Annotated in this window: 50 protein-coding genes and 1 tRNA gene (1 of these 51 only partly in view); 2 read left to right on the top strand and 49 right to left on the bottom strand. The window is 34.5% G+C overall.

Annotation, left to right across the window (positions count from 1 at the left end; translation table 11 throughout):
- From DFR78_RS02850 to DFR78_RS02810, 9 genes are all read right to left on the bottom strand, one after another.
- Positions 1 to 929: 2-oxoacid:acceptor oxidoreductase subunit alpha (locus DFR78_RS02850; RefSeq protein WP_114457328.1), on the bottom strand; the 929-nt coding region annotated here is incomplete at its 3' end.
- A gap of 4 nt (positions 930 to 933) precedes the next feature.
- Positions 934 to 1,149: a ferredoxin family protein gene (locus tag DFR78_RS02845; RefSeq protein ID WP_199505533.1), complete on the bottom strand. Its 216-nt coding sequence runs from the start codon at positions 1,147 to 1,149 to the stop codon at positions 934 to 936.
- 27 nt (positions 1,150 to 1,176) lie between these two features.
- On the bottom strand, positions 1,177 to 2,682 hold the full coding sequence (locus DFR78_RS02840) for a tripartite tricarboxylate transporter permease (RefSeq protein ID WP_114457327.1): 1,506 nt from the start codon (positions 2,680 to 2,682) through the stop codon (positions 1,177 to 1,179).
- Positions 2,683 to 2,706: 24 nt separating this feature from the next.
- Positions 2,707 to 3,141: a tripartite tricarboxylate transporter TctB family protein gene (locus DFR78_RS02835; RefSeq protein WP_114457326.1), complete on the bottom strand. Its 435-nt coding sequence runs from the start codon at positions 3,139 to 3,141 to the stop codon at positions 2,707 to 2,709.
- Between the two features lie 89 nt (positions 3,142 to 3,230).
- Positions 3,231 to 3,998 (bottom strand): tripartite tricarboxylate transporter substrate binding protein, encoded by a 768-nt coding sequence (locus tag DFR78_RS02830; RefSeq protein ID WP_233486952.1) that lies wholly within the window; start codon positions 3,996 to 3,998, stop codon positions 3,231 to 3,233.
- A 26-nt stretch (positions 3,999 to 4,024) separates the two neighbouring features.
- A complete protein-coding gene (locus DFR78_RS11895; RefSeq protein WP_158531698.1) occupies positions 4,025 to 4,186 on the bottom strand; it encodes a hypothetical protein in 162 nt (53 codons plus the stop codon).
- 73 nt (positions 4,187 to 4,259) lie between these two features.
- A complete protein-coding gene (locus DFR78_RS02820) occupies positions 4,260 to 4,631 on the bottom strand; it encodes a DUF1667 domain-containing protein (RefSeq protein ID WP_114457323.1) in 372 nt (123 codons plus the stop codon).
- Positions 4,631 to 5,875 (bottom strand): NAD(P)/FAD-dependent oxidoreductase, encoded by a 1,245-nt coding sequence (locus tag DFR78_RS02815; protein WP_114457322.1) that lies wholly within the window; start codon positions 5,873 to 5,875, stop codon positions 4,631 to 4,633. The genes DFR78_RS02820 and DFR78_RS02815 overlap by 1 nt, the downstream gene beginning before the upstream one ends.
- Before the next feature lies 1 nt (position 5,876).
- Positions 5,877 to 7,340 carry an NAD(P)/FAD-dependent oxidoreductase gene (locus tag DFR78_RS02810; RefSeq protein WP_114457321.1) on the bottom strand — a complete coding sequence of 488 codons (1,464 nt, stop codon included), beginning with the start codon at positions 7,338 to 7,340 and terminating at the stop codon, positions 5,877 to 5,879.
- Between the two features lie 282 nt (positions 7,341 to 7,622).
- On the opposite strand from DFR78_RS02810, the gene DFR78_RS02805 reads away from it, so the two are divergent.
- Positions 7,623 to 8,492, top strand: coding sequence for an AraC family transcriptional regulator (locus DFR78_RS02805; protein ID WP_114457320.1), 870 nt, complete (start codon positions 7,623 to 7,625; stop codon positions 8,490 to 8,492).
- 22 nt (positions 8,493 to 8,514) lie between these two features.
- On the opposite strand, the gene ftsY is transcribed toward DFR78_RS02805, so the two are convergent.
- The 33 genes from ftsY to DFR78_RS02640 form a co-directional block, all read right to left on the bottom strand.
- Complete coding sequence (gene ftsY / locus DFR78_RS02800; RefSeq protein WP_114457319.1) at positions 8,515 to 9,435, bottom strand: signal recognition particle-docking protein FtsY; 921 nt, start codon at positions 9,433 to 9,435, stop codon at positions 8,515 to 8,517.
- Positions 9,432 to 13,046 carry a chromosome segregation protein SMC gene (gene smc, locus DFR78_RS02795; protein WP_114457318.1) on the bottom strand — a complete coding sequence of 1,205 codons (3,615 nt, stop codon included), beginning with the start codon at positions 13,044 to 13,046 and terminating at the stop codon, positions 9,432 to 9,434. Before smc ends, ftsY begins: the two co-directional genes overlap by 4 nt.
- A 64-nt stretch (positions 13,047 to 13,110) precedes the next feature.
- Positions 13,111 to 13,371, bottom strand: a complete 261-nt coding sequence (locus DFR78_RS02790; RefSeq protein ID WP_114457317.1) for a stage V sporulation protein S — start codon at positions 13,369 to 13,371, stop codon at positions 13,111 to 13,113.
- Positions 13,372 to 13,492: 121 nt separating this feature from the next.
- Positions 13,493 to 14,209: a pseudouridine synthase gene (locus DFR78_RS02785; protein WP_147267745.1), complete on the bottom strand. Its 717-nt coding sequence runs from the start codon at positions 14,207 to 14,209 to the stop codon at positions 13,493 to 13,495.
- A 2-nt stretch (positions 14,210 to 14,211) separates the two neighbouring features.
- Entirely contained in the window at positions 14,212 to 14,856 is a 645-nt protein-coding gene (gene scpB, locus DFR78_RS02780) for an SMC-Scp complex subunit ScpB (RefSeq protein WP_114457315.1), read from the bottom strand.
- Between the two features lie 24 nt (positions 14,857 to 14,880).
- Positions 14,881 to 15,606, bottom strand: a complete 726-nt coding sequence (locus tag DFR78_RS02775) for a ScpA family protein (RefSeq protein WP_114457314.1) — start codon at positions 15,604 to 15,606, stop codon at positions 14,881 to 14,883.
- Positions 15,607 to 15,675: 69 nt separating this feature from the next.
- On the bottom strand, positions 15,676 to 16,326 hold the full coding sequence (locus DFR78_RS02770; protein WP_369834888.1) for a site-2 protease family protein: 651 nt from the start codon (positions 16,324 to 16,326) through the stop codon (positions 15,676 to 15,678).
- 4 nt (positions 16,327 to 16,330) lie between these two features.
- Positions 16,331 to 17,908, bottom strand: coding sequence for a CCA tRNA nucleotidyltransferase (locus DFR78_RS02765; protein ID WP_114457312.1), 1,578 nt, complete (start codon positions 17,906 to 17,908; stop codon positions 16,331 to 16,333).
- Between the two features lie 197 nt (positions 17,909 to 18,105).
- Positions 18,106 to 19,431 (bottom strand): nicotinate phosphoribosyltransferase, encoded by a 1,326-nt coding sequence (locus DFR78_RS02760; protein ID WP_114457311.1) that lies wholly within the window; start codon positions 19,429 to 19,431, stop codon positions 18,106 to 18,108.
- Between the two features lie 29 nt (positions 19,432 to 19,460).
- On the bottom strand, positions 19,461 to 20,765 hold the full coding sequence (locus DFR78_RS02755) for a pyrimidine-nucleoside phosphorylase (protein WP_114457310.1): 1,305 nt from the start codon (positions 20,763 to 20,765) through the stop codon (positions 19,461 to 19,463).
- Between the two features lie 14 nt (positions 20,766 to 20,779).
- Positions 20,780 to 21,592, bottom strand: coding sequence for a purine-nucleoside phosphorylase (locus DFR78_RS02750; protein ID WP_114457309.1), 813 nt, complete (start codon positions 21,590 to 21,592; stop codon positions 20,780 to 20,782).
- Positions 21,593 to 21,608: 16 nt separating this feature from the next.
- Positions 21,609 to 22,712 carry an aminopeptidase gene (locus DFR78_RS02745; RefSeq protein WP_114457308.1) on the bottom strand — a complete coding sequence of 368 codons (1,104 nt, stop codon included), beginning with the start codon at positions 22,710 to 22,712 and terminating at the stop codon, positions 21,609 to 21,611.
- 48 nt (positions 22,713 to 22,760) lie between these two features.
- Positions 22,761 to 23,945: an endonuclease Q family protein gene (locus DFR78_RS02740; RefSeq protein WP_114457307.1), complete on the bottom strand. Its 1,185-nt coding sequence runs from the start codon at positions 23,943 to 23,945 to the stop codon at positions 22,761 to 22,763.
- On the bottom strand, positions 23,938 to 24,477 hold the full coding sequence (locus DFR78_RS02735) for an NUDIX hydrolase (RefSeq protein ID WP_114457306.1): 540 nt from the start codon (positions 24,475 to 24,477) through the stop codon (positions 23,938 to 23,940). Before DFR78_RS02735 ends, DFR78_RS02740 begins: the two co-directional genes overlap by 8 nt.
- 191 nt (positions 24,478 to 24,668) lie before the next feature.
- Entirely contained in the window at positions 24,669 to 25,202 is a 534-nt protein-coding gene (locus tag DFR78_RS02730) for a 2-oxoacid:acceptor oxidoreductase family protein (RefSeq protein ID WP_114457305.1), read from the bottom strand.
- Position 25,203: 1 nt separating this feature from the next.
- Positions 25,204 to 25,950, bottom strand: coding sequence for a thiamine pyrophosphate-dependent enzyme (locus DFR78_RS02725; RefSeq protein ID WP_114457304.1), 747 nt, complete (start codon positions 25,948 to 25,950; stop codon positions 25,204 to 25,206).
- On the bottom strand, positions 25,950 to 27,014 hold the full coding sequence (locus tag DFR78_RS02720; protein WP_114457303.1) for a 3-methyl-2-oxobutanoate dehydrogenase subunit VorB: 1,065 nt from the start codon (positions 27,012 to 27,014) through the stop codon (positions 25,950 to 25,952). The genes DFR78_RS02725 and DFR78_RS02720 overlap by 1 nt, the downstream gene beginning before the upstream one ends.
- A 29-nt stretch (positions 27,015 to 27,043) precedes the next feature.
- Complete coding sequence (locus tag DFR78_RS02715) at positions 27,044 to 27,262, bottom strand: 4Fe-4S binding protein (protein ID WP_233486950.1); 219 nt, start codon at positions 27,260 to 27,262, stop codon at positions 27,044 to 27,046.
- Positions 27,263 to 27,283: 21 nt separating this feature from the next.
- Positions 27,284 to 28,354 (bottom strand): butyrate kinase, encoded by a 1,071-nt coding sequence (gene buk / locus DFR78_RS02710; RefSeq protein WP_114457302.1) that lies wholly within the window; start codon positions 28,352 to 28,354, stop codon positions 27,284 to 27,286.
- A 4-nt stretch (positions 28,355 to 28,358) separates the two neighbouring features.
- Complete coding sequence (locus tag DFR78_RS02705) at positions 28,359 to 29,423, bottom strand: Glu/Leu/Phe/Val dehydrogenase (protein WP_114457301.1); 1,065 nt, start codon at positions 29,421 to 29,423, stop codon at positions 28,359 to 28,361.
- Between the two features lie 67 nt (positions 29,424 to 29,490).
- On the bottom strand, positions 29,491 to 30,402 hold the full coding sequence (locus tag DFR78_RS02700; protein ID WP_114457300.1) for a bifunctional enoyl-CoA hydratase/phosphate acetyltransferase: 912 nt from the start codon (positions 30,400 to 30,402) through the stop codon (positions 29,491 to 29,493).
- 281 nt (positions 30,403 to 30,683) lie between these two features.
- Positions 30,684 to 32,435 carry a sigma-54-dependent Fis family transcriptional regulator gene (locus DFR78_RS02695; RefSeq protein WP_114457299.1) on the bottom strand — a complete coding sequence of 584 codons (1,752 nt, stop codon included), beginning with the start codon at positions 32,433 to 32,435 and terminating at the stop codon, positions 30,684 to 30,686.
- A 137-nt stretch (positions 32,436 to 32,572) separates the two neighbouring features.
- Positions 32,573 to 33,382: a sporulation transcription factor Spo0A gene (gene spo0A / locus DFR78_RS02690; RefSeq protein WP_114457298.1), complete on the bottom strand. Its 810-nt coding sequence runs from the start codon at positions 33,380 to 33,382 to the stop codon at positions 32,573 to 32,575.
- A gap of 54 nt (positions 33,383 to 33,436) precedes the next feature.
- Positions 33,437 to 35,149 carry a DNA repair protein RecN gene (recN, locus tag DFR78_RS02685; protein ID WP_114457297.1) on the bottom strand — a complete coding sequence of 571 codons (1,713 nt, stop codon included), beginning with the start codon at positions 35,147 to 35,149 and terminating at the stop codon, positions 33,437 to 33,439.
- A 20-nt stretch (positions 35,150 to 35,169) separates the two neighbouring features.
- Positions 35,170 to 36,024 (bottom strand): NAD(+)/NADH kinase, encoded by an 855-nt coding sequence (locus DFR78_RS02680; RefSeq protein WP_114457296.1) that lies wholly within the window; start codon positions 36,022 to 36,024, stop codon positions 35,170 to 35,172.
- Between the two features lie 4 nt (positions 36,025 to 36,028).
- Positions 36,029 to 36,931, bottom strand: a complete 903-nt coding sequence (locus DFR78_RS02675) for a TlyA family RNA methyltransferase (RefSeq protein ID WP_114457295.1) — start codon at positions 36,929 to 36,931, stop codon at positions 36,029 to 36,031.
- Positions 36,910 to 38,823 (bottom strand): 1-deoxy-D-xylulose-5-phosphate synthase, encoded by a 1,914-nt coding sequence (dxs, locus tag DFR78_RS02670; protein ID WP_114457294.1) that lies wholly within the window; start codon positions 38,821 to 38,823, stop codon positions 36,910 to 36,912. The genes DFR78_RS02675 and dxs overlap by 22 nt, the downstream gene beginning before the upstream one ends.
- 19 nt (positions 38,824 to 38,842) lie before the next feature.
- A complete protein-coding gene (locus tag DFR78_RS02665; RefSeq protein ID WP_114457293.1) occupies positions 38,843 to 39,388 on the bottom strand; it encodes a hypothetical protein in 546 nt (181 codons plus the stop codon).
- Positions 39,389 to 40,086: 698 nt separating this feature from the next.
- Positions 40,087 to 40,971 carry a polyprenyl synthetase family protein gene (locus DFR78_RS02660; protein ID WP_114457292.1) on the bottom strand — a complete coding sequence of 295 codons (885 nt, stop codon included), beginning with the start codon at positions 40,969 to 40,971 and terminating at the stop codon, positions 40,087 to 40,089.
- Positions 40,968 to 41,222, bottom strand: a complete 255-nt coding sequence (xseB, locus tag DFR78_RS02655) for an exodeoxyribonuclease VII small subunit (RefSeq protein ID WP_114457291.1) — start codon at positions 41,220 to 41,222, stop codon at positions 40,968 to 40,970. Before xseB ends, DFR78_RS02660 begins: the two co-directional genes overlap by 4 nt.
- Positions 41,215 to 42,447, bottom strand: coding sequence for an exodeoxyribonuclease VII large subunit (xseA, locus tag DFR78_RS02650; protein WP_114457290.1), 1,233 nt, complete (start codon positions 42,445 to 42,447; stop codon positions 41,215 to 41,217). Before xseA ends, xseB begins: the two co-directional genes overlap by 8 nt.
- 15 nt (positions 42,448 to 42,462) lie before the next feature.
- Complete coding sequence (gltA, locus tag DFR78_RS02645; RefSeq protein WP_199505532.1) at positions 42,463 to 43,875, bottom strand: NADPH-dependent glutamate synthase; 1,413 nt, start codon at positions 43,873 to 43,875, stop codon at positions 42,463 to 42,465.
- The gene (locus DFR78_RS02640) at positions 43,875 to 44,705 is read right to left on the bottom strand and encodes a sulfide/dihydroorotate dehydrogenase-like FAD/NAD-binding protein (protein WP_114457288.1); all 831 of its coding nucleotides are present in this window, start codon (positions 44,703 to 44,705) and stop codon (positions 43,875 to 43,877) included. The genes gltA and DFR78_RS02640 overlap by 1 nt, the downstream gene beginning before the upstream one ends.
- A 447-nt stretch (positions 44,706 to 45,152) precedes the next feature.
- Here DFR78_RS02640 and DFR78_RS02635 point away from each other — a divergent pair.
- Positions 45,153 to 45,239: transfer RNA gene (locus DFR78_RS02635), tRNA-Leu, on the top strand.
- 5 nt (positions 45,240 to 45,244) lie between these two features.
- Here DFR78_RS02635 and DFR78_RS02630 read toward each other — a convergent pair.
- The 7 genes from DFR78_RS02630 to amaP all read right to left on the bottom strand — a co-directional run.
- Positions 45,245 to 45,850: a fumarylacetoacetate hydrolase family protein gene (locus DFR78_RS02630; protein ID WP_114457287.1), complete on the bottom strand. Its 606-nt coding sequence runs from the start codon at positions 45,848 to 45,850 to the stop codon at positions 45,245 to 45,247.
- Between the two features lie 90 nt (positions 45,851 to 45,940).
- Positions 45,941 to 46,819, bottom strand: coding sequence for a VIT1/CCC1 transporter family protein (locus tag DFR78_RS02625; RefSeq protein ID WP_114457286.1), 879 nt, complete (start codon positions 46,817 to 46,819; stop codon positions 45,941 to 45,943).
- Positions 46,820 to 46,823: 4 nt separating this feature from the next.
- Entirely contained in the window at positions 46,824 to 48,032 is a 1,209-nt protein-coding gene (locus DFR78_RS02620; protein ID WP_114457285.1) for a pyridoxal phosphate-dependent aminotransferase, read from the bottom strand.
- A 172-nt stretch (positions 48,033 to 48,204) separates the two neighbouring features.
- A complete protein-coding gene (locus DFR78_RS11890; protein ID WP_158531697.1) occupies positions 48,205 to 48,357 on the bottom strand; it encodes a hypothetical protein in 153 nt (50 codons plus the stop codon).
- Positions 48,358 to 48,460: 103 nt separating this feature from the next.
- Positions 48,461 to 48,859 carry a transcription antitermination factor NusB gene (gene nusB, locus DFR78_RS02615; RefSeq protein WP_114457284.1) on the bottom strand — a complete coding sequence of 133 codons (399 nt, stop codon included), beginning with the start codon at positions 48,857 to 48,859 and terminating at the stop codon, positions 48,461 to 48,463.
- Positions 48,860 to 48,889: 30 nt separating this feature from the next.
- On the bottom strand, positions 48,890 to 49,126 hold the full coding sequence (locus DFR78_RS02610; protein WP_114457283.1) for a DUF2273 domain-containing protein: 237 nt from the start codon (positions 49,124 to 49,126) through the stop codon (positions 48,890 to 48,892).
- A gap of 12 nt (positions 49,127 to 49,138) precedes the next feature.
- Positions 49,139 to 49,537, bottom strand: the 3' portion of a protein-coding gene (gene amaP / locus DFR78_RS02605; protein ID WP_114457282.1) for an alkaline shock response membrane anchor protein AmaP. Its footprint extends 141 nt past the window's final position; only the last 399 of its 540 coding nucleotides appear in the window; its start codon lies beyond the right edge, outside the window; it ends in the stop codon at positions 49,139 to 49,141.

The raw sequence follows: 49,537 nt of genomic DNA, 5'->3' as shown, positions 1-49,537 counted from the left end.
ATTGTTATCGGTCTTATAAGCTCTACTTCTACTCCCGCTTCTTTTGCTTTTTTGACAGCACCTTTTGCTGGTCTGGTGGTTGAACCAAATACAAAAAGGGCTGTTTTTGCTTTTTCATTTTTCTCGTTCTCCAGCATTACTATATCATCATAGTATTTATCAAGTTTGGAATTTATCCTTCTTACATTTGCATCTATTGTCGATGGGGTAAGATCCGGTATCCCATCTTCTCCATGTATCATACCTGATATGTTGTACCTGCAGCCTCCACCTAATGGCGGCAGCACCGGTAAACCTGTCTCATCTATTTTGTAGGGAAGATATTTATCTTCAGGTAATGCATCTCTCCTTCTATCTACTATTTCTAATTCTTCTTTGTCAGGTATAACTATACTTTCTCTCATGTGTGCCAGAAGTTCATCCATTAAAATCACTACCGGCACCATATATTTTTCTGACAGATTAAATGCCTTTACTGTTATCTCATATGCTTCTTTTACTGAACCTGGCATTACTGCTATACGTGGACTGTCTCCATGTGAACCCCATTTGGCCTGCATTATATCTGCCTGATGTGGTTTGGTGGCTCCTCCTGTTGATGGACCCACTCTCTGTGCATTGTAAATTACTATCGGCAGCTCTACCATTGCTGCATAGCCTAAGTTCTCCTGCATCAGGCTGAATCCAGGTCCACTTGTTGCTGTCATCGATTTCTTCCCTGCTGCTGATGCTCCTATTACTGCACCTATACTCCCCAGCTCATCTTCCATCTGTATAAATCTTCCTCCATGAGAAGGCAGCTTTTCTGAGAGTATTTCTATTACTTCTGTTGAAGGGGTAATTGGATATCCAGCACAGAATTTTACTCCTGCTGCCAGTGCTCCCTCGGCTACCGCCTGATTACCCTGCATTAGTACTGCTTCTTTCATATACTTAATCCTCCTCCACTATTTCTATTGCAAAGTCCGGGCAGCGTAGTTCACACAGCATACAGTTAATACATGCATCTGCCTCCACTACCTTTAGTTTGCCTGTAATGTCCAGTTCTAATACATCTGTCGGGCAAAAGTCCACACATATGCCGCAGCTTTTGCACCATGCCTGATTGATCTCAATCTTTGCTTTGTTTTTGCTAATAGTTTCTTCCATAAATCTGATCCTCCTAATTTATAATATCTATTTTTCTGCAGAAGCAGCTTTTCTGTCTCGGTAAAATGTATAAAATGCAAAACCCATAGAACCTGCTATCATAATAATTAATACCCAATTAATCAATCCTTTAAATAGAACAATAGGATTTCCTGCACCCATCAGGAGTGCGCGTCTAACATTTGACTCTGCCATAGGTCCAAGTATTAAGGCAAGTACTGCCGGAGCTGAATCTATATTAAGTTTTCTCATTAAATATCCAATCAGACCAAAAGCCAGCATTAAACCAGAATCAAATAAACTGTTTTGAATTGCATAAGAACCTACAATACTCAGTACTATAATAATCGGTCCTAAAATCGCTGTAGGTATTTTAACAACATTTACAAATAAATTTGCTCCATAATATCCAAGTACAAGCATAATAAAATTACCGATTAAAATTGCTCCCATAAAAGAATAAACAATATCTGCATTCTGGGCAAATAACCTTGGCCCTGGATTTAATCCCTGAATTAAAAGCCCACCAATCAAAACTGCAGTTACTCCATTACCAGGAACACCTAAAGTTAAAAGTGGTATTAGGGATCCCCCAGTTACACCATTATTGGCTGCTTCAGAAGCAGCAATCCCTTCACTGTAACCTGTACCATATTTTTCAGGATGTTTGGACCATCTTTTGCCTTCATTATATCCAACATAAGAAGCTATATTTGCTCCGGCGCCTGGAATAATACCTATTAATGTTCCAAGAATACCTGATCTTAAATATGTAGGCCAGATTTCTTTTATTTCTGCAAAAATTTCTTTTGGCGAAATAAGTTTATCTCTTTTCATAACACTTATACCTTTATTTAATTCTCCACTTTCTAAAGTCTCTAGAACCTGTGGAATAGAATATAATCCTATTAATAATACTATAACCTGAACACCACTCTGTAAGTTAACATTTCCAAATGTAAATCTAGAAGTACCTACCAGTGGATCCATTCCAATTACACCTACAAAAAGGCCGAGCGCTGCTGAAATAAAACCTTTAATGGGATTATCTGCAGAAAGAGTTACGATTATGGATAAACCAAATAAAGCGACCCAAAAATATTCGGATGGACCAAATTCTAAAGCAATTTTTGCAAGTGGCGGTGAAATAAACAATAAGGCAAGAGCACTAATCACACCACCAGTAACAGAAGAAGTTATAGAAATTTTTAAAGCCTTATCTGCTTCACCGTTTATAGTCATTGGATAGCCATCAAGTGTTGTAGCAACAGAAGCAGGTGTTCCAGGTACTCGTATTAATATTGCAGATATTGAGCCTCCATAAATTGCTCCAATATATATACTTCCAAGTAAAATAAGTCCATAGGCAGGCTCCATAGCAAAAGTTATAGGAATCAGTAAAGCAACTCCCATAGTAGCTGATAAACCAGGCATAGCACCAATTGTTATACCTCCAGCAACACCAAAAATCATTAAAAAGATACCATAAAAACTAAAAATTGTTGAAAAAGCCGCAAATAATGAACCCCACATAAATTTTTACCTCCTCAATTTATTTTAAGATAAAATTCCCATCGGTAATGGTACATTTAAAAAGGATCTAAATACTAGATATAAAAATGCACTAAAAAGGAGGGGATAGAGAAATAAAATCTTTTTATTTTTATAACCAAGAATAAGTGATAATGAAAATAAAAATAATGGTGTTACAATAAAATATCCAGCTATATCAATCAATACAAAATACATTATGGTAATTCCAATAATAATTCCTATTCTCTTTATATTAATATTTTCTTTTTTTTCTTCTTTATAAAAATCAAATTGAGCTGCTAAAAATAGTGCAACTGAAAGGACCATGCTCCCCATAAAAATCGCTTTAGGAAATGTACTTGCCCCTCCCATTTCATATTCCCCAGCTTTTATATACCCGGCAATACTTAAAATAAAAATTACAGTGGCAGTAATTTTATCTTTTACAGACATTTTCATTGTTTTTTCCTCCCTCTTTAAATTAATTTTTTATTAAGAGGGAGAAGCATATGCTTCTCCCTCTGCTTCAAATATTATTTATTTCTTTATTACCACTGGAATTTTTTGTGTAATTCTTTAATACTACTATTATATTGATCAACAAGTTTTTGTGCATCGTCTAATATCTGAATATCAAGAGGCTGTTTAGCTTTTGTAGCCTTTTCTACAAATTCCGGATTCTCAGCTGCTTTTTCAGCTGCATCTGCAAGAATATGAACTATTTCATCTGGAGTACCTGGTACACATGAGATACCACGGCTGGAACCAGAAACTACATTATAACCCAATTCTTTAAATGTAGGAGCATCTGGAAGATCAGGATATCTTTTTTCAGACATAACTGCTAAAATGCGCATTTGTCCTGATTCAACAAACTGTACTGCTTCACTTGCATTGATAGCTGAAGCCATAATATGACCACCAAGTAGAGCTGTTCTGTTGGGAGCAGCACCTGTAAATGGTACTGGAGTAAATTTTACGCCAGTTCTGTCCTGCAGCATCAATGTTGCTATATGATCATCTGAACCAATACCGGCATTACCAATTGTTACTGAACCAGGATTTTCTTCAGCAAATTTAAGAAATGATTCCAGATCTGGAAATCTATCATCATCTGCTTTAACAACGATTACACCAGGATCTGTTACTAAGTTAATGAGAGGTATAAACTCATCTACTTTATAATTAGTTTCTCTCATAAGTGGATTAGACACAAGATGAGGTAAATTAGTAAATCCAATTGAATATCCATCTGGTTTCTGGTTATAGAGCCATGTAATACCAACTTCAGCATTGGAACCAGGTTTATTTAAAATTGCTATACTTGTGCCAAGTTCTTCTTCTAGATAAGGGCAAAAAGTCTTGCTATTACATCTGTTCCACCACCTGCGGAAAATGGGACCATTAAAGTAATTGGTTTACTAGGATAATCGGCCGCCATTATACTGCTGCTCATACTCATAACTAAAATCACCATTAAAATTACTACTGCTGTTCTTCTCATAAAAATTTTCCTCCTTTTAATTTTAAATAAATTGAATTTTAAAAACTGAAAAAGCATTTCACCTCCTCATAAGTTAGTTTTTTATTTTAACTTCTCTTGTAGCAACAATACTGCAGTCTAATCCAGCAGGAGAATCTAAAATAATATCTCCTACTGAAACAGGGGCATTTACTCTCAAGTCATCAATTACATTCATTATATCCATTACTTTTTCTAACGGAACTGGTTTATCAGTCTTTACACTTACAAGAGAAGTATCCCCACCTTCAACCATCACTGAAGAAGTCAGTGTCCGCATTGGATTTTTAATTTCCTGTTTTGCATAATCATTACCCTTTGGACATAATGCACCTTCAATTTCTATTATTTCATCATCCAGATATTTTACTTTTATATTACATCCATTTGGACATAATATACAGGAAATATCTTTTTCTTCTGTCATTATTCAGCCACCACCTTTATCGTTGATTTTTCCAGTGGTTTAAATTTTTCACTGCTGACTTTTATCTTTATCATTTCCGATGGATTTACTTTTTCAAAATTCTCTTCATGAAGAATCTTTCCATCGGCTGCAATTTTTATAGTTTTATCATTATCCGGTTTTCGAACCCGCATAGAAAATATCTGATCTTTTTCTTTAGAAATAACCTGTGGTATTACATATCCTATTCCACTTCCGGCTTCCACAAAAATATTATCTTTGTTCAATTTGTGGCCTTTTTTAATATATTCAGATGCTGCTTTACCAGCTTTTTCTGCTTCATCAGAAACAAAGTCCACCAGATCATGTATGTGAAGAACATTTCCACAGGCAAAGATACCGTCAACATTTGTCTCCAGATTATCTTTAACCACTGCCCCACCTGTTGTATCATCCAGCTGAACTTTTGCTTTTTTGGAAAGTTCATTTTCTGGAATAAGACCAACAGAAAGAATTAATGTATCACATTTTATCTCATATTCTGTACCTGCAATTGGATTAAATGCCTCATCAACTTCTGCAGCAGTAACTGACTTAAGCCTGCCATTACCTTTAACATCTATTACAGTCTGACTGAGTTTAAGGGGAATATTATAATCAATAAGACACTGATTAATATTTCTCCTTAATCCGTTTGAATAAGGCATAATCTCGAGTACTGCTTTAACATCAGCACCTTCCAGTGTCAGCCTTCTTGCCATAATTAAACCAATATCACCTGAACCCAGAATAACAATTTCCTTTCCAACCTGTATATTCTGGAGGTTCATCAAATTCTGTGCCAGTCCTGCTGTATATATACCTGAAGGTCTGTCACCTGGCAGGCTGATCCCGCCAGCTGTTCTTTCTCTGCTTCCCATTGCTAAAATTACAGCTTCTGCTTTTATGTGAAGAATACCTTCACTCTCGTTAAATGCTTTTATTTCTTTTTCATCTGTTAATTCTGTTACAATAGTATTTGTCATTATTTCTAATTCTTTTTCTCTAACTTTATCGATATATCGGTGTGCATATTCCGGTCCTGTTAACACTTCCTTAAATTTGTGCAGACCAAAACCATCGTGAATACACTGATTTAAAATTCCACCCGGTCTGTCTTCTCTTTCAATAATTAATATATCTTCAATTCCTTCCTCATATGCAGCAAGTGCAGCTGCTAATCCTGCCGGTCCTGCTCCGATAATTACAAGTTCTTTCTTCATCATTTTATTCCCACCCCTTTGCCTGTCCAGCAAACAGATTGGAGTTATTGCCTTCCAGCTTAATATCTTCCAAATCCATATCAAATTCATCCTGCATAATCTTTATTATTCTGGTCATACAGTAGCCTCCCTGACATCTTCCCATAGTAGCTCTGGCTCTGTATTTAACTCCTTTGAGTGTCTGTACTCCAAGCGGATTATTTAAAGCATCTATTATTTCCTGTTTGGTTATATTTTCACACCTGCATACTATTTCTCTGTAATTTGGATTGTCTTCAGCAAGTTCTTTCTGTTTTTCTTCGGGAAGTTCATAAAATTTAGTTATTCCTTTTCTTGTTTTCTCAAAATCTTTATCTTCTATTAATTTTTCCATTTTATCTATCATCTCTACAACATATTTTGCAATACCCGGTGCAGAAGTAAGTCCAGGTGATTCAATTCCAATCAGGTTAATAAAATTATCGTATTTAGGACTTTTTTCTATCACAAAATCTGTAAATCCTCCCATTTCTGGTGGGACAATTTTGCTTCTAATACCAGAATAACTTCTTATCACCATTTCTCTGGATATTTTAGGCAGAAAACCTCTTGCTTCTTTTAATAATTTGTCCATAACTTCTTTTGTAGTTGCTTCATTATCTACACTATCAATATACTCATTGCTTGGTCCTATTAAAATATTTCCCTCTACAGTTGGTGTAAGGTGTATCCCATATCCTCCAGCATTTTCCGGTGGTACAGGATAGACAAGTCTTGACATAAGTGCTGATGCATTTTTGTCCAGCACATAGTATTCACCCCGACAGGGATATATTTTATACCTATCTTCACCGGAAAAAGCCGCTATTTTATCTGAATAAAGTCCAGCAGAATTAATAACATAATCTGCTAAAATCTCACCTCTGTCTGTTTTGACAGAAAATTTGGAATTCTTTTTGCTTATTTTTACAACCTTTGTATTCAGGCTGATCTCCACACCGTTTTGGTGTGCGTTCTCTGCAAAAGCTATTGTAAGTTCATATGGGCTTGTAATCGCACTGTTGGGAGAATACATAGCTGCTTTACCGGATATATTCGGTTCTTTTTCTTCTATAAAATCTTCACCAACTATATACAGTTCTGCTCCATTTTTTCTACCTATGTACTGCAGATTGTACAGTTCAGCAATCTGTTTTTCTTCAACAGCTACTACCAGCTTACCTGTTTTTTCATAAGGAACATCCAGTTCACTGCAGATTTCTTCAAAATGGCTGTTGCCGTACATACATACATCTGCTTTAAGAGAACCAACAGGTGCTGTAAAACCAGAATGTACCACTCCACTGTTGCTGTTGCTTGCCCCCTGACCAACATCATTTTCTTTTTCAATCAGTAATACATCAGCTTTATATCTGCTGAGTTCTCTTGCAATGGCAGTGCCGACCACACCACCTCCTATTATTGCAATATCGTAGTTTTGTTTTTTCAAAACTGGCCCTCCTATTCGTCATTAAATTTTTCAATTAAACTCTTCTAAAAAAATTGTTAGAAATTTTCGGCTTGCAGTACTATAATAAAATAAAATATAAAGATTTGCTTATCTAATATTGTTACATGGCTTTTATTCAACATATATTGTTGTAAACTTTTAACATATGATGTATACTCATATTAGTAGTATATCTAATCAGATTTAATATTAAGTACTAATTAAAATTATTATAGGCTGAAAGATAATTGAAATTATGACAATTTATAGGGAGGGAAAAAATTGAGCAAAAATTTTCAGAAAGAATTTAATGAAAGTCCACTGATGAAAGATTTCAGTATTTCACACAGAAAAACTTCTTCAACAGTAAAATACTACAAACATTACCACAATGCTTACGAAATTTTGATGCAGAACAGTGGTTCAGGCGAGTTTTTTATAAAAGATAATAATTATAATATGACAGCCAAAACCCTCTTCTTAATAGATGAATTTGATATACATAGAACTCTTGTCAAAAAAAATTCATCAAATTATGACCGCTTTGTTATACAGATTAAAGCACCATTTTTGAAAAATAACTGTATATTTGAAAAATATAATTTCCGCTTAACAGACATTTTTAAAAAAGGTATTAAATGTATCAATCTAGATGATATAGAATACAAAAATATTAAATACCTTACAGAAAAAATAATTATGGAATCAACTAAAAAAAATTACGGATTTGAACCGATTATTCATGCCTATTTACTGCAGATGTTTATCATCATAGACAGAATTCTTGAAAACCAGCCAGAATACAGCAGCAGTAATGACAAAAAGACAGATTCCAACCTGCAGCTGGAGGAAATAATTGATTATATCGATAATAATTACCAAAATAATATAACCCTTCAGCAGATCGCCGAAGAGTTATATATCAGCAAATACTATTTAAGTCATTTTTTTAAAAAAAATACAGGTTTTACAGTTATAGAATTTGTCAACAGCAAAAGAATTATAGAAGCACAGAAAATGCTTATAAAAAGCAGTGACAATATTACAGATATTGCTGTTAATGTCGGTTTTAATTCTTTAACACATTTTGAAAGAATTTTTAAAAAGATAAATGGAATTACTCCCAGTCAGTACCGGGAAATAGAGGGATAATATTCAGCTTATGCAGCTTGACCTATTCAGCAGAAAATAGTGCTTTAATAAATTCTTCAGGATTAAAATCCTGGAGGTCTTCTGCTGCTTCTCCAACTCCGATCAGCTTAATTGGAATATTTAGCTCGTTTTTTACCGCTACAACTATACCACCTTTAGCTGTTCCATCCAGCTTTGTCAGTACAATACCATCAACCTTAACGGCATCATTAAATATTTTTGCCTGTGAAATTGCATTTTGACCAGTGGTAGCATCTAAAACTAATAGTACTTCCACAGATGCATTGTTTTCTGCTGCCTGAGCATCAATAATTCGCTTTACTTTTTTTAATTCTTCCATCAAATTTTTTTGAGTATGCAGCCTGCCGGCAGTATCAATAATCAATAAATCCATTTCTCTGGCTTTTGCTGCCTGAACTGCATCATATGCAACTGCTGCTGCATCTGAACCTTCCTGCTGTGATATTACATTTATACCCAGGCGGTCTCCCCAGATTTGAAGCTGTTCAATTGCTCCTGCTCTAAATGTATCACCGGCAGCAAGCATTACCCTTTTTCCCTGTTCTTTAAACCTGCCTGCTATTTTAGCAATAGTAGTTGTTTTACCTGCCCCATTTACACCCACTACCATAATTATATTCAGCTTGTCATCAAGTCCAATACCACCTTCTTCATCCTGCAGAAGTTTTTTTAATTCTTTATGGAAGTAATCCATCAATACTTCCGGTTCTTTAATATCTTCATTTTCAACATCTTCTTTTAAATTTTCTATTAATGCAAAAGTGGTTTTAACTCCAACATCAGCCTGAATTAAAACCTCTTCCAATTCTTCAAATAAATCATCATCAATACCACTTCTACCGCTAAAAATACTGCTTACCCTATCCACTAAACCCTTTTGAGTTTTCTTTAAACCGTTTTTTAATCTCTGAAAAAAATTCAATTTTCAATAGCCTCCTTAACAAAATTGTTGCTTATCTGATCTTTGTGATCAAGCTTTAAAGATATTAAGCGGGAAACACCCGATTTTTCCATAGTTACACCATAAAGTGTATCAACCTCTGTCATCATATACCGCCTATGTGTAATAATTATAAATTGAGCTACTTTAGAAAATTTCCTTATAAAACTTGCAAATCTAACTATATTAACATCATCCAGTGGTGCATCAATTTCGTCCAGTACATAAAAAGGACTCGGTTTTACCTGTACAAATGCAAATATCAATGCAATTGCAGTTAAAGCACGTTCCCCTCCGGAGAGAAGTGATAGACTCTTAAGTGATTTACCGGGCGGTTGAGCATGAATCTCAACACCTGAATTCAAAAGATCATCAGGATCGGTCAGTTTAAGCTCAGCCTCTCCTCCCTGGAAAAGAGCTTTAAATACTTTTTCGAATTGAACTTTAACAGCAATAAAAGTTTTAGAGAACATATTATACATTGACTGTTCTATATCAGAAATTACTATTTCGATTGTTTTTCTTGCTGAAATTAGATCTTCCTGCTGTTCATGTAAAAAGTCAAGTCTTTCTTTTAGTTCAGCAAACTCTTCAACAGCTGCTTCATTAACTGGATGCAGCTTTTTTATTTCTTTTTTGTAGTTTTCAATTTCTTTTTCTATCTTATCCTCTTCTGAATCAGGAATATTTGTTAAAAGGGAAGAATCTATTTTCCCTGGGTTAAGCTGGTAATCCTCTCTCAAAATCTGCTCAATATTTTCTAACTTATTGAGTAATTTATTATAAATGATATCATAATCATGAAATTCATCTCTAATTTCAGTTAGCTGTTTCTGTATATATTCCAGCTTTTTCTCCTTTTTTTCAACTACAGTCTCCAGGTTTTTTATTCGGTCTTCAAGTTCACTTTTTTTGACTGCCAGTTTATCCCTTTTTTCCATGAGCTTATTTTGTGTACTGTGAAGTGATTTTTCTCTCTTTTCAATTTTATTTAAATTTTCGTCTAAATCACAGATTCTCTGCAGATTTTCATCTATAATATTATTGATTTTCTGCAAATTTTCTTTTTTTTCATTAAGGCGTTTTTTAGCATTCTGTTTTTTTTCGGTAATTCTGGCTCCATCAACCTGCAGCTTTCCTATTATATCTTCAAGTTCTGAAATATTTTCTTTTTTACTGCTTTTTTTCTCAGTTAAATTAACAAGTTCTGATTCAAGATCAGCTATTTTTTCTTTAAATTCTATTATCTTTTCTTTGTTTTTTTCAAATAAAACTTTATTTTCAGAAGAGCTGGAAAACAAATCTGCATAATCATTATTTATTTTACTTATTCTATTTTTGAGATTATCAATATTAACAGAAAAGCTTTCTTTAGTGCTTATTAAAGAATTTTTTTCTAATTTTTTTTTCTGAAATTCTTCTTTCTGGTTTTCAAGTATTTGTTCTGATTTTTTGAGTTTTTCGTTTAAATTTTTAGCTTTGTCTACCTGTTTTTTTCCTTTTTTCCTAAGTTTTTCCTTTTCTTCACTCAATTCTTCAATAACTCTGTTTCTTCCCAATAGATTGCGTTTGCTGTTCTTACTGCTTCCACCAGATATAGCTCCACCAGGAAATACAACATCTCCATCCAGAGTTACTATTTTAAAGTTCTTATCAACAATCCTGGCTGCTTTTACAGCACTGTCAATATTATCAGTTACTATAATTCTGCCCAGCAAAAAATTGAAAATATCTATAAATTTCTCCGAAAACTGAACAAGATCAACTGCAGCAGCTATAAATCCTTCAGTATTATTTAACTTATCTAAATAATAATCAGAAATTCTGCTTCCATCAATCATATTCAAAGGCAGAAAAGTTGCTCTTCCACTACCTGTTTTTTTTAAAAATGAAACAGCTTTTTTAGCAGTACCATCATCTTCAACCACTATATTCTGAAGTTTTGCTCCCAGAGCCGTTTCAACAGCAGTTTCATATTTTTTTTCAACATCAAGTATCTCAGCAACAACATCTATTATCCCTGGGAAATCTTCTTTTTTTTCTAAAACATTTTTTACACCATAGTAATACCCTTCGTAACTTTCCTGCATTTCTTCCATCAGCTGCAGGCGGGAGCCCAAGCGCTGGAATTCTTCTTTTGCTGCTTCCAGCTTTTCTTTCTGTTCTTCCAGCTGTTCTCGATAATTATTGATTTCTTTTTTTGATGATTCAATTTTATTTTCAGCTAATTCAATTTCTTGATTAATCTTTTTAATTTGATCTTCCAAACTATTAAATTTATGCATCTGTGTTTCCAGTTCAGAAATAAGTTCTTTCCGGCTGTTATTAATTTCATCCAGCCTTTCACCATTTATATCAAGTCTTTCATTTAGCCTATCATTCCTTGATTTTAGCTGATTTTTTTCTTCTTTTAATCTGGTTATTAAATTTTTGTTTTTTGCTATCTTTTTATCTAAGTTATTTATTTTTTCTTTTTCTAAACTTAATTCTTCTTTAAATTTTTCTAACTTATCCTGCAGAGATTTTTCGTCTAAAGATATGATTTTAAAATTTTTGCTGCTGTCTTCATATATTTTTTCTGCAGCTGATGCATCTTTATTAAGATCATCGATTTTATTCTGTAGTATTTTTTTTTCTTGCAGATAATTTTTTCTTCTCTCTACCAGTATATTAAGTGTATTTTTTATTTCATTAAGTTTATTTTCAGCCTGAAAATATTCATCTGTTGTACTGTCTTTTCTGTTCTTTAATAATTTCAATTTTTCTTTTTTCTCTTTAAGAAAGTTCGATATCTTTTCATAAATATTTTTCTGCTTATTTAGTACTGCCTCTGCTTTATCTCTATTATTTTTAATCTCCAGATAATCTTCGGAAATATTAATCCATCTTTTATTAAGGAGACTTATTTCCAGTTCTGATAAATCTTCCTTTAAAGAAAAATATCTTTTTGCTTTTTGGGAAGCTTTTTTGAGTGGTTCTCTTCTTTTTTCTAATTCATCGATTAAATCTTTAACTCTATTTAAATCATGACTTGTATTTTTAAGTCTTTTTTCCGCTTCTTCTTTTCTCTTTTTATGTTTCATAATACCAGCTGCTTCTTCAAAAAAAAGCCGCATTTTATCAGGCTTGCTGTGTATTATAGAATCGATTTTCCCCTGGCCAATTATAGAATAACCATCACTGCCCAATCCTGTATCCATCAGCAGCATTTCAATATCTTTTAAACGGCAAGCAGCACCGTTAATTAAATAATCACTTCTGCCTTCAGCATCAACTTTTCTGCTGATTGTTACTTCATCACCATCTAAAGACAATATCCCTTCTGAATTATCAAAAAACAGGGTAACACTAGCCTGATGTGAAGCTTTTTTTTCGTCACTGCCAGAAAAAATTATATCTGACATTCTACTGCCGCGGAGAGCTTTGGCACTCTGCTCACCCAAAACCCATCTTATAGCATCAACAATATTACTTTTCCCACTTCCATTTGGGCCAACAATGGCAGTAATATTTTCTTCTATCTCTATATCTGTTTTTTTAGCAAATGATTTAAAGCCGTTCAGGCGTATTTTCCTCAGAAAAATTTTAAACACCTACCTATCTATCAGCATACAATTTAAAAACCTACCCTTACGGATAGGTTTAAAAAAATTAGTTTTAACGAGGTTCTACAATGAATTTGATGGCCGTTCTTTCTTCACCATCAATTTCAATTTCAGTAAAAGCAGGAATCATAATTAAATCCAATCCGTTTGGAGCAACATAACCCCTGGATATTGCTATTGCTTTGATTGTTTGATTAACTGCACCAGCACCTATTGCCTGAACTTCCGCTCTGCTGTTTTCTCTTAAAACTGCTGCCAGAGCTCCAGCTACTGCTTTTGGATCTGATTTTGATGATACTTTTAATTCATCCATAAATAATAGCTCCCCCTTAAGTTAAATAAACTGATTTTTTCGAATACTGCTTTTACTAATTATATAATACCTAATAAAATATATTCTTTATAAAAAGAATAAATCCTTTATTTTGAAATTATTAACCAAGCTTTTTAAGCTTTTTTACTTCATGTTTGGTTAAATATCTATATGTACCTTTATTTAAATTATCAATTTTTAAAAAAGAAAAGCCGATTCTTTTAAGTTTTCTAACTGGATAACCAATTATTTCGCACATTCTGCGTACCTGTCTGTTTCTTCCCTCATGAATTGTTATTTCAAATTTTGTTTTGTTTTCAGCTTTATAAAATCTAATATTATCAATTTCAGCAGGAGCAGTTTTTCTTCCATCAATAATGATTCCTTCTTTAAATTTATTAAACTCTTCTCTATCTATTAAACCTTTAATTTCAACTTCATAAGTTTTATCAACTTCTTTTTTTGGATGTGTCAGCTTATATGTAAGATCTCCATCATTGGTCAAAATAAGCAGTCCGGAAGTATTAAAATCCAATCTGCCGACCGGATAAAGTCGCTGTTTTATATCAGGCAGCAGGTCCATAACAGTAGTCCTTCCTTCAGGATCGGATACTGTGGTGATATAGCCTTCCGGTTTATTTAAAAGTATATATACTTTTTTTTCTTTAGAAATAATTTTACCGTCAACAATAATTTCATCACTTTCTGGATCAATTTTAACTCCCTTTTCCGTCACAACCTCTCCATTGACAGAAACTCTTCCTTCAGCAATTATTTTTTCACATTTTCTACGGGAAGCAATACCTGCATGTGCCATAACTTTCTGAAGTCTATCCAATATTAATTCACCTCACTGTAGCGATTATTAGGCATTTTTCTATTATTTATATCATCTTCACTTTTTTCTGTTTTATTTTTGTTATCAACAAATTTATCATCTTTTTTGTCCTTAATATTTTCTATAAAAAGCTGTTCAATTTTTTCTATCTCTGGAAGCTGAGAAAGATCTTCAATATCTAGATGCTGAAGAAACTCATCTGTTGTTCCATAAAGAATAGGATTCCCAATAGTTTCTTTTCTGCCCAGCTCCATAATCAAATTATATTTTCCAAGGGTAGATAGAGTCCTTTCAACTTTAACTCCTCTTATTTCTTCAATTTCAGAACGTGTTACAGGCTGACGATAGGCAATTATAGCCAGTGTTTCCATTGCAGCAGTAGAAAGAGTAGTAACTTTATTTATGTCAAAAAGTTTTTCCACATAATCAGCATACTGTTTTTTTGTCTTAAAAATATAAGCATCATTATATTTTTTTAGTAAAATACCAAATTCCTCCTGTCGATATTTTTTTATCAGCAAATCTAAAATTTCCTGCAGATTATCACTTTCCAGCCCAGTAATGGAAAGAAGATCAGAAAAGCGAACTGGTTTTTTACTGCTGAAAATCACCGCTTCAAGCACAGGAAAATAGTCTTTTTTTTGCATTATATCTGACACCTTTCTAAAAATTTATTTTTCCAGAGAAATTTTTATTTCATCAAAATGATTTTTTTGAATCACTATAATTCTTTTTCTCTTCATCAGTTCCAGCAGTGCAAGTAAAGTCACAACAATTTCAAGCTGATTTTTTTGATCATTAATAAATTTATAAAATGAAATTTCTTCATTAAATTCTCTAATGGTTTTAAGCATACTGCGAATTTTATTTCTAATGCTAAATTTCTCTTCTTTTATATATTCAAGCTTGGGATTGCGCATAATTTTTGTCTTTTCGTCTTTTTCTGCAGTAAGTGCTTTATGGATAAGATCGTAAAGTTCAGCTGCAGAAATGGATAAATCTATCTGCAGCATTTCCGGCATAATTTCATCAATATCCACACAGCAGCTGTATTGTGAACCTGCCTCTTCTTCCCATTCTTTTAGAACAGATGCAATATTTTTAAACAGCTCATATTCTCTTAATCTGCTGATTAAATCATGTTCATCATCTTCATTTTCTTCCACTTCGACAGGAAGAAGAGCTTTAACTTTTATCTCTATTAATTCTGCAGCAATAACAAGAAATTCACTTGCCATATCTATATCAAATTCCTGCATATTGTTTAAATATTCCAGATATTGATCTGTTATTTTCGCCAGTGAGACCTCATTTATGCCTATTTTATTCTTTTTTATGAGCTGATAAAGCAGCTCTAAAGGACCTTCAAAACTGTCGAGAACGATCTGATATTCCATGTTAAAATCCTTTCATTTATGTCGAAATCTCTTTTTTGCAACTCAAAAATAATTTTGGGGAAACTCTTTTTATAATAACATATTATAAAAGAGATTTACAGCCGGTCCTAAAATAGCCCAGAGTACACCTGTATATGCCAGTCCAAGCAGAAGTATCATTCCAGCAGGACCTTCCAGTTTTCTTAGGTATTTATCAAATTTTGAAGGTAGAAAACCAAAGAGAATTTTTGATCCATCAAGTGGAGGTACTGGTAAAAGGTTAAATAATCCAAGACTTATATTGATTATAACTGCCAGCCTAAAAAAAACAAAAGCGGTAAAAAAGATACTCCCATATCCTGACTGCTGCAGCTGATATATTGATGAACTGCTTAAAAATATAACTCCTCTGGCAAATAGAGAAAATATTACAGCCAGTACAAAATTAGAAGCAGGACCTGCAATTCCAACATACATCATTCCTTTTTTGGGAGAATTATAGTAGTTTGGATTAATTGGAACCGGTTTGGCCCAGCCAAATCTTCTTGTCAGAATTAAAACAAGGCTTCCCATCGGATCAAGATGTGCAAGTGGGTTAAGAGTAAGCCTCCCCATTGCTTTTGGTGTTGGGTCACCCAGCAGATAAGAAACATATCCATGTGAAAATTCGTGTATAGAAAGCGATATTAGTAGTATCGGTATAATTAACATTAATTCATATATAATATCCAATTTTTTCACCTCATTATTTTTTCAATTTTTTTATATACTCTAAAGCATCTTTTCTGTCATTTATATTACCACGCAATATTTCATCTCTTACCTTAAGCATGATTTCATTAATTATTGGCCCTTCTTTAAAACCCATTTTTAAAATATCATATCCACTGACAGGTATTTTAAGTCCATTTTTAATCTTAAAATGTTTGATAATTATATCAGTATAATTTTCTACATTTTTAAAAGCACAGTATAAAATTAACTCTTCTATTTTATATTCTTCTAGAAGCCTAAATCTCTGTGCAGGGTCATTCACTTTAAAAATTTCATCAGAAATACTGATCCATCTTTTTTTCTTAAAAATATTAAATTCTCTATTTTTTATAGGCCAATTCGATACTTCATTACTTTCTATATTATAAAATAGAATAATCAGTCTGACAAGAAAATAATTAACATCCAGATTATATTTGCGGCATTTTGAGAGAATAATTTCTGCATTTTTAAAGGCTATTTTCTGCTTTATATTAAATTTAAAATTATCTGTCACCAGCTTTAAAACAGGAATATCATTTAAAATATCATCGGCCAGAATAGAAATATCATCTTCTAATGACAGCAGATAATTAAGTTCAGTAAATATTCGTTCCAGTGATAATCGGCTGTAGTCGTATTTTTTTAGAGAATATCTGGCCAGATCCTTTGTTTCTGGGCTGAGAACAAATCCCTTCTGCAGTCTAAATCTTATCCCTCGCAGAATCCGCAGGGGATCATCACGAAAACTGTATTTGTGCAGAACGTGCAGTATTCCAGCTTCTAAATCATCTAGTCCAGCAAAAAAATCATATAATATTCCCTCCCGGGATGGTGTTAAATCAACTGCCATAGAATTAAGTGTAAAATCTCTTCTGTACAAATCAGAAAATATACCTGATGGTTTCACTGAAGGAGGTGAACCCGGCATCTTATATTTTTCCTGTCTGCAGGTAGCAAAATCAAGTGACAATCTATATTCAGTGCGCAAATAACCAGTTTTAAATTCATCATTAAGAATATAATCCCAACCTTTTTTCTGCTTTAGATAGGAAAAAAACACCTCTATATCTCCTTCAAGCAGAAGGTCCACATCATCATTAAGTTCCAATCCCAGCAGTAAATCTCTCAACTGGCCGCCAACTAAGTACAGATTATAATTCAATTCTGCAGCCAGACTGCCCAGCTCTCTAAAAATTAGCTGTTTTTTTTGCGGGAAATATTCAAGAAAATTTATATTATACTGATAGAATCCGGCTTTTAAATGACCACTTTTTTGGTATTCCAGCAGAAGGTTTAGAGCTTTATCAGCAGAAAGAGTCAGCCGGTTTATATCTTTATCTTTTTTTCTATATATAGGTGCAAAACTGCTGTTTATAAGCTTCTGCAGAATATCAATTCTTATGTTTATAGAATCATCTTTCTCTTTATCAATAATGATATCAAAATCAGAAACTGATAAAAGATCAAAATCTTTATAAATATTTAAAATTTTGAGCAGTGAACTGTCAAATTTATAATATTCTTCTGCCGGCATTTTTTTTATTTTTTTTAATATTTTTTTTTTCATAATAATCACCACTTAATAATAAACTTTCTTAAGTAAGGAGCATCGATTTGAATCATTACTGATAAATTTTTTTAAACATTTATAAAAACAGCTATATCAAAACAAAAATTCGCTTTATTTATTAATTCTAAAATTATTTTATGCATTTATAAAAATAGGCCATCTCAAGATGAGACAGCCCTGACATAAACAATTTCTCAAATTTTACTTAAATCAATCTTTTTTAAGGATGGATTATCAGATGCTGATCGTCCAACTTTTGCGAGGTGTTTCCACTCATCATCTATTTTAACACGAACTACATCTCCAGTAAAATCATTTTTTGTTCCATCTGCAGAACTATTGGACAAAAGCCAACTCCCAACACCATAAATATCAACTGGCACCTGTGAACGTTCAAATTTATTAATTTTTTCTGGAGAAAAACCTCCTGTTGCAATAATTTTAACATTTTTACAATAATTTTGAGCAGTTCTAACATCTGTTGGATCTAAATCCCAGTCTTTATATGCATCATCCAGTGCCCGCCGCAGTTTATAAATAAGCCTTGCATTTACACCAGTATCCAGTTCTTTATTACCCAGGGGTTCTACACTTTCATCTCGAAGATTGGAAGAAGTATCAGGTCTAACCCCAAAAAGTTTATATCTTTCTGCAGCTTTATGGTTTCCTTTTTTCTTTAAAGAAATATATTTATTAAACATGACTTTCAGCACATTTAAGCTTGTACCTATACAGTCATTATCAAAATCAACCAGTGCAATTCTATTGACATCAAGCGGCATATGTCTGCAGAACTGAATCATTGATTCTGCAGTATCTCCCAAAAAAGAAGCTATATATGAATGACTGATTGTTCCACCACCTTTTCCTCCCCACCAGGCCCCCTGTTCATCTGTGGAAACAAAGCGCTGAGTGTTAGCTCCAAAATCATTGTTATATGCATTAACACCGAGAGAATAGGCATAACCATGCAGTGCCTGCAGTTTATAGTGCGCAAATCTGGCAGGAAAAAATAAAATATCCTTCCCTCGGGCAGCTTTCATAACTAAATATACATTAGTAGCAATCCTTGATGCTTCTGTAAGAGAACCCAAAATTGGGGTTTCCAGTATGGAAAAATCTCTATATCTTCCTCTAATTTTTAATACAGGTTCTACTCTATGTGGATCACCACTATATCTGGCTTTTTCTCCATCATGACATGCTTCCACTTCCAGTTCACTGGAAGTGTTTACAAAATTCTCATCTTTATCTATATATCCTGCTGATGTTTTTAAAATAGACAGAGCTTCATCTACTCCACCAACTATACAAAATGGTTTTCGCCTGGGGAAAATCTGCATTTCAACTTCAATACTGCCTATATCATGTCCCTTATAGCTGTAACCTTCTTCTGATAGTTTTTTCAATATTCGGCTGATATTACGAAAATAAACATCAGAATACCATCCACGTGACATTCTTTCTTTATCAAGCTGAAATACTTTTCTGTCAAGACGCTCACCATTAAAAATTGTCATAAACTCACCTCACAAAAATTTTAATAATCTTACTCTATAATTTCATAAATTAACGGATTTTTTTCTATTTTTTCTTCTGTAATACTGTAAGATGATTTTACTTTTTCTAAAGCAGCTTCCAAATTAGACTCATCATTTACATGTAAAACAGCAAGAACATCTCCTTTTTTGACCTCATCAGCAATCTTTTTGACTATTTCTATTCCAACAGCCATATCAATATCTCCATCTTTAGTTTCTCTTCCTGCTCCAAGCAGCATGGCAGCAATACCAATTTTATGAGCATTTATTGCACTTATATAACCATTTTGTTCAGACTTGACTTTCATTTTTTTCTCTGCCTGGGGGAGAAGTTCAGGATTATCTATAATATCTGCATCTCCACCCTGGGCAGTTACCATATCCGCAAACTTCTGCAGAGCTTCTCCACTTCTGATTTTCTCTTTGAGAAGTTTTTTAGCTCTTTCAAGATCATCTTCCTGACCGGAAAGTTTAACCATAGCTGCACCAAGTTCGATACACAGCTCAGTTATATCATCCGGTCCTTTTCCTTTTAGTACTTTAATAGCTTCCTTAACTTCAAGTGCATTTCCAACTGCAAGTCCAAGTGGTTCATTCATGTCGGTAATATAGGCAACTGTATTTTGTCCTACTTCTTTTCCTATATTTACCATAGCTTCAGCAAGTTTACGTGATTCGCTCAGCTCCTGCATAAATGCTCCACTGCCAGTTTTTACATCAAGAACTATGGCATCTGCTCCCCCAGCTATTTTTTTGCTCATGATACTGCTAGCAATAAGCGGAATAGATTCCACAGTGGCCGTTACATCCCTTAAAGCATATAATTTTTTATCAGCAGGTGTAAGGTTTCCTGTCTGACCGACAATTGAAAGACCATATTTATTAACATTTTCAAAAAATTCTTCTCTGCTTAAAGATGTATTAAATCCTGGTATTGCTTCAAGTTTATCTATAGTACCACCAGTATGACCTAGCCCTCTACCGGACATTTTGGCAACAGGAACTCCAGCTGCTGCAGCAAGTGGAGCAAGTATCAGAGTGGTGGTATCTCCTACTCCTCCTGTGCTGTGTTTATCGACTTTAGTCCCTTTTACCGGGCTTAAATCTATCATATCACCTGATTCAGCCATAATCATTGTCAGATCAGCTGTCTCTTCTGCATCCATCCCCTGAAAGAAAACTGCCATCGCCCAGGCAGAAACCTGATAATCGGGTATTTTATCTGCAACATAACCATTTATAAGGAACTCAAGTTCTTTTTTATTTAATTTTTCACCTTCACGTTTTTTGTATATTATATCATATGCACGCATTTATGTACCTCCACTTAAATATTTTCTATTATCTCTTTCATTAATTTTAAAAACTGAGGTCTTACCTTTTCAGTAATTTCTATAACTTCTTTATGATCCAGAGGCTCTGAAAGTATTCCAGCCGCCATATTTGTAATACAGGATATTCCCAACACCCGCATATTCATATGTCTGGCAACAATAACTTCCGGCACTGTAGACATACCCACAGCATCTGCACCAATATTCTGCAGATACCTAATTTCGGCCGGAGTTTCGTAAGAAGGTCCACTCAAAGCTGCATAAACTCCTTTTCTAATAAGTATACCATTTTTTTGAGCAGCTTTTTCAGCAGTTTTAATTAAATTTTTATCATAAGCTTCTGTCATATCAGGGAAACGAGGGCCATATTCATCCAAATTTTCTCCAATTAGCGGATTATCTCCTATTAAATTTATGTGATCAGAAATAACCATAAATTCTCCAGCAGAAAAGTTTCTATTTATTCCTCCGGCAGCATTAGTAAGCAGGATTGTATCTGCACCCAGTTCTCTCATTACTCTAACTGCCATAGTTATCTGTTTAAGTGAATATCCCTCATAGTAGTGAAATCTACCCTGCATTGCTATTACATTTTTTCCGGAAAGCTGACCAATTACAAATCTCCCGGCATGACCTTCAACAGTAGAAACAGGAAAATGAGGAATATCTTTATAATCAATAATCACTTTATTTTCAATCTCTTCTGCCAGTACACCTAAACCTGATCCAAGAACAAGTGCAGTTTCTATTTTAAAATCAATTTTTTTATTTATTAAAGCTGCAGCATTTTTAATTTTTTTAGACAAAAGAATCACTCCCTTTTTAAATTATAAATTTACCATCTCTATAAATAAGTTCACTATCAGCATAAATCTCGCCACCGTTTTTCATATCACAAAGCATATCCCAGTGTATAGTCGAAATGTTTTCTCCACCCGTTTCCGGATAACTTCTGCCGATAGCAAAATGGATAGTGCCTCCTATTTTTTCATCAAACAGCATATTTCTGGTAAACTTATCGATTCCATTATTACACCCTACAGCAATTTCTCCTATATAACGGGAACCATCGTCGGTATCAAGCAGTGAAAGAAGAAGTTCTTCCCCTTTTTCAGCAGAAGCATTTACTATTCTACCGTTTTTAAATTCAAGTCTTATATCTTCAATTTCTTTACCACTGTAAATACCTGGAAATGAAAATCTAATTTTTCCATTTACACTGTTTTCCACTGGCCCTGTAAAAATTTCTCCACCTGGATAGTTTTCCTTTCCTTTATCTGCTACCCAGGTTCTCCCTTTAACACTGCATTTTATATCTGTATCTTCAGCTAAAAAATGTATTTCTTCTTTTATATTTAAAATGTCGGCAATTCTGTCCAGCTCTTTCCCAAATTCAGTCCAGTAGGCCACAGGATCTTTTCTATCAAGGTGGCAGGCGGAATAAACAAATTTTCTGTAATCAAATAATGACATATTTGCTTCCTGTGCATCAGCATGTGTTGGAAACTGACATATATTCCACTTAAGATCTCCATCAGCAGCTCGATTTATAATTATTTCACTGATTTCGCGAGATGCAAGTGACCTCAATTTTATTTTTTCTGGATCAACTCTAGCTAAATTTTTTGTGTTATTTGTTCCCAAAATTCTTACCATCACATCTACATTTTCTATCATGTACTTTAAATAAGGTGATTTATAGTTAAGCTGTTGTTCTCCTGCATACTGATAAAACAGCTCTTCCTGTTCTGCAAAAGCAATTAAAACAACGGGATGAGCTCCTTTTTTTAATATATGTTTATAAATTTCTTTTACCAGTTCTTCACTTACAGCTTCTGCCCTAATAAGTACTTCTTCTCCTTCTTTTACATTAAGCGAATAATTGACAATAACATCCGCATATTTTCTTAATTTTGCGTCAGCCACAGTATTCCTCCCCTTTAAGGTTAAGTCTTTTTACTCTAATATAAATTTCTATACAATTACTTGTCCATAAATACCACCACCACCAGCTTCAATTTTAAATTCTCCACTTCTGGCGGTTAAAATTTTACTCAGAAGTTTGCTGTTCAAACATTGTTTGAGTTCTTCTCTGCTTTTCCTGTGCAGAATATCCATTTCACTGCCGCAGTTTTTGAGCATCCTGTTTAGAGTCTTCCTGCCTATTCCAGGTATATCCAGTAGTGGAATCTGATATCTGTATTCCGGTCTGTGAGCAGGAGATTCCGTTTTTTTTACTAGTGAAATATCAAGTATTCTATCTTTAACACCAACAGTTATATTTTCACTTTCACATAAAGGACATTTTAAAACGGCACTCCTGACTGAAAAAACCTGATCGCATTTTTCACAGTATGAACGATGATATTTACCCAGAGCCGGATCAAGACCAAAATTCTTAATTATTTTTCTACTCATTTCACGTTTAAATGCTTTTTTTACTTCTTCAAAATTGAGTTCTTTTAGCTGTATTAAGTTATATTCTCTTGCTATTTTGGGCAGAGAATGAGCATCAGAATTTGTCAAAAAGCTTTTTCCTTTAAGTTCAGGTAATAAGTCTGCCATCTCTGTATCTGCACTTAATCCAAGTTCAACAGCAGGAATTTTATTCCATTCTGCATCTGTAAATCCTTCTCTATATGAAGAAAAGGCTCTACCATAAAAACTTTTATGTGGTGTAAAAATATGAGCCGGTATTAAAACACCTCCGTGATATTCAACAATTTTAAGAAACTCTGGACCTGTTATATAGGCTGTCTGAGAACTTAAATTTATATTGGAAATATACTGTTCCATTGTCAGGCTGAATTCCTTAATATCAGCCAAATAAGGGAAAAAAGAGAGATAATGAACCTGGCCACCATTTTTTTCTCTGCTTTCTATTTCAGCTCCGAGCAGAACCAGCAGTTCACCTCTGTATAATATACCACCTGAATCAAGTTCAGACATTTTTCCCTCTGTAATCATCCTTTCTATATCTTCAATCACTACCGGTGAAGCACAATCTATTATACCGACAATATCCAGTCCTTTTCTATAATAAGCTTCTTTTAAAATATTGGGAAAATTGAGTTTCCGCGAGGCAGTTATTTTTACAGGACTACCGTCACTTCCGCCTCCAATATGAATATGAAGATCAGCATAAAAATTTTTATACATCAAAATCACCAAGATAATATAATACAGCAATCAGTGTTTTGCTGTCATTGATTTTTCCTTTTTTGAATAATTTTTTTACCTCTGATCTATTTTTAGGAACAACTTCTATATATTCTCCTGGATCAAGATCTCTTCCAACAAATTTGAGATTTTCTGCTTTATAAATATAGATTAATTCTGTGCTATAGCCAGGAGTGGTATAAAAGTTAAATACTTCTTTTAAATTTTCAGCTTTATATCCAGTTTCTTCTATTAATTCTCGCTGAGCACATTCTGCCGGTTTTTCACCAATTTCCAGTTTTCCGGCTGGTATTTCATAAATAATTTCATCTACAGGGTATCTATATTGTTTTATCAGCAGCAGTTTTCCCTCATCATTCTCTGCTAAAACAGCAACACCCCCACTATGTTCTACTACTTCTCTAATAGAGCTGTGCTTATCCGGAAATTCTACCCTATCCCGATGCAGTTTTAAAATATTGCCATTATAAATTATTTCTCCATCTATTTTTTTTTCTTTTTGTATGTACATTATTGAACCTCCAATTAGTTCTTCTCTTCTATAAATTATTCACGAAAAACTACAAAAATCCTTTTAAATAGCAAAAAACTGCTTATAAATATAATAATCCCCATCAAAATGTTCAAAAAAGCGTTTTGATGAGGATCATTATAATTAATTATTATAATCTACCATATATTTGAGCAATTTAACATTAGCGTTTAGGCAAGTGCACAACCTCTATCCAGTGCTTCATTATTTATTTCCAGCAGATTTTGCCTGTGTGGAGGCAGAACCTCTTTTAGCGAAGTTTTAACAATATCAAGAGGCAAAAATTCCTCTCTGCAGATTATGTTTCCTAACATAACCATATTGGCAATTCTACTTTCTCCAAGTTCATTAGCAATTTTATTTGCCGGAACTTTAATAACTTCAATATCATCTCGCTCTACTTCTTGATTAATTAGAGATTTGTTAACATAAATTTTTCCGCCAGGTTTAATCGTATCAACAAATTTTAACATAGAAGGAAGGTTCATAGCTACAACAATATCTGGTTTAGAAGAAAGTGGAGAAGGTATCATTTTATCAGATACAATAACAGTACAGTTAGCTGTACCCCCACGCATTTCCGGGCCATAAGAAGGCATCCAGGAAACATGATATTCTTCTGTCATACCTGAATATGCAACCAGTCTTCCCATAAGCATAACTCCCTGGCCGCCAAATCCAGCAAAGATCATTTCTTTTTTCATTCTATTCTCCCTCCCCAGCTTCTTTTAATACCTGTGGTTTATAAATAGGTATCATATTTTCTTCAAGCCATTTTAAAGCTTCTACAGGTTCTATACCCCAATTTGTGGGACAGGTAGAAAGAACCTCTATCATCGTAAATCCTTTTCCTTCCAGCTGCATTTTAAACGCTTTTTTAATAGCTTTTTTGGCTTTTATAATATGTTTTACATCATGTACAGAAACTCTTTCTATATATGCCGCTCCATCAAGCACTGCAAGCATTTCGGAAATCTTAATAGGTGATCCAGCAATATCCTTTTTCCGACCAGCAGGAGAAGTTGTTGTTTTTTGTCCTAAAAGAGTTGTTGGTGCCATCTGTCCACCTGTCATACCATAAATAGCATTGTTGACAAAAATAGTGGTTATATTTTCACCTCTATTTGCTGCATGAACTATCTCAGCAGTACCAATAGAAGCAAGATCTCCATCTCCCTGATAGGTAAATACTACTTTATCGGGATGAACTCTTTTAACTCCAGTTGCAACCGCCGGAGCCCTACCGTGTGAAGCTTCCTGCATATCACAGTCAAAATATTCGTAAGCAAGAACTGAACATCCAACAGGTGCTATACCTATTGTTTTTTCTCTAATATCCAGCTCATCCATTACCTCTGCTACAAGACGGTGTATTATACCGTGGGTGCAGCCGGGACAATAATGAAAATCTTTATCAGTTAAAGAATCTGGTTTTTTAGCAACTACCTGCATTATTTCCCACCTCCAATTTTTTTGATCTCAGCTAAAATTTCTTCAGGAGTAGGAATCATACCACCTGTACGACCATAAAAGTGAACACTGCTGTTGTTTGCACATACAGCAAGTTCAACATCTTCTACCATCTGCCCTGTACTCATTTCTACAGTTAAGAAATCATCAATTTTTTCAGAAGTTTTTGCAATGATTTCTTTTGGAAATGGGAAAAGGGTTATAGGCCTAATAAGTCCAACCTTATATCCTTCTTCACGGGCCAGCTCCATGGCACTGAGAGAAATTCTAGCTGAAGTTCCATATGCCACTATTACTATATCAGCATCATCAAGATAATATGTTTCATATCTGACTTCTTCTTTTTCCATCTGATCATATTTTTCTTTTAACTTCTGGTTGTGCTTTTCTAACTCGGCTGGATCTAAAGAAAGAGAATTAATAATATTTTTTTCTCTACCTTCAGCTCCATCAGTTGCCCATGGCTTATCAGGTAGATCATCGGGATCAATACTTCTTTCGAATGATACTGGTTCCATCATCTGACCTATCATGCCATCGGCAAGCAGTAAAACAGGATTTCTGTATTTATCTGCCAGTTCAAAAGCATCTATTGTCAGATCAACTGCTTCCTGTACAGAAGAAGGAGCAAGAACAAACAGTCTAAAATCACCATGTGCCATTCCTTTTGTGGCCTGAAAATAATCTGACTGAGCAGGCTGGATTCCACCAAGACCCGGGCCACCCCTCATCATGTTAACAATAACTGCCGGCAGTTCTGCCCCAGCTATATAGGAAATACCTTCAGCTTTAAGGCTGATACCTGGACTTGAAGATGAAGTCATTACTCTTGCACCGGCACCAGCAGCTCCATAGACCATATTACTGGCAGCTACTTCACTTTCAGCCTGAAGAAAAACCCCTCCTACTTCAGGAAGACGCCAGGAAAGATATGCCGGAAGCTCATTTTGTGGTGTTATCGGATATCCAAAAAAATAGCGGCAGCCTGCCTTAACAGCAGCTTCAGCTATCGCTTCATTTCCTTTCATTAAAATTTTTTTAGCCATTAATTTAAACCTCCTAATAAAATTTTATATTAATCTTCTTTATAGATTGTAATTGCAACATCAGGACAAATTCTATAGCACTGTCCACAGGAAATACAGTCAGACTGATCTGTGACCTCTGACGGATGATATCCATGGCTGTTAATTTCTTCCGAAATAGTCAATATGGAAACAGGACAGACTGTTGTACATAATTTACAACCTTTACATTTTTCGCGATCAATAACAACTTTTTTTATATCAGCCAACATTATGCCTCCCTTCAAAAATCAATGATAGTCTTTTGCTTTTTCTTCCCCAGATAAAACTCTAAAAGCCCCAGCAGCAAGTGCTTCCATCTCTTTTTCTCCGGGATAAAGATAAACTGGAGCAATAAATTTAATTTTCTTAATTATTTTTTCTGTAAGATATTTTGAGTGTGACATACCTCCTGTTAATATTATAGCATCAATCTCACCTGCATTAACAACAGCAAGAGAAGCTATTTCTTTAATTATCTGGTAGGACATTGCAGATAATACCAGCTCAGCCTGTTTATTCCCATTTCTTATCATTTCCTCAACTTTTATAAGGTCTGCAGTGCCTAAATGTGCCTTAAGTCCCCCATCACCAACAATCTTTTTTTCCATCTCTTCAAAACTGTAATTTTCTTTTTTCATAAGATTCAGCAGATCAACTGCCGGTAAGCTGCCGGCTCTATTAGGAGACATAGGTCCCAGACCGCCTAAAGCATTATTAACATCTACTATTTTACCGTCAATATGAATCCCTACTGATATTCCTCCCCCAAGATGGGCAACAATAAGGTGCATGTCCTTATAATCATTTCCTGTCATTTCAGCGTGGTTTCTGGCAACTTCTCTCTGATTAAGGGCATGGAATATGCTCCTGTTTTTAAGTTCCGGTATGCCTGTTATTTTAGCTATTTCACTCATTTCATCAACAACTACTGGATCTACAATAAAAGAAGGTATAGCTGCAGTATCTGCAATTCTTTTAGCCAGCAGTGCTCCTAAATTACTTGCATGTTTACCGTATTTTTGACTTTTAACAGTATCAATCATTTTTTGATTTATATTATATGTTCCACCCGGAAGGGGCTTTAAAAGCCCCCCACGTCCAACTACAGCAGACAGAGATTGAATATTGATATTATGTTTACGCAGAAAATCCATAATATGACTGTACCTCATCTTAGTCTGATCTACAATGGTCGGAAATTTCTCCATTTCTTCTTCAGTATGAGATATATTTTCTTCAATTATCCTGTCTTTATTTTCAAAAACTGCCAGTTTGGTTGAAGTGGAACCTGGATTAATTACCAGTATCTTATATTTCATAACATCAGTCCCTTGGTATTAAATTACTTCTTACTTTTGCTATTTTTTCTATTCTCTCTTCTGCCATTATATCAGCTGCTTTATAGGTTGGTATATTATCTCTTTTACTGATTGCAAAAACTTTTTTGACATTATCATAAATTTTGCTTGCCTTTGCCATTGCTCTTTCTTCATTATATCCGAGCAGTTCATCATATACATTGATAACTCCACCAGCATTGATAACGTAATCAGGTACATATAATATACCTTTATCTTCAAGCATATCTCCATGTCTTGTTTCAGCCAGCACATTATTGGCAGACCCAGCTACTATATCTGCTTTTAATTTCGGTATTGTATCATCATTTATCACTGCACCAAGAGCACAGGGAGCAAAGATATCACATTCAACTCCATAGATATCTTCCGGACTAACAACTTCAGCATCTACTTCATTCAGAACCATATCAAGATTTTCCTGTTTAATGTCTGTAATAATTAATTTTCCACCTTCATCAGCTATATGTTTAGCAAGGTAATAACCAACATGTCCAACTCCCTGTATAGCAACTACCTTTCCTTTTAAATCAGGTGAACCGTAAAATTCATCTGCAGCTGCTTTCATACCTCTCCAGCATCCATAGGCAGTTACAGGAGAAGGATCTCCGCTTGTACCTGGAAGTCCGGTAACAAAATCGGTTTCTTCAGCCACAAATTTCATGTCATCAACACATGTATTTACATCTTCAGCAGTAATATAGCGTCCATTTAGACTCTGAACAAATCTGCCATAAGCACGCAGCAGCTCTTCACTTTTTATTTTATCTGGATCACCAATTATGACAGCCTTTCCACCACCGAGATTTAGTCCAGCAGCAGCAGACTTATATGTCATTCCTCTTGCCAGCCTAATTACATCATTTAAAGCTTCTTCTTCATTTTTGTAATTCCAGATTCTTGTTCCACCAAGTGCAGGTCCAAGTGTTGTATCATGAATACATATAATCGCCTTTAATCCAGAAACCTCATCATAATTAAAAACTACCTGCTCATAATCATGTTTTTCCATTCTTTCAAAAATATTCATCTAATTTCCTCCTTTTAAATTTTGGTATTTTAATTAAAAAATATAAATTATCTGACAAGACTGATATTTATTTTCCTAAAACAAGATTTCTTACAAATAATTTACCTAAAGCGATAGAATTAAATTTAGTATCCAGAGAATCTGCTCTGGAGCTAATAATTAGAGGTATATTAGCCCCCATAATAAGGCTTGCGGTTGGCTGCTCAAACAGCACTACCAGTGTTTTATATAGAATATTTCCAGATTCTATATCTGGAACAACCAATATATCTGCTTCACCTGCTACTTCTCCCCTGATACCCTTTTTTTCTGCTGCCTGTTTTAATACAGCATTATCAAATGCAAGTGGGCCGTCAACTACCACATCAATCTGTCCGCGGTCACTCATTTTAGAAATCACCGCAGCTTCTACTGTAGACTGCATAGATTGATTGACAGTTTCTACTGCTGCAAGTAAAGCTACTTTTGGACTGGAAATCCCTAATTTTCTGGCAAAAAAAGCTGCATTCTCAATAATCTCTACTTTTTCTTCCAGACCCGGAGATATATTCATTCCACCATCTGTAATTATAACAAAGCGATTTTGATTCTCCAGATAAATAAGAGAAACAAGGCTTAAAAGGTGATCTCTTCTAAAAGAAAATTTTCTGTCAAGCATTGCACGCAGAATAGTTCCCGTATTAATCATACCTTTCATCGGCATTTCTGCTTTACCTTCTTCGACTATCTGCATAGCTTTGTAGGCAGATTCTTCATGTGACATGCTGTTGATAATTTCTAAATCTGCAGTAAAATTTATTTCTTGTAAAATATTTTCAATTTTTTCTTTACTGCCTATCAGAATCGGTTCAGCAATTTTTTCTTCATAGGCTTTTTTTAAGCTTTTGAGAACTGTTTTATCCTCTGCCTGAGCCACAGAAATCTTAAGCATCTCTCCGGTTTTTGCCATTTCAATTAGCTGATCCATATCTGAAAACATTTTTATCACCTCCACACTATATAAATATGCAATATTTATTCCATTCACATAATATTTAAAAAATAATAAAAAATCCCCTTACAGCGGGGATTTTCAGCATCATATATATCATTTTTTTATTTTCTGAAAATTTTAACTGCAAAAATATTCATTAATGAAAAAATTTGCAGGCAGTTATTTGCAGTTATATATATTATTTAATAAACTGTAATATAAAAATTTTAATAAATAGAAGTATAATGACAAATAAATTTCTGCTTTTATCGTATTATTTATCCTAACTACTGATTGATACCATATTTGCTCAGTTTGTAATATAGACTTCTAACAGCTATACCAAGAATATCGGCTGCTTTTGTTCTGTTTCCATCTGCCTTTTTAAGAGCACTGATTATGGCTCTTCTTTCTGTTCTGGCAATAATTTCTGCCAGGTCTACTTTCTCAAGAGTAAATCTATCATTAAAAGTAAATTTGTCACTGTCAGATTCACATTTATCATCAAGTACAGGTAGGTCATCTATATCTACAATACCCTCTTCAAAAGAAACATAGATCATAGCTCTACCTAAAATATTTTCCAGCTCTCTCACATTTCCCGGCCATTCATATGAGCTTAACTTCAGCATTGCTGCATCAGAAATACCCCTAACAGTTTTTCCATATTCCTGATTGAGCTTTTTAATAATGTGTTTGACAAGCAGAGGCAGATCTTCTTTCCGCTTTCTGAGTGGTGGAATTTCCAGTGGAAAAACATTTAATCTGTAATAAAGATCTCTGCGAAATTTTCCATTTTCAATTGCTGATTCCAGGTCAGTATTGGTAGCAGCAATAATCCTCACATCTACATTAATTGGTTTTGAACCACCAACACGTACAATTTCCTTTTCCTGCAGAACTCGCAGCAGTTTCGCCTGCAGATTAAAATTTATCTTTCCTATTTCATCCAGAAATATTGTTCCTCCATCAGCTTCTTCAAAAAGCCCTTTTTTACCACCCTTTTTTGCACCTGTAAAAGCTCCTTCTTCATAGCCAAAAAGCTCACTTTCCAGTATACTATCTGTAAGTGAAGCACAGTTGACCCGAACAAATTTATATTTACTGCGCGGGCTTTCATTGTGAATTGCATGGGCAAACAGCTCCTTACCGGTTCCACTTTCACCTCTGAGGAGAACTGTCACAGGTGTATGAGCAGCTTTTCTGGCAAGGTTTATAATCCGCTGCATTTTATCACTTTTCCCCACTATATCACTGAAAGTATATTTAGCCCTCAATTGCCTTATAAGTTTTTTAGCCTGATTAAGTTCCTCTGTCAATTTTTTGATTTCTGAGACATCTTTTATAACTCCAACACTGCCCTTTAATTTTTCACCGACAATTATTGGTGCTACATCAACAATTACATCCTTTTTATTTGGCCCCACCTTCATACGCACATTATAGACTGGCTCTCTTGTTTTTAAAACTTTATAATGCATGCTCTTTCCTTCAGCAATATCAACACTGGCTGGTTTTCCAATTACATCTTCTTCGGTTAAACCTGTCAGTCTGGTGTAGGCAGGGTTAATCATAATTCCCTTTCCTTCTTCATCTACAACTGAAATAGCATCCTGAGTGGAATTAATAACTGCTTCTAAAAGAGCTCTGGATTCTTTTAAATCTGTAATTTCTTCTGCAAATCTCTTTACTTCTTCTATATCTCTAAAAACAGCAACCGCCCCAATGATTTCTCCTGCTTCATTTCTAACAGGCATTCTATTAGTCATTATGGTAAGCCCACCAACATACTGGGTCTGATTTAATTCCATTTTTCCGGATTTAAGAACATAATGCATCCTGGTATTTTCTATAACTTCTTCTACATCTTTTCCGATAATATTTTCTTTTTTAAGACCTAATATTCTCTCAGCAGCTCTGTTAAAGAGCTCTATTTTGCCATCTTTATCTATTGAAATTATTCCATCATGAGTAGCATCTATAATAGCATTATGTTTGATCTGTTTTTTCAATATAAAGCTGCACCTTCCTTCCAGCATAATTTAAATTAAAATATTTTTCTCTTAATAAAGGCATACTAATACATCTGGGGCTTCTCTACCCTGATCTGTGCAGAAGAATCTTTTTCATTCTGTCAATTGCTGATTTAACATGAAGAATATGAGAGCCCATAATTTTAACCCCTTTTTACTTTTTCACTCTCAATTTCCAGCCTCAGCTTATCTGCAATTCTAGCTATGAATTGAGAATTGGTTGGTTTATTTTTATTTCCTCCCACTGTACTAGCAAAATATTCATCCAGCACTTCAGCATTACCTCGAGTCCAAACAACTTCTATTGCATGTCTTATTGCTCTTTCGACACGACTTGGTTTGGAATCAAATTTTTCTGCTACTGCTGGATACAGTTTTTTTGTGATAGCTCCTAGAAACTCAATATCCTTAATTACAAGCTCTACAGCCTCTCTAATATAAAGGTAGCCTTTTATGTGAGCTGGTATGCCAAGATTATGCATAACTTCTGTTATTTTGACATTTAAATCTACATTATTTTTAAAAATTAATAAATCATCACTGTCGGCCAACCCCCTGTTTCCTTCTACTGATGGTGGAGCAACCATCTGCTTAATTCTTTTAATCAGCTTATCAAGATCAAAAGGTTTCATTATATAATAGCTTGCACCTAGTTCTACCAGTCGCTGAGTAATTTCTTCCTGTCCAAAAGCAGTCAGTATTATGGTTTTTATGGCTTCATTTAAACCCTTTTTATTCATTTCCTCCATTACACCCATCCCATCTAAATATGGCATTATTAAATCAAGAATTAATACATCTGCCTCAGTATTCTTGACCAATTCCAATCCCTGATAACCATCATGGGCAACCCCTAAAACATTAATATCATCCTGAAGAGAAAAATATTCGCTCAATAACTGACAGAACTCTTTATTATCATCTACTATAATTATATCTATATTTTTTTTCATATTAGACACTCCTGACATAATACAGTTTATTTTAGATTTTAAAGTTAAAACTAATTAATTTTTGAAAGCTGCCAATAAACTTTCTTTTTTTCTAAAAGCAAGATTCAACATTTCCCCTGCATTTGCTGCTGCTTTTTCGGTTAATTCACCTGTACCGAGCATTCTTGCTAATTCTCTAGTTCTAGCTTCTCTATCTAAAATATCGATATTGGTAAATGTCCTGTTTTTTTCAGTTTTTTTGCTGATCAAAAAGTGGTGATTTCCCATACTGGCAATCTGTGGCAGATGAGTAATACATATAATCTGACGTTTTAAAGAAATATTAAATAATTTTTCAGCCATTTTTACAGCTATTTTACCACCAACTCCACTGTCAACTTCATCGAAAACAAGTGTATCAACCTGATCCAAATTGGCAGTAATAGTTTTTAAAGCCAGCATTATTCTGGATAATTCTCCACCAGATACTATTTTTGTCAGTGCTTTTAAGTCTTCACCAGGATTGGGTGAAATCAGAAATTCTACCCTATCGATTCCATCTATGCCAGGATTTTTTTTTGTAAAAATTACTTTAAATTTTGCATTTTCCATTGCGAGATCACTGAGTTCTTCTTTCAGCCTTTTTTCAAAAACAGCTGCGCGATCTTTTCTAATAACAGAAAGTTTTTCTGCTTTATTTATTAAATTTTTCTTCAGGCTATTTTTTTCTTTTTTTAATTTTGCAATTTTTTCTTCAATATTTTCCAGATGATCTTTTTTTTCATATAATTCATCCAGATATTCTTTTATCTCTGCAGTACTGCTTCCATATTTGCGCAGCAGTCTGTTAATAAGATCCATTCTTTTTGTAATTGCTGTAAGCTCTTCTTTATCATAATCAAATGTGTCGTGATAATCCTGAATTTTAAAACTAAAATCTTCGAGATTGAAAAATATATCAGCAAATCTTTCTTCGAGATTTTTAAGTCTTTTATCAAAATCAGCTGCATCTTCCAGCTCATTTTTTAAAATACCCAGTTTTTCTACAATACCACCGTCAGAATAGTCATCACCTGTCAGCACAGAAATCAAATTACCGGTTATTTTAAATATCTCCTCAGCATGAGAAAGTGTGTTATATTTCTCCTTTAGTACTTCATACTCACCTTCTTTTAACTGAGCTGATTCTATTTCTTCTATCTGAAAATTTATCAGATCGAGTTCTCTTACACGCTGTGAATCATCAAGTTCCATATTACTCAGTTTTTCTACAGTCAGCTGATATTCCTGATAGATCTCCTTAATTTCATTTTTTAGTACTTTTATTTTTTCACCTATAAATTCATCCAGTATCATTAAATGGAATTTTTGATCCAAAAGAAGTTGATGCTCATGCTGACCATGTATATCCAGCAGATATCTGCTTATATTTTTAACCAGCCTGAGAGTTGCAAGCTGACCGTTGATTAAGGTTCTATTTCGACCATTTGCTTTTATTTCACGTGCAATTAAAACTCCATTTTTTTCTGTTTCAATACCGGCTTCATCAATTGTATTATTTATAATATCAAGCTGATCTGGCTGAAAAAAAGCCGAAATATATGCAGAATTTTTACCTGTTCTTATTACATCTGTTGAAGCACGTGCACCTAAAAGCATATCTAAAGCTCCAATAATTATTGATTTACCCGCCCCAGTTTCACCGGTTAAAACATTTAAACCACTTTTAAAATTAATGGTGCTTTGATCTATTAATGCAAAATTTTTAACCTGTAAATCACTGAGCATCTTTTATCCCCCAATCAAAATTATGCAAGATTCATCTTTTCTTTCAAAATAGTATAAAAGGTCCTATCCGGAAGTTTAATAATAGAAATTTCTCTATCTGCAGCTTCTATGTAGATTTTATCTCCACTCATCAATTCAGAGTTATCGTGGCCATCTACAGTACCAAAAATACTGCCGCTGTCCCCTTCTATTTCAATACAAATTTTTTCGTTCCCGGATATTACCATTGGACGCATATGCAGGTTGTGTGGGCAAATAGGTGTTATTAATATTGCCCTCACCTGTCTTGGATTTATAATTGGACCACCTGCTGAAAGAGAATATGCAGTTGAACCTGTTGGTGTGGAGATAATTAATCCATCTGATCTAAATCGGTTCACCAGCTCGTCATTTATATGAAGTTTAATTTTAACCATCCGGGAATCAGGACTTCTGTTTACAACATAATCATTTAAAGCATAATTTTTTTCTATTTTTTCTCCATTTCTAAAATGTTCTGCTTTTATCATCATTCTGTGCTCTATTTTATATTTTTTCTGATTTACCATATGCAGAGCTTTTTCCAGTTCTTCGGTTTCTATATCTGTTAAAAAGCCAAGCTGACCAATGTTTATTCCCAGTAGTGGTACACCACTACCAATAAAATGGTGGGATGTGTGAAGAAATGTTCCATCTCCACCAAAGACAATTATATAATCCGCTTTTTCTCTGAGCTGCTGGTAGGTAGCTCCTCTTTTTTGCTGGCCCAGATAAGAAGCAGCTTCCTTTTCTATGTAAAATTCAATACCTTTTTTTATAAACCAGTCTGCAGCATTTTGGGCAGTAGAAAAAGCTTCCTTTTTTGCAAGATTTAGAACCATTCCCGGTGTGGACATATTTTTACCTCCCAAGTTCTTTATGTGCTTTAGAAACTATTTTCTCCACATGATATTTCCATTCTTTATTGTTAAATTTATTTGCAAAAGTACTATCTTTATCACTGACTATATTATCATAAGTATTGTTTGTGCTGGCTGTTTCTTCAATATTATCTGCATTATTTGTAGTATATTTCAGGTGAATTAAATACTCTATATTGCTGCTTTCAGCTCCTGTTATAGGAGAATAATTTAGTCCTTTAAGTTTAAATCCTTCTGACATAAAAAAACCGCTTAAAGAAAGTATAACATCTCTGTGAACTGCCGGATCTTTGACTACTCCTTTTTTGCCAACCCTTTCTCTACCTGCCTCAAATTGAGGTTTTATAAGGGCAATAAAATCTCCGGGCTTTTTCAAAAATTTTTTTACCCCGGGTACAATAAGCCGCAGAGAAATAAAAGATACATCTGTCACAATTAAAGGTGCCTTTACCGGCAGCTGATCAAACTCTAAATACCTAAAATTACAGCGCTCATAAACTTCAACTCGCTCATCATTTCTCAGTTTCCAGGCAAGCTGACCATAACCCACATCTACTGCATAAACTTTTTTTGCTCCATTCTGGAGCAGGCAGTCAGTAAATCCTCCTGTAGAAGCACCAATATCAATTGCTTCAATTCCAGCAGGGTCAACAGCAAAAACCTGCAGAGCTTTTTCCAGCTTATATCCTCCCCTGCTCACATAGGGATTTTTGTCACCCTTTATTTCAATATCTGCATCTTTTTTTATACGGGTTCCAGCTTTATCTACTAATACCCCGTCAATATAAACAATACCTGCCATAACTGCACGTTTTGCCCGGCTGCGGCTGGAAAATAAACCTCTTTCCGATAAAAGTATATCTAATCTTTCTTTTCCGGCCATAGTTCAGAAACCTCCTGATCATAATCTAAAGCTTTTAAACAGTGTTTAATTATTCCTTCTGCATCTAAATCATAAAAACTGCGTATTTCTTCCATAGAACCATGTGGTACAAATTCATCCGGAATACCAATTCTATATATTTTTGCTGGATTAAACCCATTTTGTTCTGCAAATTCCAGTACAGCTGAACCAAAACCGCCATTTAAAACATGTTCTTCTGCAGTAATAATCTTTTTATATTTTCTAAAAAGATCTGAAAACATCTCTTCATCAAGTGGCTTTACAAATCTGGCATCTACCAGTGCAGGAGAATATCCATGTTTTTTCATTACTTCAGCAGCTTTTTTAGCTGGATATACACAAGACCCTGCTGCCAGAATAACAAATTCTTCTCCTTCTATAAGTTGTTCTGCCTTCCCAATTTCTATTTTTTCAAAATCTTTTTCTTCATCAGAACCGCTGACCTCTCCTCGAGGATATCTAACTACAGCTGGTCCGGAATGATTTACTGCAGTATAAAGCATATCCTGAAGCTGTGCTCCATCTCTTGGTGCCATTATAATGATATTTGGAATAGGTCTTAAAAATGAAAAATCGAATAATCCCTGATGCGTTTCTCCATCATGACCGACTATCCCAGCCCTGTCTACCGCAATTGTCAGCGGCAGGTTCTGAAGACAGATATCATGAATAACCTGATCATATGCCCTCTGCAGAAAAGTAGAATATATAGCACAAACTGGATTCATACCACCTCTGGCCAGGCCGGCGGATAATGTTACTGCATGCTGTTCGGCTATTCCGACATCAAAATATCTGGCTGGATATTTTTCGGCAAAACCAACTAAACCTGTACCGGAAGGCATTGCAGCTGTAATTGCTGTAATTTTCTCATCATTATCGGCCAGTTTCTGCAGGGTTCTACCAAATATTTTACTGTATGTGAGTTTTGTTTTTTTAGATTTATTTTTTTCTTTTTTTCCTTTAGCTGGACTAACCCCATGATATTGACTTGGATTGTTTTCTGCAGGCTGAAATCCCTTTCCTTTTTTAGTGATTACATGCAGCAGTACAGGTTTTTTTATCTGATCTGCTTTTTTAAAATGATCGATCAGTTCTTTTATATTGTGACCATCAATTGGACCAATATATTTAAATCCCATTTCTTCGAACAGCACTCCGGAAATCATTAAATATTTGAGACCTTTTTTTATTCTCTCTGCCGTCTGAGTAAGTCTGCTGCCAAATTTAGGAATATGTTTGAGTATAAATTCAACATCTTCTTTAAGGTGATTTAATGCTGGATCGGCAGTTATAGTAGAAAGATACTGAGAAAGTGCCCCTACATTATCTGCAATCGACATTTTATTATCATTTAATATAACATTAAAATTTGTTCCCAATTCACCGGCATGGTTCATTGCCTCAAAAGCCATACCAGCTGTCATAGCACCATCACCAATAACAGCATAAATATCACCCTTTTCTCCTTTTATATCACGAGCAAGCGCCAGTCCAAGAGCAGAAGATATAGAAGTGCTGCTGTGACCTACATTTATTATATCATGTTTGTTTTCTTCGTACTTAGGATAACCACTTAATCCATTCAGCTGTCTTAATGTATCAAAATTATCTCTGCGGCCTGTCAGTATTTTATGAGTATATGACTGGTGGCCTACATCCCAGATTATTTTATCTGCTGGGCTGTTAAGATAGTAATGGAGTGCAATTGTAAGCTCCACTGTACCGAGATTTGAAGCTAAATGGCCTCCGGTTTTAGAAACTGATTCAATAAGAAAGGCTCTGATTTCATCTGCAAGATGTTCAAGCTCAGCATAATTCATTTTTTTGAGGTCTTCAGGTCCATCTATCTGAGATAAAAATTTATACATAAATTCACTCCTAACAAATCTATTTAAAAAAACTGTGCAGATAATCTGCAGCTAGTCCAAAAAAGGCGACTACTTTACCTGTAAAAAATATAATTTCACTGGATTTTTTTATACCATAGCTTTTAAAGAAGGCCTTCCCACCAACTGTAAGAGAAGATGTAAGGCCTATAATAATTAGACTGGTAATAACATTGGAAAAATTATAAGTATTTACAATTCTAATAACTATTACTGCTCCTATTGCTCCACTGATTGTACCACATATATCTCCAACTATATCACACATCAGGCTGGCAACTTTATCACCATGTTTAACCAGAAAAAGTCCGGATTTTGCTCCAAATATTTTTTTGGCAGCTTTTGCATTAAATGGTTCAGGTCTAGCAACTGTAGCTGCCACCCCCACCATATCTGCAATTATACCCGTTATTATAATAAGCAGAAGTATAATTACTGCCGCTGGTAAAGAAACAAACTGTATCTGAGTTTGGGAACTGAAGGTAACAAATACTGCAATAAAAAAAGTAATGATAGCAATAATAATACTGCTGCGCAAATTATCCAAACTTTATACACCTCATTAAGTTTATTATATCATTTCTTTAATTAAATTTATATTTTAAATTGTAATGTATTTTTCAAAAAATTTGTGAGTGGTGATACAGCAAATAAATGCTGTGGCTTAGGTCCAGTAGGTTTTCCCCCGAAATACCCCCTTCTGTCACCAGAACAGGCGATTTCTCATTAAATTTCGACTATATGGTTACCCTTATATAGAACTGGATTACCACTCAGACCACACTTTAATCTCCACTGTATCCTGTACTAGCAGACAGCCTAGAAGTTTTCCTTAACAGTGTTTAAACTACTCCCTAGCTTCTTTTGCAGTAAAGGTTTCCAGCAGGTTCAACATATAATTTGGATCCAAAATTATATGTTTTGCTACTGTCTCCAGTACCACTCAAAGCAGGCTACACTACCCAAACCTTACGGCTGGGCAGGTTAACCTAGATTTATTCCAAGCTGGAATAAATACCAGGCCTCCACGGGAAAGGGGTCAACGCCCACATGCCATTGTGGATCGCCCCAAACCCTTAACTCCCTACATCAGCTCCCGACTGGGCGTCAGCAGCCGATGTAAAGAACTTCATCGATATGCCCGCTGACGGATTTTTAGGCCCGTCTTCAAGAATAATACACTGACTAGGATACTGCACCACTCACATTTTGTTTAATTATAACATAATAACTTATACTGTTCAATTAGCTCTGCCTGTAGAGTACAAATTGTACCAGTTCTTTAAGATGACGGGCTTCATCTCCAAAAACATCCAGTGCATCTGCTGCAGCTAAAGCATATTTTTCGGCTGCTTTTTTGGCTCCATCAATACCAAGTAGTTTTGGATAGGTCGATTTATTTAATTTATCATCACTGCCGACAGCCTTACCTAATTTTTCTTCATCACCAACTACATCAAGTAAATCATCTACAATCTGAAAAGTAACTCCAAGATTTTCTGAATAATCGGTCAGAGCATCAATCTCATCTTTATCTGTATCACTGCAGTATGCACCTGTAAGGACAGATGCTTTTATAAGTGCACCTGTTTTACCTCGGTGAACTTTCTGCATCTCTTCTAAATCAAGATTTTTATTTTCTCCTTCTAAATCCAGAACCTGACCACCAACCATACCCTGATAGCCTGATGCAGTAGAAATTAAACTGATAATTTTAATCCTTTTTTCTGCACTTATTTTTAAGGCAGATAATATTTCAAAAGCATATGTTAAAAGTGCATCACCTGCCAGAACAGCTATTCCTTCTCCAAAAACTCTGTGATTTGCTGCTTTTCCGCGTCTAAAATCATCATCATCCATACTAGGCAGATCATCGTGAATTAAAGAATAGCTGTGTATAAGCTCCAGAGCAGATCCAGCTTTTAAGGCAGCATCAGTATTACCATTTAACATCTCTGCAGTAAGAAGTGTTAAAACAGGTCTTATCCTTTTACCACCAGAGAAAACAGTATATTCCATTGCTCTACTTAATGTAGGTGATAATTCTGTTTCCTTCAGATCAAATAATTTATTTAATTCTCTATCAATTTTTTCTGCCTTTACAGTCAGAATTTTTTTTATGTTTTTCATTTATCTTCATCCTCATTATCGTCTTCAAAATTAACAGTTTTACTGAATTCTCCATTTTCTTTCAGCACCAATTCAATTTCTTTCTCTGCTTTATCCAGCCTGGTGTGGCACATTTTTATGAGCTTCATACCTCTGCTGAATTTATCCAGTGAATCTTCCAGTGATAGGCCTCCTTTTTCCAGTTCATTAACTATTTTCTCTAATTCTTCCAGCGCTTTTTCAAACTTTATATCATTTGTTTCTTCAGTCATCATATTCACCTGCTTTTTCTTTACTTTCCAGCCTGAGTCCTAATTTCCCATCCACAAGTTTTGCAGAAAGATAATCGCCTTTTTCTACATCATCAACAGTTTTAATCAGCTTATTGTTTTTATCGTTCAGCACAGCATAACCTCTGGAAAGAGTATTTAATGGGCTTAAATTATTAAGTTTTTCATATAGAAGCTGATATTTATTATTGTAGTGATTATATGTATTTTCTATCTCATGCTTTAATCTGCTTTCAAATTGATCTAAAAGCTGTTCATACTGAAAAAAAAGTTCTTCCGGTTTTGCAAATATTCTCCGTTTAGAAAGACTGTCAATTTTTTCTCTTCTGTTTTTTAAATTATTTTTTATAGATGTTTTTAACCTTTCTTTAAGACTATCAAGTCTATTTAGTATTTCCTCCCTATTTGCAGTTGCAATTTCTGCAGCTGCTGAAGGTGTGGGAGCTCTGAGATCTGCCACAAAATCGGATATAGTAAAATCTGTTTCATGACCAACACCACTAATAACCGGCAGCCTGGAATTGTAGATTGCTCTGGCAACCAACTCTTCATTGAAAGGCCAGAGATCTTCTATAGAACCACCACCACGGGTAACAATAATAAGATCTATATCATCACGGCTGTTTAAATATTCCAGTGCCTCTATAATCTCAGCTGCTGCCTTTTTTCCCTGAACATGTGTGGGTACTATTAAAGCAGAAAAATTACCTCTTCTCCTCTTCATAACGGAAAGAACATCTCTTACTGCTGCCCCTGTTGGAGAAGTAATAATCCCAATTCTTTTAGCAAGAATTGGGATTGCTTTTTTTTCTTCAGGAGCAAATAGACCTTCTTCCTTTAACTTTTTCTTCAATTTTTCGAAAGCTATAAATAGTGCTCCTCTGCCTTCAACCTGCATTTCTCTGGCATAAAACTGATATTCGCCTCTGCGTTTATATATATCAAGATTACCTCTTGCGGTGACTTTCTGTCCATCTTCAGGCTCAAAATCCAGTGAATTATTATATCCCTTAAACATAACACATTTTAACTGGGATAAATTATCTTTTAATGTAAAATACATATGCCCGGAACTGTGGTGATAAAAATTGGAAATTTCACCTGTTATCCAGAAATCCTGCAGCAGGTGGTCATTATTTATCATACCTTTTAAATAATTTGTTATTTCTTCAACTGTAAACAGTTTTATTTCTCTATTTAATTCCATTTTTATCAAAACTTTCTATTTATTTTTATTTAGAACATATTCCTTAATATTTTCTGCCGCTTTTTTGCCTGCACCCATTGCTTTAATTACAGTTGCAGCTCCGGTTACAACATCTCCGCCGGCATATACACCTGCACGGCTGGTTTTCAAGTTTTCATCGGTAATAATTCCACCCCATGATTCTGTTTCTAAATCTTTAGTGTTTTTAGTAAGCATTGGATTGGGGCTCTGACCAATAGCTATAATTACTGTGTCTAAATCAAGCATCCAGTTTGAACCCTCAATAGGGATTGGGCGTCTCCTGCCTGATGAATCCTTTTCTCCAAGCTCCATCTGAATACATTCCATTTTATCAACTCTACCATTTTTCCCATGTATGGCAACTGGATTATTCAGCAGTTTAAAGATAATTCCTTCTTCTTTTGCATGTTCAATTTCTTCATCTCTTCCCGGCATCTGTTCTTCTGCCCGACGGTAAACTATATATACCTTTTCTGCTCCCAGTCTTCTAGCTGTTCTTGCTGCATCCATGGCAACATTTCCCCCACCAACTACAGCAACTTTATCCTGTACTTTAATGGGTGTTTTATATTCTGGATACTTATATGCCTTCATAAGGTTTACTCTTGTTAAAAACTCATTGGCAGAATAAACTCCATTCAAATTCTCTCCAGGAATATTCATAAACTTGGGCAGGCCTGCACCTGTACCAATAAATACTGCTTCATATCCATCTGCAAAAAGTTCATCGATGGTAATAGTTTTTCCAACTACAACATTAAGCTGAATATCAACACCAAGATTTTTTATGCCTTCAACTTCTTCATCAACAATAGCTTTAGGCAGTCTGAACTCTGGAATACCATATCTGAGCACTCCACCTGTAGCATGCAGGGCTTCAAATATAGTCACTTTAAACCCGTATTTAGCCAGATCAGCTGCAGCGGTTAGGCCGGCAGGACCTGCACCTATTACTGCTGCTTTTTTTCCTTCCAGTTCAGGAATTCTATACTTTTCTATTTCTTCTTTAGAAGCCTTATCAGTTCCCCGATCCATATTATAATCTGCAACATATCTTTCAAGTCTTCCAATAGCTACAGGTTCATTTTTAATCCCCATTACACATACTTCTTCACACTGTTCTTCCTGTGGACATACCCGTCCACATACAGCAGGAAGATTATTTTTAGATTTAATAATCTGATTTGCTTTTATTACATCCCCATCTTTAACTGCCTGAATAAACTGAGGAATCGGTACACTTACAGGGCAGCCGTCAACACATGGCTGATGTTTACACTGTAAACACCTTTCTGCTTCTAAAGCTGCATCTTCATCAGAATATCCTCTGGGAACTTCATCAAAATTATTTATTCTTTCTTCTGGTGGCTGTTCTTTCATCGGAGTTTTCTTTGGTTTCAACGCCATTATCCGTTCACCTCTTCTTCCATTTCTCCTGCAAGTGCTTCTTCATCCTGATAAAAGCTTAATCTGTTCATAAGTTCTTCAAAATCAACTTTGTGTCCATCAAAAGCTGGTCCATCAACACAGGTGAATTTGGTTTCTCCACCAACTGTAACACGGCAGGCTCCACACATGCCTGTGCCATCAACCATTATTGAATTTAAGCTGACTATTGTTTTTATACCATAATCTTCGGTCATATCAGCAACAGCTCTCATCATCGGAACAGGTCCAATTGCAATGACCAGATCTATATTATCTTCTTGATCAAGGAGATCTTTCAGTACATCTGTGACAAATCCGTGATGCCCATAGCTTCCATCATCTGTTGTAATAAAAAGCCTGTCACTATAATTGTCCAGTTCTTCTTCCAGTATGACAAGATTTTTAGTTCTGGCTCCTGTTATTGTAATAACTTCTGCTCCCATTTCGTAAAAACCTTTTACCTTGGGGTACAGCAGTGCTGTTCCAGAACCTCCACCAAGAAGTACTACTTTTTTGTAACCCTCCATTTTAATATGATGGCCCAGTGGGCCAACTATATCCTGGATATAATCTCCTTTTTCCAGACTGCCCAGCAGTTTGGTAGAATAACCTACTTCCTGAAAGATAATAGTTATTTCACCAGTTTTATCATCATGGTCAGCTACAGTAAGCGGAATTCTTTCTCCCTTCTCATCAACTCTAAGAATGATAAAATTTCCCGGCTCAGTCTTTCTGGCAATAAGTGGTGCTTTTACTTTGACTTTCTTAATTGTTGGTGCTAAAACTTCTTTTTCTAATATTTCGTACATAATTTACCCCCCATACACTTTTAGCGCATTTCTTATAAACAGTTCTCTGTCTAAAGTATTTATCCTCCCTGAACTTTGTATTTCTTATTTTTTCTTAATTCAACCATTTTTCTATATCTCTGATTTTACTGGACTTTCCCCATTTTTTATATACTGCTGCAAAAAGGGGAGATGCAGGAATATTGAAATTTTTAGTCAATGAATCTTAACGAAATGAAGGAAGAAATAGGGTTGAACTACAGGATGGAGTGAGCTAATCATGAGTCAGGAGGACTCATTGATTAGTGTGCCCTATTTCACACCCGAATTGAGTTTTAGATAAATCTAAAAATTTCGTTGATGACTAAAGCCCCCTTTTTGCAGCTTGAAAATAAATTTTGGGGAAACTCCTAACTGATTTTATACTTGACAAACAAAAATTTTTCATTTAAAATGTTATTTGTCAGTGCGAAAGTGGCGGAATTGGCAGACGCGCTAGGTTCAGGGTCTAGTGGTCGCAAGACCGTGAGGGTTCGAATCCCTCCTTTCGCACCATTTTTTTATTTAATCTGCCATTTTTCTGCAATAAGCAGATCTTTCCCAGCAAAAATTTCTCCTCTTATAATATCTCTATTTTCTAAAAATCCTACTCCACTCGGTGTTCCACTCATTATTATATCATAATCTTCAATACTAAAATGTTTTTTAACCTCATCAATAATATCAGCCGGCTTATATATCATAAGCTCTATACCACCATCCTGACACAATTTATCATTAAGATACAGTTTTAAGCTTAAATTATTAACTTCTTCAACTTCTACAAAATCTGAAAATACTGCAGAACCATTAAATGCCTTTGCCTTTTCCCACGGCAGCCCCTTTTCTTTTAGTCTGTTCTGGACATCAACCAGAGTCAAGTCTATTCCAAATCCTACTCCGGATATTTTTCCATTTTTCATTAAAAAAGATATTTCACCCTCATATCTGCATCTGCCTTCAGGTAATTTCACCTCCCGGCTGACAGAACTATTGGGCTTCAAAAAAAGCACAAGTTCTTCTGGATTCTGATTATTGAGTTCTTTTATATGTTCAGCATAATTTCTGCCTACACATATAATTTTAGATGGCTGATATTCATTGTTTAAATAATTAATGCTCTGCAATTACTATCTCCTCCCTTTTTATATTAAAATATTCTCAAATTCTCAAAAATCTAAATAAATTAATTTTAAAAAAAATTAAAGTAAAATTTTTTAAATATCTATTCCAAATGCTATTCTTATAAAATATCCAATGATAAATGAAAAAGCAGCAACACCTAAACTAATGACAGTCATCTCTATAAATCGTCTTTTGAAATTTAAATCTTTTGCAACAGAAATATAAAAGTTGAAAATGAATATTATTAATACCGCTGAAAGAATTGTAACTGCCAGAGCAGTAATATAACTGCTGAAAATTAGGTATGGAACAACCAGTACTATTACTGTTAGAATATATGCTGTTCCTGTATATATAGAAGCTTTAAGTGCGTTTTCGCCCTCTTCTGTTTTTGTGGAAAGATATTCTGAAGCTGCCATAGAAAAGGCTGCGGCAATACCTGTAATGCTTCCAGCAAGTGCGATAATCTCTGTTTCACGCATGGCAAAAGACAGGCCTGCTAGAGTACCTGTCAGCTCAACCAGAGCATCATTTAATCCCAGCACAATGGATCCAGCATATTCCAATTTTTCTTCTTCCAGCATAGCGATCAGCTTATGTTCATGTTCATCTTCTTCTGCAAAGACTGTTTTTGCTTCTACAAATCTATCTGTAATTCTGTAATAAGATTCCTGGGCAGATTCTTCCCCTAACTCCATTAGTTTAATACCAAATGTAATACCAAAAATTCTGGCCAAAAAATAATAGAAAAATATTTTTATTCTGGAAGGCTTAACTTTTATCCCGGTATATTCCTCCCAGATTTTGTAGTGCCGTTTCTCATCTTCTGCTATTTCGTTCAGCACTTCTGCATTGTCATCACCTGCCAGTTTGGAAGCAAGTTTTTTGTAGATATGGTATTCAGTGATTTCATCTTTCTGCATCTTTATAAGCTTTTCTTTTACCTGCCTGTCCAGACTTTCAGCTCCCATAAAGTCACCTCTTTTTAGAAAAGTTTTTTACAAATCTATCTATTCTATCTATACCTTCCAGTATTTCTTCTACCGGCAGTACAAAAGACATCCTTATATAATCATCCATACCAAAACCGGCTCCTGGCACAACTGCAACTTTTTCTTCCCTCAGCAGCACCTCTGCAAAACGAACAGAATCTGTAATTTTTTCTCCCTTATAATTTCCACCAAGCACAGAAGATATGTCAACAAAAAGATAAAAAGCTCCATTGGGTCTAATATAGCTTAGCTCTTCTACTTTATCCATATGAGCCAGCATTTTATCTCTTCTCTCTTCATATATTCTGCACCTATCTTTTATTAAACTGTTGAGATTTCTATTCTGCAGTGCTTTAAAGGAAGCATACTGTGTAATTGAATTTGAATTGGATGTTGAATGGCTTTGAATTTTAGACATATTAGCAATAAGTTCCTTATTGCCAAACCCAAATCCAAGCCTCCAGCCTGTCATTGAATATGTTTTTGACATTCCATTTACTATAAACAGGTTATCCTTTAAATCGGGGCGCAGAGATATTATAGATTTAAAATTTAAATCATCAAATAAAAATTTTTCGTAAATTTCATCACTAATTAGTAATATATCATGTTTTTCCACTACTTCACACAGGGCCAGCAGTTCTTTTTCTGTATAAACACGACCATCTGGATTGGAAGGATTATTTACTATAACAGCTTTTGTCCTGTCAGTTATGGCACTATTTAACAAGTTTGGAGTAAGTTTAAAGTGATTTTCTCTTTCACCTTCAACAAAAATCGGTACTCCATCGGCGAGTTTTACCATTTCAGGATAAGAAACCCAGTAAGGTTTTGGTATTATCACTTCTTCTTTTGAGTCTAAAAGGGTCTGAAATATATTATAAAGTACCTGTTTGGCACCATTTGATGCTATAATTTCATCTACAGAAAAGCGAAAACCATAATCATCTGCAAATCGATCAGCAGCGGCCTGACGCAGTTTTTTAAGCCCTTCTGCAGGAGTATAGCGGGTATAACCTTTTTCCATTGCTTCATCAGCAGCACTACAGATATAAGCAGGTGTTGGGAAATCTGGTTCTCCGGCTCCAAAACTAATTACATTTTCACCTTCAGCTTTTAAATCTGAAGCAAGATTGCTGACAGCAATTGTCTGTGATTTATTTATGAGTGAGTTTCGAGAAGATAATTTCAATATACACACCTCATTTTTATGTATTATCAATTATAAAACTATTTAATTTTTAATTCACTATATTAAAATATACCATAAAATTAGTTATAAATAAAGAAAAAAAAGAGAGGAAATCCTCTCTTTTTATCGTGAATATAATCACAAACTTTTGTAAAATTTTTTTTATTATATTTTATCTACTGAAAAAATGATGATCACTAAAATCAAGATTAATCTTTCCTCTTTCTTCTGTATATCTACTGGAAAGCAGCTCTATCTCTTCATGACATTTAGAACACAATGTACGGCTGCTATTAGTTTCTGCACCACAAACTCTACACTTCACTTCAGACACCTCCTTATATAAATTAAATTTGTGAATTGCTTCACTTTATTATCTATATTTATACTACTATAAGTTTTTATAAAAGTCAAGCAATTTAACCAATTTATTTAATTTTTGCTAGTATTCCATTAATAAAAGAAGGTGAATCATCATCTCCAAATTTTTTTGCTATCCTCACTGCTTCATTTATGGCAACTCCAATCGGTATATCATTCTTTATTTCATAGATGGCAATTCGCATAATATTTCTATCCACCACTGGCATTCTGTCCACCTTCCAGTCAATAGCATATTTATTAATATTTGCATCCAGTATTTCTATCTGTGAACTAATACCTTTTACCAGTTTAAAAGTATAATTTTCTTCCTCTACACCTTTTTTTCGCAGAAAGTTCCTGCAGTAATTTTCTACACTTTCTCTGTCGAATTTATTTTTAATATCAAGACCATAGAGAATCTGGAGAGCCCAGATTCTCTGGCTGTGGCGCGAGCTTTTTTTCATTTCCTGATTACCTCATTCCCAGTCTAAACTCTATTTAAATCTTTCTGGTATTATTTTATCGATTAGTGTTTTCATATCTTCTTCTATATTCCACCTGGAGCCAATTACATATCCCAACCCGGTAGTTATCACTAAAAGTAATGTTTTAAAAAAACCAATACTTAAAATTAAAATTCCTATTATAAAACCTATCACTGCACCTATTACTCTGCTCTGATTTTTAAAATAAAACTGGTACAGGTTATCATAAAAATCCTTTTTATCCATTTATCAACCACCTCATTCAGATGTGCTGGGAAATTTTTTTTTCTTTTTTACATCCTGAATCAAAATTTCTACTTTATTAACATCTATACCGACAGTTTCTTTAACATGTTCTTTTAAATCATTTTGTATTTCCTGACTAATATGCGGCAGATCTCCCGGCACAGTTAAATTTCCATTTAAGATAATATTAATTCCTTCTGGCATATCTTCTATTTCAATACTAATATCTTCAATTTTTCTATTTATCATAACTCTATCTCTAATAAGATTCTTCAGAGCAGAAATAGTGATACTTATATCTCCACTTTCAGAGCTAATAATTCTGGTTGACTTAATTTTTTTGCTTATAAAAAATGGGTAAAGCAGTAGTGAAGCTGCCAGAAATAGTATCAAAGTTACAATACCTGCTTC

The organism is Halanaerobium sp. MA284_MarDTE_T2 (genome assembly GCF_003337245.1).
Lineage (GTDB): Bacteria > Bacillota > Halanaerobiia > Halanaerobiales > Halanaerobiaceae > QPJE01.
Note: the sequence above shows the minus strand (reverse complement) of the source record. Positions and strands in the feature narration are given on the sequence as shown.

Excerpts from the sequence above, each read along its gene's own strand:
- DFR78_RS02695 (WP_114457299.1), bottom strand. The coding sequence starts at position 32,435 with ATGCTGGAAGGAAGGTGCAGCTTTATATTGAAAAAACAGATCAAACAT.
- spo0A (WP_114457298.1), bottom strand. The coding sequence starts at position 33,382 with ATGAAAAAAAATATAGATATAATTATAGTAGATGATAATAAAGAGTTC.
- DFR78_RS02790 (WP_114457317.1), bottom strand. The coding sequence starts at position 13,371 with ATGGATGAATTAAAAGTATCATCAAAATCAGATCCAAAAGCAGTAGCT.
- DFR78_RS02845 (WP_199505533.1), bottom strand. The coding sequence starts at position 1,149 with ATGGAAGAAACTATTAGCAAAAACAAAGCAAAGATTGAGATCAATCAG.
- DFR78_RS02740 (WP_114457307.1), bottom strand. The coding sequence starts at position 23,945 with ATGTATAAAAATTTTTATGCTGATCTTCATATTCATATTGGAGGCGGA.
- scpB (WP_114457315.1), bottom strand. The coding sequence starts at position 14,856 with ATGCAAAAAAAAGACTATTTTCCTGTGCTTGAAGCGGTGATTTTCAGC.
- DFR78_RS02680 (WP_114457296.1), bottom strand. The coding sequence starts at position 36,024 with ATGTCCACACCGGGAATGGTTCTAAATCTTGCAAAAAAGGAAGCTTTT.
- DFR78_RS02760 (WP_114457311.1), bottom strand. The coding sequence starts at position 19,431 with ATGACAATTTTTAATGGTGAGCGTCTTGACAGAAAAGTATTTCAGCTT.
- DFR78_RS02765 (WP_114457312.1), bottom strand. The coding sequence starts at position 17,908 with ATGAAAAAAAAAATATTAAAAAAAATAAAAAAAATGCCGGCAGAAGAA.
- DFR78_RS02610 (WP_114457283.1), bottom strand. The coding sequence starts at position 49,126 with ATGGATAAAAAGGATTTTTATGATAACCTGTACCAGTTTTATTTTAAA.
- DFR78_RS02640 (WP_114457288.1), bottom strand. The coding sequence starts at position 44,705 with ATGTACGAAATATTAGAAAAAGAAGTTTTAGCACCAACAATTAAGAAA.
- DFR78_RS02625 (WP_114457286.1), bottom strand. The coding sequence starts at position 46,819 with ATGGGAGCTGAAAGTCTGGACAGGCAGGTAAAAGAAAAGCTTATAAAG.
- DFR78_RS02660 (WP_114457292.1), bottom strand. The coding sequence starts at position 40,971 with ATGAAAAACATAAAAAAAATTCTGACTGTAAAGGCAGAAAAAATTGAT.
- DFR78_RS02700 (WP_114457300.1), bottom strand. The coding sequence starts at position 30,402 with ATGTTTTCAGATATGGATCAGCTAATTGAAATGGCAAAAACCGGAGAG.
- gltA (WP_199505532.1), bottom strand. The coding sequence starts at position 43,875 with ATGGCGTTGAAACCAAAGAAAACTCCGATGAAAGAACAGCCACCAGAA.
- DFR78_RS02835 (WP_114457326.1), bottom strand. The coding sequence starts at position 3,141 with ATGAAAATGTCTGTAAAAGATAAAATTACTGCCACTGTAATTTTTATT.
- buk (WP_114457302.1), bottom strand. The coding sequence starts at position 28,354 with ATGAAATATAAGATACTGGTAATTAATCCAGGTTCCACTTCAACCAAA.
- DFR78_RS02735 (WP_114457306.1), bottom strand. The coding sequence starts at position 24,477 with ATGTACATACAAAAAGAAAAAAAAATAGATGGAGAAATAATTTATAAT.
- DFR78_RS02675 (WP_114457295.1), bottom strand. The coding sequence starts at position 36,931 with ATGGCCGGAAAAGAAAGATTAGATATACTTTTATCGGAAAGAGGTTTA.
- recN (WP_114457297.1), bottom strand. The coding sequence starts at position 35,149 with ATGCTCAGTGATTTACAGGTTAAAAATTTTGCATTAATAGATCAAAGC.
- DFR78_RS02775 (WP_114457314.1), bottom strand. The coding sequence starts at position 15,606 with ATGGAATATCAGATCGTTCTCGACAGTTTTGAAGGTCCTTTAGAGCTG.
- DFR78_RS02840 (WP_114457327.1), bottom strand. The coding sequence starts at position 2,682 with ATGTGGGGTTCATTATTTGCGGCTTTTTCAACAATTTTTAGTTTTTAT.
- xseA (WP_114457290.1), bottom strand. The coding sequence starts at position 42,447 with ATGGAATTAAATAGAGAAATAAAACTGTTTACAGTTGAAGAAATAACA.
- DFR78_RS02730 (WP_114457305.1), bottom strand. The coding sequence starts at position 25,202 with ATGAAAAAAGAAATGATCTTTGCTGGATTTGGCGGCCAGGGAGTTATG.
- DFR78_RS02815 (WP_114457322.1), bottom strand. The coding sequence starts at position 5,875 with ATGATGAAGAAAGAACTTGTAATTATCGGAGCAGGACCGGCAGGATTA.
- nusB (WP_114457284.1), bottom strand. The coding sequence starts at position 48,859 with ATGAAAAAAAGCTCGCGCCACAGCCAGAGAATCTGGGCTCTCCAGATT.
- DFR78_RS02755 (WP_114457310.1), bottom strand. The coding sequence starts at position 20,765 with ATGCGTGCATATGATATAATATACAAAAAACGTGAAGGTGAAAAATTA.
- dxs (WP_114457294.1), bottom strand. The coding sequence starts at position 38,823 with ATGTATAAATTTTTATCTCAGATAGATGGACCTGAAGACCTCAAAAAA.
- xseB (WP_114457291.1), bottom strand. The coding sequence starts at position 41,222 with ATGACTGAAGAAACAAATGATATAAAGTTTGAAAAAGCGCTGGAAGAA.
- DFR78_RS02705 (WP_114457301.1), bottom strand. The coding sequence starts at position 29,423 with ATGAATATTTTTGAAAGAATGGAAAAACATGATTATGAGCAGGTAGTT.
- DFR78_RS02820 (WP_114457323.1), bottom strand. The coding sequence starts at position 4,631 with ATGACAGAAGAAAAAGATATTTCCTGTATATTATGTCCAAATGGATGT.
- DFR78_RS02720 (WP_114457303.1), bottom strand. The coding sequence starts at position 27,014 with ATGGCTAAAAAAATTTTAATGAAAGGAAATGAAGCGATAGCTGAAGCT.
- DFR78_RS02725 (WP_114457304.1), bottom strand. The coding sequence starts at position 25,950 with ATGCAGGTAGTTGCTAAAAAACCAGATTCTTTAACTGATAAAGATTTT.
- DFR78_RS11895 (WP_158531698.1), bottom strand. The coding sequence starts at position 4,186 with ATGAGAAGAACAGCAGTAGTAATTTTAATGGTGATTTTAGTTATGAGT.